General features: G+C 64.9%; 50 protein-coding genes and 2 pseudogenes (1 of these 52 running past the window's edge). 28 read left to right on the top strand and 24 right to left on the bottom strand.

What is annotated here, in order from left to right:
- Positions 1-1,176 carry the 5' portion of an FAD-dependent oxidoreductase gene (locus QJT78_RS24065; RefSeq protein ID WP_038943434.1) on the bottom strand. It extends 441 nt beyond the left edge of the window, so 1,176 of the gene's 1,617 nt are visible here — the first part of the coding sequence; the start codon lies at positions 1,174-1,176; its stop codon lies off the left edge, out of view.
- Between the two features lie 110 nt (positions 1,177-1,286).
- Between QJT78_RS24065 and QJT78_RS24060 the strand changes: the two genes are divergently transcribed.
- The 3 genes from QJT78_RS24060 to QJT78_RS24050 all read left to right on the top strand — a co-directional run bounded on the left by QJT78_RS24060 (position 1,287) and on the right by QJT78_RS24050 (position 3,819).
- Complete coding sequence (locus QJT78_RS24060; RefSeq protein WP_028149292.1) at positions 1,287-1,829, top strand: MarR family transcriptional regulator; 543 nt, start codon at positions 1,287-1,289, stop codon at positions 1,827-1,829.
- A 66-nt stretch (positions 1,830-1,895) separates the two neighbouring features.
- Positions 1,896-2,639 (top strand): methyltransferase domain-containing protein, encoded by a 744-nt coding sequence (locus tag QJT78_RS24055; protein ID WP_038952156.1) that lies wholly within the window; start codon positions 1,896-1,898, stop codon positions 2,637-2,639.
- Between the two features lie 178 nt (positions 2,640-2,817).
- Entirely contained in the window at positions 2,818-3,819 is a 1,002-nt protein-coding gene (locus QJT78_RS24050; protein WP_038943431.1) for an ABC transporter substrate-binding protein, read from the top strand.
- 140 nt (positions 3,820-3,959) lie between these two features.
- Here the strand turns inward: QJT78_RS24050 and QJT78_RS24045 are convergent, their stop codons facing one another.
- Entirely contained in the window at positions 3,960-4,766 is an 807-nt protein-coding gene (locus QJT78_RS24045; RefSeq protein ID WP_028149294.1) for an N-acyl homoserine lactonase family protein, read from the bottom strand.
- A gap of 367 nt (positions 4,767-5,133) precedes the next feature.
- Between QJT78_RS24045 and QJT78_RS24040 the strand changes: the two genes are divergently transcribed.
- The 4 genes from QJT78_RS24040 to QJT78_RS24025 all read left to right on the top strand — a co-directional run bounded on the left by QJT78_RS24040 (position 5,134) and on the right by QJT78_RS24025 (position 11,713).
- Positions 5,134-6,654, top strand: coding sequence for a caspase family protein (locus tag QJT78_RS24040; protein ID WP_028149295.1), 1,521 nt, complete (start codon positions 5,134-5,136; stop codon positions 6,652-6,654).
- A gap of 146 nt (positions 6,655-6,800) precedes the next feature.
- On the top strand, positions 6,801-7,472 hold the full coding sequence (locus tag QJT78_RS24035; RefSeq protein ID WP_028149296.1) for an OmpA family protein: 672 nt from the start codon (positions 6,801-6,803) through the stop codon (positions 7,470-7,472).
- Positions 7,473-7,649: 177 nt separating this feature from the next.
- The gene (locus QJT78_RS24030) at positions 7,650-8,579 is read left to right on the top strand and encodes an efflux RND transporter periplasmic adaptor subunit (RefSeq protein ID WP_038943430.1); all 930 of its coding nucleotides are present in this window, start codon (positions 7,650-7,652) and stop codon (positions 8,577-8,579) included.
- A complete protein-coding gene (locus tag QJT78_RS24025; protein WP_212480591.1) occupies positions 8,579-11,713 on the top strand; it encodes an efflux RND transporter permease subunit in 3,135 nt (1,044 codons plus the stop codon). Before QJT78_RS24030 ends, QJT78_RS24025 begins: the two co-directional genes overlap by 1 nt.
- Positions 11,714-11,855: 142 nt before the next feature.
- On the opposite strand, the gene QJT78_RS24020 is transcribed toward QJT78_RS24025, so the two are convergent.
- A complete protein-coding gene (locus QJT78_RS24020) occupies positions 11,856-12,530 on the bottom strand; it encodes a Crp/Fnr family transcriptional regulator (RefSeq protein ID WP_028149299.1) in 675 nt (224 codons plus the stop codon).
- Positions 12,531-12,777: 247 nt separating this feature from the next.
- Between QJT78_RS24020 and QJT78_RS24015 the strand changes: the two genes are divergently transcribed.
- From QJT78_RS24015 to QJT78_RS24005, 3 genes and pseudogenes are all read left to right on the top strand, one after another.
- Positions 12,778-14,823: an AsmA family protein gene (locus tag QJT78_RS24015; RefSeq protein ID WP_038943427.1), complete on the top strand. Its 2,046-nt coding sequence runs from the start codon at positions 12,778-12,780 to the stop codon at positions 14,821-14,823.
- A gap of 247 nt (positions 14,824-15,070) precedes the next feature.
- Positions 15,071-17,518: pseudogene (locus QJT78_RS24010) on the top strand (adenylate/guanylate cyclase domain-containing protein).
- 210 nt (positions 17,519-17,728) lie between these two features.
- On the top strand, positions 17,729-18,595 hold the full coding sequence (locus tag QJT78_RS24005) for a hypothetical protein (protein WP_049807644.1): 867 nt from the start codon (positions 17,729-17,731) through the stop codon (positions 18,593-18,595).
- Here the strand turns inward: QJT78_RS24005 and QJT78_RS24000 are convergent, their stop codons facing one another.
- Both QJT78_RS24000 and QJT78_RS23995 read right to left on the bottom strand, forming a co-directional pair.
- On the bottom strand, positions 18,596-19,864 hold the full coding sequence (locus tag QJT78_RS24000; RefSeq protein ID WP_281460337.1) for a Spy/CpxP family protein refolding chaperone: 1,269 nt from the start codon (positions 19,862-19,864) through the stop codon (positions 18,596-18,598).
- A gap of 142 nt (positions 19,865-20,006) precedes the next feature.
- Positions 20,007-21,050 (bottom strand): LysM peptidoglycan-binding domain-containing protein, encoded by a 1,044-nt coding sequence (locus QJT78_RS23995; protein ID WP_028149304.1) that lies wholly within the window; start codon positions 21,048-21,050, stop codon positions 20,007-20,009.
- 187 nt (positions 21,051-21,237) lie between these two features.
- Between QJT78_RS23995 and QJT78_RS23990 the strand changes: the two genes are divergently transcribed.
- Together QJT78_RS23990 and QJT78_RS23985 are read left to right on the top strand one after the other, a co-directional pair.
- Entirely contained in the window at positions 21,238-21,933 is a 696-nt protein-coding gene (locus tag QJT78_RS23990; protein ID WP_028149305.1) for a hypothetical protein, read from the top strand.
- Between the two features lie 157 nt (positions 21,934-22,090).
- A complete protein-coding gene (locus QJT78_RS23985; RefSeq protein WP_038943421.1) occupies positions 22,091-24,754 on the top strand; it encodes an EAL domain-containing protein in 2,664 nt (887 codons plus the stop codon).
- A 35-nt stretch (positions 24,755-24,789) separates the two neighbouring features.
- Here the strand turns inward: QJT78_RS23985 and QJT78_RS23980 are convergent, their stop codons facing one another.
- Positions 24,790-25,113, bottom strand: a complete 324-nt coding sequence (locus QJT78_RS23980) for a hypothetical protein (RefSeq protein ID WP_049807642.1) — start codon at positions 25,111-25,113, stop codon at positions 24,790-24,792.
- 370 nt (positions 25,114-25,483) lie between these two features.
- Here QJT78_RS23980 and QJT78_RS23975 point away from each other — a divergent pair, with 370 nt between their 5' ends.
- The 3 genes from QJT78_RS23975 to QJT78_RS23965 all read left to right on the top strand — a co-directional run bounded on the left by QJT78_RS23975 (position 25,484) and on the right by QJT78_RS23965 (position 26,434).
- On the top strand, positions 25,484-25,750 hold the full coding sequence (locus tag QJT78_RS23975; protein WP_028149306.1) for a hypothetical protein: 267 nt from the start codon (positions 25,484-25,486) through the stop codon (positions 25,748-25,750).
- A complete protein-coding gene (locus tag QJT78_RS23970; RefSeq protein ID WP_028149307.1) occupies positions 25,743-26,039 on the top strand; it encodes a hypothetical protein in 297 nt (98 codons plus the stop codon). Before QJT78_RS23975 ends, QJT78_RS23970 begins: the two co-directional genes overlap by 8 nt.
- 116 nt (positions 26,040-26,155) lie before the next feature.
- Entirely contained in the window at positions 26,156-26,434 is a 279-nt protein-coding gene (locus QJT78_RS23965; protein WP_028149308.1) for a DUF1488 domain-containing protein, read from the top strand.
- On the opposite strand, the gene rpsU is transcribed toward QJT78_RS23965, so the two are convergent.
- A complete protein-coding gene (gene rpsU, locus QJT78_RS23960; RefSeq protein ID WP_028149309.1) occupies positions 26,424-26,705 on the bottom strand; it encodes a 30S ribosomal protein S21 in 282 nt (93 codons plus the stop codon). The genes QJT78_RS23965 and rpsU overlap by 11 nt on opposite strands.
- A gap of 473 nt (positions 26,706-27,178) precedes the next feature.
- Between rpsU and QJT78_RS23955 the strand changes: the two genes are divergently transcribed.
- On the top strand, positions 27,179-27,421 hold the full coding sequence (locus QJT78_RS23955) for a hypothetical protein (RefSeq protein ID WP_028149310.1): 243 nt from the start codon (positions 27,179-27,181) through the stop codon (positions 27,419-27,421).
- Between the two features lie 83 nt (positions 27,422-27,504).
- Here QJT78_RS23955 and QJT78_RS23950 read toward each other — a convergent pair whose 3' ends face one another.
- Positions 27,505-27,627 carry a hypothetical protein gene (locus QJT78_RS23950; protein WP_256376446.1) on the bottom strand — a complete coding sequence of 41 codons (123 nt, stop codon included), beginning with the start codon at positions 27,625-27,627 and terminating at the stop codon, positions 27,505-27,507.
- An 86-nt stretch (positions 27,628-27,713) separates the two neighbouring features.
- Positions 27,714-27,890, bottom strand: a complete 177-nt coding sequence (locus QJT78_RS23945; protein WP_155257791.1) for a hypothetical protein — start codon at positions 27,888-27,890, stop codon at positions 27,714-27,716.
- Between the two features lie 158 nt (positions 27,891-28,048).
- Between QJT78_RS23945 and QJT78_RS23940 the strand changes: the two genes are divergently transcribed.
- From QJT78_RS23940 to QJT78_RS23930, 3 genes are all read left to right on the top strand, one after another.
- Positions 28,049-28,186, top strand: a complete 138-nt coding sequence (locus QJT78_RS23940) for a hypothetical protein (RefSeq protein ID WP_155257792.1) — start codon at positions 28,049-28,051, stop codon at positions 28,184-28,186.
- A gap of 125 nt (positions 28,187-28,311) precedes the next feature.
- Positions 28,312-29,424, top strand: a complete 1,113-nt coding sequence (locus QJT78_RS23935; RefSeq protein ID WP_281460336.1) for a beta-propeller fold lactonase family protein — start codon at positions 28,312-28,314, stop codon at positions 29,422-29,424.
- 273 nt (positions 29,425-29,697) lie between these two features.
- Positions 29,698-30,585 (top strand): HlyD family efflux transporter periplasmic adaptor subunit, encoded by an 888-nt coding sequence (locus tag QJT78_RS23930; protein ID WP_028149312.1) that lies wholly within the window; start codon positions 29,698-29,700, stop codon positions 30,583-30,585.
- 251 nt (positions 30,586-30,836) lie between these two features.
- Here QJT78_RS23930 and QJT78_RS23925 read toward each other — a convergent pair whose 3' ends face one another.
- Positions 30,837-31,688 (bottom strand): caspase family protein, encoded by an 852-nt coding sequence (locus QJT78_RS23925; RefSeq protein WP_038943420.1) that lies wholly within the window; start codon positions 31,686-31,688, stop codon positions 30,837-30,839.
- A gap of 421 nt (positions 31,689-32,109) precedes the next feature.
- Here QJT78_RS23925 and QJT78_RS23920 point away from each other — a divergent pair, with 421 nt between their 5' ends.
- The 3 genes from QJT78_RS23920 to QJT78_RS23910 all read left to right on the top strand — a co-directional run bounded on the left by QJT78_RS23920 (position 32,110) and on the right by QJT78_RS23910 (position 36,174).
- Positions 32,110-33,837, top strand: a complete 1,728-nt coding sequence (locus tag QJT78_RS23920; protein ID WP_038943419.1) for a hypothetical protein — start codon at positions 32,110-32,112, stop codon at positions 33,835-33,837.
- A gap of 259 nt (positions 33,838-34,096) precedes the next feature.
- Complete coding sequence (locus QJT78_RS23915) at positions 34,097-34,822, top strand: thermonuclease family protein (RefSeq protein ID WP_028149315.1); 726 nt, start codon at positions 34,097-34,099, stop codon at positions 34,820-34,822.
- 164 nt (positions 34,823-34,986) lie between these two features.
- Positions 34,987-36,174 carry an aminotransferase class V-fold PLP-dependent enzyme gene (locus tag QJT78_RS23910; protein WP_028149316.1) on the top strand — a complete coding sequence of 396 codons (1,188 nt, stop codon included), beginning with the start codon at positions 34,987-34,989 and terminating at the stop codon, positions 36,172-36,174.
- Between the two features lie 243 nt (positions 36,175-36,417).
- Here QJT78_RS23910 and QJT78_RS23905 read toward each other — a convergent pair whose 3' ends face one another.
- On the bottom strand, positions 36,418-37,518 hold the full coding sequence (locus QJT78_RS23905; protein ID WP_028149317.1) for a hypothetical protein: 1,101 nt from the start codon (positions 37,516-37,518) through the stop codon (positions 36,418-36,420).
- Positions 37,518-38,954 (bottom strand): MBOAT family protein, encoded by a 1,437-nt coding sequence (locus QJT78_RS23900; RefSeq protein ID WP_028149318.1) that lies wholly within the window; start codon positions 38,952-38,954, stop codon positions 37,518-37,520. The genes QJT78_RS23905 and QJT78_RS23900 overlap by 1 nt, the downstream gene beginning before the upstream one ends.
- A gap of 340 nt (positions 38,955-39,294) precedes the next feature.
- Between QJT78_RS23900 and QJT78_RS23895 the strand changes: the two genes are divergently transcribed.
- Positions 39,295-41,394, top strand: a complete 2,100-nt coding sequence (locus QJT78_RS23895; protein ID WP_028149319.1) for a S9 family peptidase — start codon at positions 39,295-39,297, stop codon at positions 41,392-41,394.
- A gap of 285 nt (positions 41,395-41,679) precedes the next feature.
- Here the strand turns inward: QJT78_RS23895 and QJT78_RS23890 are convergent, their stop codons facing one another.
- From QJT78_RS23890 to QJT78_RS23865, 6 genes are all read right to left on the bottom strand, one after another.
- Positions 41,680-42,771: an SMP-30/gluconolactonase/LRE family protein gene (locus QJT78_RS23890; RefSeq protein ID WP_028149320.1), complete on the bottom strand. Its 1,092-nt coding sequence runs from the start codon at positions 42,769-42,771 to the stop codon at positions 41,680-41,682.
- 74 nt (positions 42,772-42,845) lie between these two features.
- The gene (locus tag QJT78_RS23885) at positions 42,846-43,565 is read right to left on the bottom strand and encodes a ribonuclease activity regulator RraA (protein ID WP_028149321.1); all 720 of its coding nucleotides are present in this window, start codon (positions 43,563-43,565) and stop codon (positions 42,846-42,848) included.
- Between the two features lie 117 nt (positions 43,566-43,682).
- Positions 43,683-45,422, bottom strand: a complete 1,740-nt coding sequence (gene araD, locus QJT78_RS23880; protein ID WP_028149322.1) for an L-arabinonate dehydratase — start codon at positions 45,420-45,422, stop codon at positions 43,683-43,685.
- A complete protein-coding gene (locus QJT78_RS23875; RefSeq protein WP_281460335.1) occupies positions 45,419-46,282 on the bottom strand; it encodes an ABC transporter permease in 864 nt (287 codons plus the stop codon). The genes araD and QJT78_RS23875 overlap by 4 nt, the downstream gene beginning before the upstream one ends.
- 11 nt (positions 46,283-46,293) lie before the next feature.
- Entirely contained in the window at positions 46,294-47,055 is a 762-nt protein-coding gene (locus QJT78_RS23870; RefSeq protein ID WP_028149324.1) for an ABC transporter ATP-binding protein, read from the bottom strand.
- Positions 47,055-48,074 (bottom strand): ABC transporter substrate-binding protein, encoded by a 1,020-nt coding sequence (locus tag QJT78_RS23865; RefSeq protein ID WP_038943417.1) that lies wholly within the window; start codon positions 48,072-48,074, stop codon positions 47,055-47,057. Before QJT78_RS23865 ends, QJT78_RS23870 begins: the two co-directional genes overlap by 1 nt.
- Positions 48,075-48,169: 95 nt before the next feature.
- On the opposite strand from QJT78_RS23865, the gene QJT78_RS23860 reads away from it, so the two are divergent.
- The 4 genes from QJT78_RS23860 (at position 48,170) to QJT78_RS23850 (ending at position 53,061) form a co-directional block, all read left to right on the top strand.
- Positions 48,170-48,892: a GntR family transcriptional regulator gene (locus QJT78_RS23860; protein ID WP_028149326.1), complete on the top strand. Its 723-nt coding sequence runs from the start codon at positions 48,170-48,172 to the stop codon at positions 48,890-48,892.
- Positions 48,893-49,096: 204 nt separating this feature from the next.
- Positions 49,097-49,513 (top strand): response regulator, encoded by a 417-nt coding sequence (locus QJT78_RS23855; RefSeq protein WP_028149327.1) that lies wholly within the window; start codon positions 49,097-49,099, stop codon positions 49,511-49,513.
- A 67-nt stretch (positions 49,514-49,580) separates the two neighbouring features.
- Complete coding sequence (locus tag QJT78_RS53180; protein ID WP_312016844.1) at positions 49,581-50,408, top strand: cache domain-containing protein; 828 nt, start codon at positions 49,581-49,583, stop codon at positions 50,406-50,408.
- 91 nt (positions 50,409-50,499) lie between these two features.
- Positions 50,500-53,061: a PAS domain S-box protein gene (locus tag QJT78_RS23850; RefSeq protein ID WP_312016845.1), complete on the top strand. Its 2,562-nt coding sequence runs from the start codon at positions 50,500-50,502 to the stop codon at positions 53,059-53,061.
- A 157-nt stretch (positions 53,062-53,218) separates the two neighbouring features.
- On the opposite strand, the gene QJT78_RS23845 is transcribed toward QJT78_RS23850, so the two are convergent.
- Positions 53,219-53,854 (bottom strand): response regulator, encoded by a 636-nt coding sequence (locus tag QJT78_RS23845; protein ID WP_028149329.1) that lies wholly within the window; start codon positions 53,852-53,854, stop codon positions 53,219-53,221.
- Between the two features lie 149 nt (positions 53,855-54,003).
- Between QJT78_RS23845 and QJT78_RS23840 the strand changes: the two genes are divergently transcribed.
- Positions 54,004-54,294 carry a hypothetical protein gene (locus QJT78_RS23840; RefSeq protein WP_028149330.1) on the top strand — a complete coding sequence of 97 codons (291 nt, stop codon included), beginning with the start codon at positions 54,004-54,006 and terminating at the stop codon, positions 54,292-54,294.
- A gap of 54 nt (positions 54,295-54,348) precedes the next feature.
- Here QJT78_RS23840 and QJT78_RS23835 read toward each other — a convergent pair whose 3' ends face one another.
- The 5 genes and pseudogenes from QJT78_RS23835 to QJT78_RS23815 all read right to left on the bottom strand — a co-directional run.
- A complete protein-coding gene (locus tag QJT78_RS23835; protein WP_028149331.1) occupies positions 54,349-54,852 on the bottom strand; it encodes a response regulator in 504 nt (167 codons plus the stop codon).
- Positions 54,853-54,994: 142 nt separating this feature from the next.
- Entirely contained in the window at positions 54,995-55,312 is a 318-nt protein-coding gene (locus QJT78_RS23830) for a hypothetical protein (RefSeq protein WP_038943414.1), read from the bottom strand.
- 2 nt (positions 55,313-55,314) lie between these two features.
- Positions 55,315-56,196, bottom strand: a complete 882-nt coding sequence (locus QJT78_RS23825; protein ID WP_028149333.1) for a protein-glutamate O-methyltransferase CheR — start codon at positions 56,194-56,196, stop codon at positions 55,315-55,317.
- Positions 56,197-56,255: 59 nt separating this feature from the next.
- Positions 56,256-56,642 carry a response regulator gene (locus QJT78_RS23820; RefSeq protein ID WP_018321619.1) on the bottom strand — a complete coding sequence of 129 codons (387 nt, stop codon included), beginning with the start codon at positions 56,640-56,642 and terminating at the stop codon, positions 56,256-56,258.
- Positions 56,643-56,674: 32 nt separating this feature from the next.
- Positions 56,675-56,813, bottom strand: a pseudogene (locus tag QJT78_RS23815) (chemotaxis protein CheW); the annotation flags it as partial.

Raw genomic sequence — 56,813 nt, 5'->3', positions numbered from 1 at the left:
CAGCACCGCCTTGCGCAGCCGCGCTTCCTGATGCGAGTTCGGCGCCATGAAATCGGTCGAGCGGGTGGATTCGCGGATGTTCTCGTCGGCCGCGAGACTCCGCTCGACATGGTAGCTCTCGAGCAGGCTCGCGGGCGAGGTGCCGCGCAGCACGCGGTCGAGCTTCCAGGACAGATTCTCCGCGTCCTCTAGCCCGGAATTGGCGCCGCGCGCACCGAAGGGCGAGACCTGATGCGCGGAATCGCCCGCAAAAATCACCCGGCCGTGGAGGAAGCGATCCATCCTCCGGCACTGGAATTTGTAGAGCGAGATCCACTCGAACTCGAACTTGTCGTGACCGAGCATGCGCGCGATCCGCGGCCGCACATTCTCCGGCTTCTTCTCGACGACGGGATCGGCAAAGCGATTGAGCTGGAGATCGATGCGCCAGACATCGTCGGGCTGCCGGTGCAGCAGCGCGGAGCGCCCGGCATGAAACGGCGGATCGAACCAGAACCAGCGCTCGGTCGGGAACTCCGCCGTCATCTTGACGTCGGCGATCAAGAACTGGTCCTCGAACACCTGTCCCGCGAACTCGGCGCCGACCATCTGCCGCAGCGAGGAGCGCGCGCCGTCGCAGGCGACGACATATTGCGCGTGCAGGCGATAGGCGCCCTCCGGCGTCTCGATCGTCAGCGCGACGGAATCGTTGCGCTGTTCAAGCGCCGTCACCTTGTTGCGCCAGCGCAGATCGATCTCAGGCAGATCACTGATGCGATCGACCAGATAGGCCTCGGCGTAATATTGCTGGAGATTGATGAAGGCCGGCCGCTTGTGACCGTCTTCCGGCAGCAGGTTGAACTGGTAGAGCTGCGACTCGCCATGGAAGATGCGGCCGACGCTCCACACCACGCCCTTCTCGACCATGCGGTCGCCGACGCCGAGCCGGTCCCAATATTCGAGCGATCGCTTGGAGAAGCAGATCGCGCGCGAGCCTTCGCCGATCCGGTCGGCATCATCCAGAAGGACGACGCGCTGGCCGCGCTGGGCAAGGTCGATCGCGAGCGACAGCCCCACCGGGCCCGCGCCGACGACCGCCACGGGATGCTCGGCCGCGTTGTGGCCGGGACGATCCTGGTCGGGGTGGCGGCGATAGCCGAACTGGGTTTTGGCCTGCTGCGTATTGGCCTGCGCCATGCGCTAACCTCGGCTCTGGTCAAGAGAGGACTGATCTGCTAGATAGTCTCACGTGCAACTATTTTGGACCCGAGCCGGCCGGCCGTCAACAGGAATTCGGAGCGCAAGCCTTGGCGAGGACATCCAGCGATGCGGCGCTGAAGAGACAAGAGATGGACGAGGCATCGCCGCGGCCGAAGGCGCGGCTCGATTTGTTCAAGTTCGTGCCATTCCGCCTCAACCGGCTTGCGGCGGAGGTGAGTTCCGCGCTTGCGGTCGAATATCAGGAGCGTCACGGCCTCGACATTCCGGCCTGGCGCGTGATCGCCACGCTCGGCTTCCGCAACGAAGCCTGTAGCGCGCAGTACATCTCGCAATGCACCCGCACGCACAAATCGACCATCAGCCGCGCCGTGACCACGCTGCTGCACCAGGGGCTGATCGAGCGGGTCGAGAACGAAGCCGACCGCCGCGAATTCCGCCTGCAACTGACGAGGAAGGGTCGCGCGCTGTACGAAGAGCTGTTCCCGCAATTGCTGCGGCGGGAAGACGAGATCCTCGCCTGCCTCTCCGCGCAGGAGCGCAAGCAGCTCTCGGCCCTGCTCGGCAAGATCGAACAGAGCCTCGACCTGATCCAGACCAGCGAAGAGGCCGACGCGAAAGAGGCGTATTAGGGCGCGTACTCATAGAGGTGCAGACGTCGGCTTTTGGGAGGCCGATTGAGAAAGCTTGGCAGGTCCGTGACGGCACTAGCTTATATAACGGCGCTACTTACGCCGTTTGCTGCAACTCGCGCATACGCCGCTGACATAGGTTATCTGGCTTCCCCCGGAGTCGCTGCAAACGAGTTTCCCTCACCACAGCGCCCTGTTGCACGGATCGTCAGCCCGCGCCGCGCCGCCGAAGAGCGCCGAGACGCCCTCAATGAGGCCGGTCAAATCGCACGTGCTCTTGAACTGAAACCAGGTATGACAGTGGGCGACATTGGAGCAGGCAGCGGCTACCACACGGTCAGGCTCTCGCACCTCGTCGGCCCCGCCGGCTCTGTCGTTGCCCAGGACGTCACGCGGGATTACCTCATCGAGCTCGCCAGGCGAACAGAACGTCTGAAGTTGACGAACGTGCAATTCGCCCTCGGCGAACCACACGACCCGCGTCTGCCCGCTTCCTCGCTGGATGCTGCAATCCTCGTGCACATGTATCACGAGATAGCCCAACCCTATGCCTTCCTCTACAATCTCGCGGCCGCTCTAAAGCAGGATGCGCGGGTCGGAATTGTCGATCTTGAGCTTCCGACGTCGAAGCACGGCACACCAATTGAACTCTTGCGCTGCGAATTGACCGCCGTCGGCTATCGCGAGGTCGCCACATATAAGCTCGCAGGGGACGGAGGATACCTGGCGGTATTCTCTCCGCCGGAGGTAGCGGCTCGAAAATCTCCCCGCAATATCGTTGCTTGTGCGGATCCTGCCGGCACTCGCTGACACCACGCCCGCCGCCCGTCTCAGAGGCTGAACATGTCCGAAGAAGAGGTCAGACCGGAAGTCGCCGGCTGAGGCTCGAACCGGCGCTTTTGACCCAAAGCAGACTTTCACCGGCCTGATTACACTTCCAAGGCGCCACCTTTTGTCTGTACGATAGTTCGGCTTGGCTGAGGGCCGCATGAAACGGCGCAAGTTCATCACGGTTGTTGGGGGTATGGCTGCAACGTGGCCGTTCGCAGGTCATGCTCAGCAATCGACCAGGCTTCATCAGATCGGTGTGCTTTCACTCGGCCGCGGTGACAAGTCCGACGCAAGTCTAAAGACTCTCGATGCGTTTGTGCCGGCATTGCGTGTGCTCGGCTATACTGAAGGAAAGAATGTCGCGTTTTACCGTAAATTCGCAGACGGCGATGAGGACAAGCTCAACGCGTACGCGCAGGAATTCGTGACGCACCGCGTCGACGCAATTGTTGCTTTGGCTACCCCGGCCGTCCGCGCAGCCAAGAAAGCGACTTCCACCATTCCGATTGTCGGCATAGGTATGGCAGATCCCGTCGACGACGAACTCGCTTCCAGCCTGGCGCGGCCGGGCGGCAATGTCACCGGGACGGCATTTCTCGGCCCGGAGTTGGTGTCCAAACGGCTTCAACTGCTTAAGGAGATCGTTCCCGGTCTCTCTCACGTTGTCGTTTTGTGGCACCCTCGTGCATACGGTGAGCGCACAATGAAGGGGATGCTGAACGAGATTGAGAGCGCCGCCCGATCTCTCGGAGCAAGCCTTCAACTTGTGCCGGCGGATAGCCCCGCCGATCTCGAAAGTGCGTTTGCGGAGTTGGCCAAAGCGCGAGCGGATGGTCTCGTCGTGTTTCCTAGTCCGATGCTGTACAGCCAGTACTCTCGGATTGTACCCTTTGCCGAGAAGAACCGCCTCCCGACGATCTACGCCGCCAGAGAGGGCGTGGAGCTCGGTGGCCTTGTCTCTTACGGAGTCAACCTGCCTGACCTGTCACGCGCGACCGCTATCTATCTGGACAGAATACTTAAAGGCGCAACGCCGGCCGAGTTGCCGATACAGCAGCCAACCAAGTTCGAGCTGGTTGTAAACCTTAAAGCGGCCAAGGCGCTTGGTTTGGCGGCTGGTCGAGACTCTCTCCTGACCGCCGACGAAGTGATCGAATGAGCAGGCAGAATGTCTGCGATTGGCCCGAATCGAACCTCCGGCGATGCTCCTTTGCGCGCTGCTTTCAGGAGCGCAGCAGACATCAGGCCCGCCTGATCTGAGCCGCGCTTAGGGCTCGCAAGTACACGCCCCGGATTCCGTCATTTCGCAAACGACCGCGACGGCGGCAAATGCAGCGCCCAGGCATCGACCTTGGCGCTGGCACGCGGATAGATCTCCGTCACGATCGGATCATGGCCGGGAATGAACCTGTCAGGATGACCGGCGAGGCGTTCGATCGTCTCCCAGCCCTGCGCCATGTCACCGATATTGTAGACGATGGGGAACGGGCTCTTGCGCTGCAGATTGGCGTAGTAATGCGCGGCATCGGACGCCAGAACCAACGGCCCGCGCGCGGTCTCGACCTTGACCACCTGCAAGCCGTCGGAATGGCCGCCGACACGATGCACGGTGACGCCGGGCGCGATCTCGCCGTCGCCGGAATAGAAGGTTACGCGTTCGCCATAGACATGACGCACCATCTGCGTGACGTGCTCGACCGAGAACGGATGTCGCAGCAGTCCGTTGCACATGCAGCGTCCCGTCGCGTAAGCCATCTCGCGCTCCTGGAGATGGAAGCGCGCATTCGGGAAGCGATCGAGATTGCCGGCGTGGTCGTAATGCAGATGCGTCACGATAATGTCGCGAACGCTCGACGCCGCGACGCCGAAGCGCTCCAGCGCATCGACCGGATTGAGCGTCAGCTTGCGCGCCCGCGCGCTCGCCTCCTCGGCATTGAAGCCGGTATCCACCAGGATGTCGCGGCCGCCGCCGCGGATCAGCCAGACGAAATAGTCGAGATCCTGCGCCGCGCTGTCATGCGGGTCGGGCTGAAGGAAATTCATGTTGGGGGTGCGGGGCGACATCGTCGCATAACGCAGGGCGTAGATTTCGTAGGCGTTTCCCATGGTTTTCTTTTCTGAGTTGGACCTTCGGGGACGATCGAGCACACCAAGCCATCGTCGGCCGTAAAGGTCAAACACCGGAGGGCTGCGACAGCGTCCAGCCTGCTATGTGAGACCCCTCACATCTTCTTTGCCGCGGCTGCTCCAGCATCCTGCCGCAGAGTCGAACCAGATGGCGCCGAGCACAACCGTGACAGTCCGTTTATTCCCCTCCCGGCGCGCCCATGCATCGCGGTCAATTGTCGCGATAATGCCGAATCTCCAAGCGGTTGACGCCCCCCTTCCGCGGTTTGATAATGCACATTGCGTAAGTTAAGGTCGCCGCGGCGCAAGCTGGTAACGGCGCCTTTTTGGCTGGACCGCGCTGATTATGAAAATTCGCTTCCTTTTTCTTCTGCCCTTGCTCGTTTCGCTCGTCCCGGTTGCGCCATCCCTGGCCGCCGGCGACCGTTATGCGTTGGTCATCGGCAACGCCAAATATCCGGACGCGGACGCCCCGCTGAAGGAACCGCTCAACGACGCGCGCGACGTCGCCGACGAGCTCAAGCGCGACGGCTTTTCCGTTGAAATCGGCGAGAACCTGACCGGCGACGGCATGCGCCGCGCGTTCGACAAGCTCTATGGCAAGATCAAGCCGGGCTCGGTGGCGCTGATCTTCTTCAGCGGTTTTGGCATCCAGTCGGCGCGCCAGAGCTATATGCTGCCGATCGACGCGCAGATCTGGACCGAATCCGACGTCCGCCGCGACGGTTTCAGCCTGGAGACCGTGCTCGGCGAGCTCAATACCCGCGGCGCGGGCGTCAAGATCGCGCTGGTCGACGCGTCCAGGCGCAATCCCTTCGAGCGCCGGTTCCGCAGCTTCTCGGCCGGCCTGACGCCGGTCATCGCGCCGAACGGCACGCTGGTGATGTACTCGGCGGCACTGGCCTCGGTGGTCTCGGACGCGGGCGGCGATCACAGCCTGTTCGTCCAGGAGCTCCTGAAGGAGATCCGCGTCCCCGACCTGATGGCCGAGGAGACGCTGAACCGCACCAAGATGGGCGTCACCCGCGCCTCGCGCGGCGAACAGGTGCCGTGGATCTCCTCCTCGCTCGCCGAGGATTTTTCCTTCATTCCGGGCGCCGGCGGATCGCGTCCGTCGATGACGGCACCGCCGCCATCGCCGCCGGTGGTCGCCAACAATCCGCCGCCGGCTCCGCCCGCACCGCCTCCGCCGCCGAAGCCGGCGGACACGGCAGCGGCACCTGCTCCAGCACCTGCTCCTGCTCCGGCTCCGGCGCCCTCACCGAAACCGCAGGTCGAGGCCGCCTTGCCGCCGGCGCCACCGCCGGTGAAACCAGCCGAGACCACCCCCGCACCAAGCATGGATAGCGGGCCGAGTGCGGCCGCGCTGGCGGAGGATCCGACCATCAAGGGCCTGACCGCCAAGATCGCCGCCAATCCTGATGACGTGAATGCGCTGTACCGGCGCGGTCAGGTCTATGCCAGCAAGGGCGCCTACAATTTGGCCATCAAGGATTTCGACGAGACGCTTCGGATCAACGGGAAGGACGTCGAGGCGCTGAACAACCGCTGCTGGACCCGCACCGTGGTCGGCGATCTCCAGGGCGCGTTGAAGGATTGCAACGAGGCGCTGCGGCTGCGGCCGAATTTCGTCGATGCGCTGGACAGCCGAGGGCTCGTCAATCTGAAATCGGGAGCGGTCAAAAACGCCATCGCCGATTTCGACGCAGCCCTGAAGATCAACCCGCGCCTGACCTCCTCGCTCTTTGGCCGCGGGATTGCCAAGCAGCGCAACGGCTCGGCGCAGGAAGGCGCGCTCGACATCGCCAATGCCAAGGCGATGGACCCGAACATTGTTCAGGAATTCGCAAGCTACGGAGTACGCTAGTATTTTTTTGAGTTGAGGCGGCAGACGCCTCGAACCCTCGGCGGCCCAGGGAACACTAACGGACGGATGCCGCAGGCGGCCTTTCCCGGGGGGCGATTGCAGGAATTTTGGAACCGCGCATGTCAGCTGCGCAGGAGGGACTGGCAATGAGATTGGCTGCAAAGGGATTTACCGCGATCCTGTCCATCATCACGGTCGGCGCTGCTCTGTCGCTGACGACCCCGCTCGCGTTCGCGGGCGACGACGGCAACAGCAAGAACGTCACCGAGGACGAGATCGTCCGCGCGCTGGCGCCGCCGCCGAAGAAGCCGTTGACCCGCGGCCTCTCGATCGCCCCGCAGGCCGATCCCGCACCCAGTGCGGCGGAAACCAAGCTGATCCAGTCCGTGCGCGGCCGCCCGACGCGTTCGCTTTCGTCGACCGAGCGCGAAGAGATCGCGTCGGTCGCCAAGGACAAGCCGAACATCGATCTTGAGATCACGTTCGACTACAACTCGGCCAATATCAGCGCCAAGTCGCTCGCCTCGGTACAGGCGCTCGGTCGCGCGCTGACCAGCCCCGACCTGAAGGGCTCGACCTTCGTGGTGGCCGGCCACACCGACGCCGCCGGCGGCGAGGGCTATAATCAGGACTTGTCGGAGCGCCGCGCGGACTCGATCAAGCGCTACCTCGTCGACAAGTACGGCATCGCCGCGACCGATCTCGTCACCGTCGGCTACGGCAAGAGCAAGCTGAAGGACCCGGCCCAGCCGATGGCGGAGGTCAATCGTCGCGTGCAGGTCGTCAACATGGAAAACAAGACCACCGCATCGAAGTGAGAGCACGACGTAATCCTTTGAAGTGCTAAATCCTTTGAACTGCCAAGTCGTGATGTGGTGTAAAGTCTTGCTTCAAAAGCGCGTCCCGCAGCCTTGCGGGACGCCGCTTTATTTCAGGGAAACGCTCTCAGCAGGCCTCGTGCGGATGGCCGTGAGCCAGGCCAGGACAATCCGGCGATGAACGCCTCCGAATATCTCAAGCCTGCCGGAACCGTGGTGTTCGTCGTTGCGCTCGGCGTCGGCTATTACCTGTTCGAGCATCGGCATCGCCCCGAGGCGAAGGAAACGCCGAGCGAGGCGCTCGTCATCGTGGCGAAGTCGACCAACGCCTGCTTCTCCGACCTCGTGCGGGTGACCGGCTTCTTCGTGCCGCGCCGCGAGGCCGTGGTCGTCGCCGACCAGGAAGGCTCCAGGGTCACCGACCTCTTCGTCACCGAAGGCGCCATAGTCACCGACAATCAGGAGCTGGCGCGCCTGACGGCGCCGCCGCAGATCCCCGGCCAGCCGCAAAGACCCGGCCCGCAAGGCCCGATCTCGCTGAAGGCGCCCGCGCCAGGCCTCGTCACCGAAGTGCGCACCATCGTCGGCGCGCCCGCCTCGCCGCAGGCCGGCCCGATGTTCCGCATCGCCGTCAACAACGAGATCGAGCTCGACGCCCAGGTCCCGGCGGTGCACATGCCCAAGCTCAATCCCGGCGCCACCGTGCGCATCAGCCGCGATGACGCGCCCGATTTGATCGGCCGGGTCCGGCTGGTCGCGCCCGAAATCGACCGCACCACGCAGCTCGGCCGCGTCCGCATCAGCGTCACCAACAATCCATCGCTCAAGGTCGGCGTGTTTGCCCGCGCCTCGATCGACGCCAAGCGAAGCTGCGGCGTCTCGATCCCCAAGACCGCGATCGACCATCTCACCATTCAGGTCGTCAAAAACAATATTGTCGAGACGCGCAAGGTACGGGTCGGGCTGTCGTCCGACAGCGCGACGGAAATCCTGGAAGGCCTCGAGGTCGGCGAAATCGTCGTGGCCGACGCCGGGTCTTCGCTCCATGACGGCGACCAGATCAAGACCATGTTCGCCGATGAACTCGATCGCACGCGGGTACGCTGATGGCTCTCAATATCTCGGCTTGGTCGATCCGCAATCCGCTGCCGTCGGTCGTCTTCTCGATCATCCTCCTGGTCCTCGGCTGGGTGTCCTTCACCAAGCTCGCGGTGACGCGGCTGCCCTCGGCCGACATTCCCGTGATCTCGGTCGTGGTGTCGCAATTCGGTGCCGCGCCCGCAGAACTCGAATCCCAGGTCACCAAGACGGTTGAAGACGCCGTCTCCGGCGTCGAGGGCGTCAGGCATATCACCTCCTCGATCACCGACGGCGTGTCAGTGACCACCATCCAGTTCGCGCTGGAAACCAACACCGACCGCGCGCTCAACGACGTCAAAGACGCGGTGACGCGGGTGCGCTCCAACCTGCCGCAGAACGTCACCGAGCCGCTGATCCAGCGCGTCGACGTGATCGGCCTGCCGATCGTTACCTATGCCGCGATCTCGCCTGGCAAGACGCCGGAGCAGCTCTCCTACTTCGTCGACGACGTGGTCAAGCGCGCGCTGCAGGGCGTGCGCGGCGTCGCCCAGGTCGAGCGCATCGGCGGTGTCGAGCGCGAGATCCTGGTCTCGCTCGACCCGGACCGGATGCAGGCAATGGGGCTGACCGCGGTCAATGTCAGCCAGAGCCTGCGCGGCACCAATGTCGACGTCGCCGGCGGCCGCGCCGAGATCGGCAAGAACGACCAGGCGATCCGCACGCTCGCGGGCGCCAAGACGCTGGGCGATCTCGCCGGCACCATGATCCCGCTGTTCGGCGGCGGCGAGGTCCGGCTCGACGATCTCGGTACCGTCACCGACACCATCGCGGACCGCCGCACCTTCGCCCGCTTCAACGGCGAGCCGGTGGTCGCCCTCGGCATCAAGCGATCCAAGGGCGCCAGCGATGTGAAGGTGGCCGAGGCCGTGCAGAAGCGCATCGACGCGCTGAAGGCCGCCTATCCCGACGTCGACCTGAAGGTGATCGACACCTCGGTCGAATATACCAACGGCAATTACCACGCGGCGATCTCGACCCTGTTCGAAGGCGCCATCCTTGCCGTCATCATCGTGCTCCTGTTCCTGCGGGACCTGCGCGCCACCATCATTGCCGCGATCTCGCTCCCGCTGTCGATCTTCCCGGCGTTCTGGGCGATGGACCTTCTCGGCTTCTCGCTGAATCTCGTCAGCTTCCTCGCCATCACGCTGTCGACAGGTATCCTGGTCGACGACGCCATCGTCGAGATCGAGAACATCGTCCGGCACATGAACATGGGCAAATCGCCCTACCGTGCCGCGCTCGAGGCCGCCGACGAAATCGGCCTCGCGGTGATCGCGATCTCGCTGACCATCATCGCGATCTTCGCGCCCGCAAGCTTCATGTCGGGCATCGCCGGACAGTTCTTCAAGCAGTTCGGCATCACCGTCTCGGTGCAAGTGTTCTTCTCGCTGCTCGCGGCGCGCTTCGTCACGCCGGTGCTGGCCGCCTACTTCCTCAAGCACCATGCGCACGAAGAGCCGCCGCCCGGCCGCGTGCTGCGCGCCTATCACCGGATCGTGGCCTGGTCGGTGAAGCACCATTTCATCACCGTGCTGATCGGCTTCGGGGTGTTCGCCGCCTCAATCTGGAGCATCACGCTGCTGCCGCAGGGCTTCCTGCCGGCGCAGGACAGCGCGCGCTCGCTGCTGGCGCTCGAGCTGCCGCCGGGCACCCAGCTTGCCTACACCGAGAAGGTCACCGAGGACATCGTCGCTCGCCTGCGCAAGCGGCCGGAGGTGAAGAGCATCTTCGTCGATGGCGGGCGCGTCCCGCCGGGCACCCAGGAAGTCCGGCGCGCCTCTCTGATCATCAACTACACGCCCAAGGACAGCCGCGACATCACCCAGCGCGAGCTCGAATTCTCGATCAGCCAGGAGCTGGAGAACGTTCCCGACATCCGCTTCTGGTTCCTCGACGAGAACGGCCTGCGCGCCATCTCGCTGGTCGTGACCGGCGTCGACGCCAACATCGTCAACAACGTCGCCAGCGAGCTCGCGACGCAGATGAAGCGGATTCCGACCATCTCCAACGTGATCTCGGAAACCACGCTCGAGCGGCCCGAGCTGCGCATCGAACCGCGCGCAGATCTCGCTGCGCGCCTCGGCGTCTCCACGGAAAGCCTGTCGCAGACCATCCGCGTCGCCACCATCGGCGATGTCGGGCCCGCGCTCGCCAAGTTCGACGTCGGCGACCGCCTGGTGCCGATCCGCGTCCAGCTCGAGGACGCCGCGCGCGGTAATCTGAGGACGCTCGAACAGCTGCGCGTGCCGCTCGGCGAGCGCGGCGAGAAGGGCGGCGTGCCGCTCTCGGTCATCGCCGACGTCAAGCTCGACCAGGGTCCGACCAGCATCAACCGCTACGATCGTGAGCGGCAGGCAACCGTCGCCGCCGACCTCGTCGGCTCCGCCGCCCTCGGCGACGCGACCAAGAAGATCTACGACCTGCCTGTGATGAAGAGCCGGCCGAAGGGCGTGAAGGTCTCGCCCTCCGGCGACGCCGAAAGCCTGAACGAGCTGTCCGACGGCTTCGCCACTGCGATCACCGCGGGCCTGATGATGGTCTACGCCGTGCTGGTGCTGCTGTTCGGCACCTTCCTGCAGCCGATCACCATCCTGTTCTCGCTGCCGCTCTCGATCGGCGGCGCCATCGCCGCACTGCTGATCACCGGCAAGCAGCTCACCACGCCGGTCTGGATCGGCATCCTGATGCTGATGGGTATCGTCACCAAGAACGCGATCATGCTGGTGGAATTCGCCATCGAGGCAATCCGCGCCGGCAAGCCGCGCGAGGAAGCGATGATCGACGCCGGCATGAAGCGCGCGCGCCCGATCGTGATGACCACGATCGCGATGGCAGCGGGCATGATGCCGAGCGCGCTCGCGGTCGGCGCCGGCGGCGAGTTCCGCTCGCCGATGGCGCTCGCGGTGATCGGCGGCCTGATCTTCTCGACCATCCTGTCGCTGGTATTCGTGCCCGCGATGTTCATGGTGATGGACGATCTAGGCGCCCTGATCTGGCGATTCGCCAAGCGGCTGATCGTGCACAGCGAGGATGCCGAGACCGCCGATCATCACGGCGCGGCGCCGGATAAAAAGGGCATGGTGCACCCCGCGGCGGAGTAGCCGTGATACGGACGTCGACAACTCAAGCTGGTTCAGCGAGCGGCGTCAGCGAACCCGGCGCCGCAGAAGATCGTCTTCGCTACCAAGCATTCAAGCGCACCGGTCGCGCCTCCAGAACGACAAAGCGGTTTAGCCGATCTCCCTACTCGTTCCGCGCGATCGCCGTCAGCTTGGTCATGTTCCGCAGCAGGATGCGGCCGCGCTGGAGATCCAGGATCGCCTCCTTGCGCCAGGCCTGAAGCTGGCGGTTGACGCTCTCGCGGGCCGCGCCGACGAAGATGCCGAGCTGCTCCTGCGAGATGTGGACCTCAGAGCCGAAATCGGCGGCGAGCGCGCAGAGCCGCCGCGCCAGCCGAACCGGCAGCGGTTGAAGCATGGATTCTTCCATGCGCTCGCTCTGCCAGCGGATGCGTTGGCACAGCAGCGCGATGATCTTGATCGCGACCTTCGGCTCGCGTTCGAGGAAGCTGAGAAAATCTTCGCGCCGCAGCACGAACAGTTCACTGGCTTCGCCTGCGGTTGCATCCGCAGTGCGGCTCTGGCCGTCCAGCACCGCGACCTCGCCGAACAGGTCGCCCGGCCCCATGAAGTTCAGGGTCAGACGGCTGCCGTCGGAGACGCCGGTCTCGATACGGACCTGGCCCCGGCGCACGCCGAACAGCGCGTCCCCCGCATCGCCCTTCTGGAACAGCACCTCGCCATTCCCCAGATGCTGGGTGTGGCAGAGATTCGACAGCCGCTGGAGCTCGTCTGCGCCGAGATCGGCGAACATCGCGTTCATCTTCAGGATGACCGCAAATTCGGCCTGCTTGCTCATTTCAATGTCCTTGTGAATTTCCTTAGCCAGTTTCCCTGGCAAATCGCTTGGAACCATCAAATCAGGATCGTGTAAAACCGCGCCGGGGAAGTGTGTCATAAGTCACATAACTTTGCAGCACCCCCTGACTATTTTTACGTGCTTGGAGCCGCTTCCCGTCCGGGGATAAACTCAGGCGCAAAGGACGGATGCATAGGACGGTCATCTGCGGGATTCGCCGCCGATTGTCCGCCGTTGGAAAGTCGACATGAGAGCAGTGAAATTCGCCGGCGCGGTGATAGTCGCCGTCATCATCGTGATCGGGCTTCTCCTCGTGATCGGGATTCCCTCGGGATTCCTGACCACGACGATTGCCTCGCGGGTCGAGAGCGCGACCGGCTATCGCCTGTCCATCGACGGCACCACGAAGATCAGCCTCTGGCCGACGCTGAACGTCACGCTCAACGATCTCACGCTCCAGGACCCGAAGGACCGCAGCGGCATCACGCGCCTGACGGTCGACAGCGTGCAGGCCGACATGTCGCTCTCGAGCGTATGGTCGGGCAGCCCGAAGATCAGCGAACTCGTCGTCACCCATCCCGTGCTCCACCAGCCGCTGCTGCGTGAGCGACTGCCGAATGCCGGCACCGCGTCGAGGCCGCTGGCGCTCGACACCGGTGGCGCGACCATCGACCGCGTCAAGATCATCGACGGTGAAGTCGCATTCGCGCGCGTGCGCGACCGTGTCGAGGGCCGCATCAGCGCCATCAACGCCGACGCCGTCGTTGGCCGCGACCGCAAGGTCGACATCGCCGGCACCGCGCGGGTCGGCGATCACCCGACCAAGTTCGACATCAAGGCGTCGACGCCGGCGCTGCCGGCCGACCGGCCGACCATTCCGGTGGATTTCGCCATCGACATGCCCGATGTGCTGAAGTCCCAGCTCACCGGTCATGCCGAGATGCGGCTGAGCGGCGATGTCGTGATGATCAACGGCGTGAACGGCAGGCTCGGCGACGGCGCCTTCAACGGCTGGGCCTCGGTCGATATTGCGAGCAAGCCTCTGGTCAAGGTCGATCTCGACTTCCAGCGACTCGCGATTCCGGTGGCGAAATCGCCGGAGGGCACGTCGGGACAGCCCTGGAGCAATGCACCGATCGACGTGTCCGGGCTCAATTATGTCGACGCGCAAATCAGGATCTCCGCGAACGAGGCCGTGATCGGCGATACGCGCCTCGCGCCGTTGGCGCTCGATGCGAAGCTCGCCGGCGGCGTGCTGAAGGCCGGCACCGCCAATCTCGGCGCCTATGACGGCCAGGTCTCGGGCGAGGTGATCCTGGATGCCACAAGCGGCGCACCGAGCTTCGCCATGCATTCCGATCTCGTCGGCGTACGCGCATTGCCGCTGCTGCAGGGCCTTGCCGAGTTCGACCGGATCGACGGCAAGCTGCAGGCCAAGCTGGCGCTGCGCAGCGCCGGCACCAGCCAGCGCGCGCTGATGGCGAACATGCAGGGCACGGCCTTCGTCAATTTCCAGGACGGCGCCATCCGCGGCATCAATATCGCGCAGATGATCCGCTCGCTGACATCGGGCACGCTGTCCGGCTGGCAGGACAGTGAGGCCCAGAGCACGGATCTGTCGCAGCTCTCGGCGTCCTTCCGCATCGACAAGGGTCAGGCGGTGACGACCGATCTCAACCTGATCGGACCGCTGGTGCGCGTGACCGGCTCCGGCACCATCGCCCTCGACACCAAGATGATGGGTTTTCGCGTCGAGCCGAAGCTCGTGATGACCACCGAAGGCCAGGGCCGCGCGTCGGAGCCGGTCGGCTTCGGCATTCCCGTGATGATCCAGGGCAGTTGGTCGCAGCCGCGGATCTACCCTGACATGGCCGGCATGCTGGACAATCCGGACGCCGCCTATGCCAAGCTGCGCGAGATGGGCAAGGGCCTGTTCGGCCCTGATGGCGCCGGGCTCGGCAATATCCTGGGCAGCCTCGGCTTGGGCAGCACCGCCGCGCCGGGCGGCGGCAACGCGACCGGCAACGCCAATCCGCAAACCCAGCAGCCGGGACAGAACAACCCGCTCGGCGGCCCGCTGGGCGAGGCGATCGGCAATCTGATCCAGCAGGGGCTTTCCAGCGGCGCGGGGACCAGCACTGGCACCGGCCGCAGCCGCGGCGTGCCGGCAACACCGTCCACCCCCACTCCGCAGGCCTCTCCCGCGCCCTCGGCCCAAGACGACCCAGCGGTGGTGCAGCAGGACAGCCAGCCGATGAACGACGTGCTGCGACAACTCTTTAATAATCGATGATTGGCCGACCAACGCACTGGACTCCACGCCAATCCTTACATCGGCCTCCCCGTCCGCCGCTCCCTCCAAAGGGATGAGGCCGCGACAATTCACGACCCTTCCGGCCCAGCCCGGCGTCGACAGTGGGTAACCACGCTGGCCAGTCCAGAGGTCGCTGGACGGTCCGCTGGCCCGAATTGTGGTAGAAGGGCGCCTGGACCGGTACGGCCCGTAGCGCCGGCGTCGATGACGGCGCGAGAGGATCTGGATGGCGGGAGCGAAAGACAAGACACGGTTTCTGCGCGAGGGCCTGTTCGCCAAATACGTCGTCTCCCTCGTCGGCCTCGTCGTGTTTGTCCTCGCCGTCAACGGCGCGATGGAGACCTGGATCTCCTATCGCGCCACCAAGACACAGCTGACCGACGGGCTCGACGACAAGGCGCAAGGAGCCGCCCGGCGGATCGAGCAGTCGATCTCCTAGCTCGAGCGCCAGATCAGCTGGGTGACGCGGGCAAGCCAGGACACGCTCGAGAAGCGCCGCGCCGACTACGCATCGCTCCTGCACCAGGTCTCGGTCGTCAACCAGCTGTTCCAGCTCAACGGCGAGGGACGCGAGGTGCTGCGCGTCTCGCGCCAGTCGACCACGACCGGCGGCAATGCCGACCTCTCCCGCGACATGCGCTTCACCGACACGGTTGCCCGCGGCGTCAGCTACGCTCCGGCCTGGTTCTCCGACCGGACGCCGATGATGTCGATCTCGGTGGCGCATTCCGGCTTCAACGCCGGCGTCACCGTGGCCGAGATCGACCTCAGCTTCCTCTCCGACTTCCTGTCCGACGCGCAGGTCGGCAAGGCCGCGTTCGCCTATGTGGTCGATCCGCGCGGCCGCGTGCTGGCGACGTCGTCGAAAGGGCCCGATGTCGGCAAGGACCTGTCGAAGCTGCCGCAGGTGGCGGCGGCGATTGCGCCCGGCCGCGAGCCCGACACCTCGGGCACCGACTTCAACGGCCATGCGGTGATGAGCGCCGCCAGCACCGTGCCGAAGCTCGGCTGGAACGTGATGTTCGAGCAGCCGACCACGCAGGCGTTGATGCCGATCCGCGACCAGCTCGTGCGCATCGCGCTCTTGATCGGCATGGGCCTGATGGTCGCGATCCTCGCCGGCACGCTGCTCGCCCGCCGCATGATCATCCCGATCACGGCGCTGCGCGACGGCGCGCACAAGCTCGGCGAAGGCGATTTCAGCCACCGCATCGACGTCCATACCTCCGACGAGCTGGAAGACCTCGCCGGCCAGTTCAACCGCATGGCCGGCCAGCTCCAGGAAACCTATTCGGACCTGGAGACCAAGGTCGAGGAGCGCACCCGCGATCTCGCGCAGTCGATCAACGAGCTCAAGGCGCTGGAAGAGGTTGGCCGTGCGGTCGCCTCATCGCTCGATCTCAACGCCGTGCTGCCTACCATCGCGGCGCGTGCGATCGAGATCACCCATGCCGATGCGGTGCTGATCTACGGCTTTGATGCCGAGACGCGCCGCTTCAACCTGATCGAGTCCAACGGCATCGACAAATCGGCCGACGGTGCGCATGTCACGATCCAGCAAGGCGCGAACATCCTGAGCGATGCCGCCGAGAGCGGCGAGCCGATCGCGATCGCCGATCTCGACCGGGCCTCCGAGCAGCCGCTGCGCGACGTCGCGATCGATGCCGGCTTCCACTCGGTGCTGGTGGTGCCGCTGGTCGACCAGCAGGGCACGCTCGGCTCGCTGGTGGTGCTGCGCCGGGCCGGTGGCAAGTTTGGCGGAAGCCTCACCGGCCTGATGCGCACCTTTGCCAACCAGGCCGTGCTGGCGATGCGCAACGCGCGGCTGTTCACCGAGGTCGATCACAAGGGCCGCGAGCTCGCCGCTGCGCACAACACCGTACAGCAGCAGGCGGCAAAGCTCCAGGAGCAGACCGAGCAGCTTCGCAACTGGAACCGCTCCCTGGAAGAGCGCGTCGAGAAGCAGCTCGGCGAGATCAGCCGCATCAAGCGGCTCGAACGTTTTCTCGCGCCGCAGGTCGCCCAGCTCATCGCCTCGTCGGATGGTCATGACTCGCTGCTCGACAGCCATCGCCGCGAGGTCACCGTGGTGTTCTGCGATTTGCGCGGCTTTACCGCCTTCACCGAGGCGACCGAGCCGGAAGAGGCGATGAACGTGCTGCGCGAATATCACGCCGCGCTCGGCAAGCTGATCTTCAAATACGAGGGCACGCTCGACAAATATGCCGGCGACGGCGTGATGATCCTGTTCAACGCGCCGATCCAGTTCGAGGACCACACGCGGCGCGCGGTGCAGATGGCGGTGGAGATGCGCGACACGATCGGCCCGCTGACCGAGAAGTGGCGCAACCGCGGGCACACGCTCGGCTTCGGCATCGGCATCGCGCTCGGCTATGCCACGCTCGGCCAGGTCGGCTTCGAGCAGCGGCTGGAATATGCCGCGATCGGCAGCGTCACCAACCTCGCCTCGCGTCTCTGCGACGAAGCCAAAGCCAACCAGATCGTGGTCAGCCGCCGCGTCTACGGCATCGTCGAGCCCTGGGTCGAAGTCCGCGCGCTCGACGACCTCGTGCTCAAGGGGTTCAACCATCCCGTGCTGGCGATGGAGATCTTGTCCTGGCGCGCGGAAGTGGAGAACGTGGTGGATGCCGCGGCGGCGCGGCGGAGAGGGTAGCCAACAACAAAAAATGCGAAAACAACCCCGTGCACAGTAGACGGGGGCTGGCGGATCAATGACTTACGCGGGTGCCGCGTGGTTTGACACGTCGGGCAAAACACCGGCAGAACGTCATCATCCCCCACATCCCGCCCACGAACCACATCCCTCCTCCCCGCGACTAACCATCGCCTCAACGTCGAGGCTCGATTTCGGATGGAGACGATCGTGGCGCTTGCCTTGCCTTCGCGCGCGTATGATTTGCAGATGCTGGACCGTCCCGCCGATCGTGCGCGCGATCAGGGTTGGGTCTTTGGCCTGCCGCCGGGCATCAGCAGCGAGCAATGGCCGCTCGATCCCATCACCGGCTTTCCGCTAATGCACGGTTTTACGCTTCTGCTGCCGGACGATTATCGCGTGCATGGCGAGGACATCGTTGCGGTCTCATTCTTCGCCACCGCGCCCGACCACAATGACGGCGGGGCGCCCGATGATCCCGAGATTCGCGAGGCCGTGGCGGCGCGACCAGCGCATCCGCGGCTGTCGCGCATGACCGATATTCTCGACTACGAATATGCCGCGTTGCTGCTGACCAAGGCCGAATATGAGGGCGCATTCGCGGCGCCGCCGGCACCGCTTCCGCTTGCGACGGCAGATCGGCCGCGCTGGCTCGACGTCGGCGGCGCCAGCGCCTTCTTCGAGGCCGCCGCGCCTTACGCAAAAAAGATGTTTGCCGCGCAGCCGCGCGCCGATCTCAGCGAGACCCGCGCGATCGCGCTTGTGCCGCGCGCGACCGATCCCAATGCCGGCAAGGGCCCGCAGAACGAGCACACAAGGCAAAACCCGCCGACCGGTTATCAGCCATACTATTATTATGTCGGCGGCGTGCCGAGCCGTGACAATTTCCGCCTGCACGACTGGGGCAAGGATCACGCGCACAACCATCTCGGCGGCACCATGCGGCCGTGCCAGGCGGTACCGGAGATGAGCCCGTTCTACATCGAGTTCGAGGAATATTTCGGCGGCTACAATTTCGGCGGCGGCAATGCGCAGCTCGACTTCAAGGACATGAAGTTCGATTGGGCGTGCGGCTGATCACGCCCCGCGCTTCGGCCCGATCGCCTCGAAGCCGGCCTTCTGCTCGTCGCTCAAGTCTGCCTCGAAATCGTCGAGCGCGTCGCCGACGCCCTTCACCGCTTGCAGCATCGTCTCCAGCCGCGCCTTCACGGCGGTGAGGCGGGCCTGCGGCGTGGGCTCGGCCTTGGACGGGCACGCACTCAGTGTCTCCATGGTGCGCAGCGTGGTGTCCTGGAGCACCTCAAGCCGGGCGCGAGCGGTGTCGTCGAGCCTCAGCGTGGACGCGATCTCGCCGGCGGGCCATTGCTGCTGCACGAGCTGCTCGTATTGCCGCTGCGCCTGCACATCATAGCGGGGATCGTAGCCGGCCTCGCAGGCGGCTGGCGCCTGCGCGTCCTTGCGCTGGCCGGCCGCAAGCGCGGCACGGCGCTCATTGGCCAGCGCGTCGAGCTTTGCCTTCTGGCCGGCATCGAGGAGATCGACGAACTTTGCGAGCGGCGGCGCGATTGCGTCCGTCGCCTTGATCATGGCCGCGAGGCGCGTCTGCATCAGGCCGAGGCGCTCCGCGGCGGTCGCGGGGACCTGCGTCGGGCAGGCCGTACGAATGGTGTCGCGCGCAGCGACCCAGGCGGTCGCGAGCTCATCGAGCGCTGCGCGCTGCAATTCGTTCGGCTGCACCAGGGCGGCGATGCGGTCGAGCGGCAGGCCGCCGGTGTCGCTGGCATCGCAAACGACCTCGACCGAAGGGACCTTTCGCGCGCGCCTGCCTTGCGGCGCTGTGTAGGCGGCGAACTCCGTGGCCGCATAGGGCGCGAAGATCGCGGCGTAGATGTCGCCATAACCATAGAGCGAGAGGCCGGTCGTATCGCCCAGAATGATTGCGGTGGTGAGGTCGTCATGCGCGAACGGCCAGAACACCGGGCCCGCCCAGCCATAGCTGCCATCGGGGTGGCGCCACCAGCCCTGCGGGCGGCGGCCACCGTGCCAGCCCGACAGCGCAGCTTGCGCCGTAAGCGCCGCACGCAAAATGTAGGGGTTGGCCGGCTGGCCGCGCTCGGCGCCGCGAGGATCCTGCGACCTCAACGCGGCGGAGCGATATCGGTCGCCCCGTACCGCCATGCGTGCATGGCGCAGGCGCGACATTCCGATCATGTGGCCGACGGCAAAGCGCGCGACACCGAGCGGGCCGCCACGCAATCCGAACTGCGCTTCGGCCTTATTCGGCAGCAGCACTGCCGCAATCACAAGAGTAGCGCCCGCCAGCGCCAGTCCCATGCGTCTGGACATGAAAGCGGACCTGACCACTTCGGCCTCCTCCCAGCGGCAAGCGCGCACTGCGGCGTATCACAATGACGCGCTGGGGAACCGAATGTTCCGGAGAGACGGAGGGCAAAGCGTCGCAACGCGCACCGGCGTTGCCGATGCGGTCTCACTCCGCCTTCCGCGGCACCACAAAAGTCTGGCCGGGGTAGATCAGGTTGGGGTTGTGGATCTTGCCCCGGTTGGCGTTGAAGATCACCGCGTAGCGGGAGCCGTCGCCGTAGGCGAGCTTGCTGAGCGCCCACAGGCTGTCGCCGCGGGAGATCACCCGGTTGCCGCCTGCTTCGGCCGGTGCGCCGCTGATGGCGTCCGCCGGCGACGCCGATGCAACGGTCGTGGCCTCGGGTGCCCGCGCCATCACCCTAGGCTTCGGTGCCCCGATGAATCTCGGCCGGGCCGCGGACCGGTCAGGCGCTGACGCGAGGCGCGCCGATTCCTGGCGCGACGATGCCGACGGCAGGGATGCCACGACATCAGACTTGTCGTCGTGCCTCTCGGCCTGCTTCGGCGCTTGTGCCGGCTCCTGCCTCGCGACCCGCGCGGGCGGCGGCGCGGCTTCGGCGATGGTCACCGGCATGCTGCGGCCCGATTGCGTGACGGTGCCATCGGGCGCCTTCGCCCGCAGGGTCAGTTCATAGGAACCGGCGGGAAGCTGCGGCGGGGTCATCACGAACTGGCCCGAGGCATCGGCGACCACCGTGTGGAGCGGCTTGCCGTCGCGCAGCAGCTCGACCTGTGCACCCGGCGCGGCCCGACCCGCGATCACCGCCGCCTCGCCGTGATCGTCGACGCGCGCGACGTCGAACCGCGGACCAGCATCGGTCGTGACCGCCGGCGGCTTGGCCGGCACGAGATCGGCCAGCGCCGTGGCCTGCTTCTGCGTCTCGGCCAGCGCATCGACATTCGGCGCGGAAGCTGGGGGCGCCGATGGTGCGGGCGGCGCGCTGGCGGCGAGCTTTGGCTCGTCCAGCTTCGGCTCTGGCTTGGTCTCCGCCTTGGCTTCGGGCTTTGCCTCCGGCTTGGCGGCGACGGCGATCTCGGTCTGCGCGCCGCCCGGCAGCAGGCGGCGCAGCTCGGTGGGACCGATCACCAGCAGGGTGCCGCCCACCGCGAGCAGGCAGAATGCAATGAAGGCCTTGGAAGCGGTGATCATCAGACAATGAACCCTTGGGTCGCAAATTAACCGAGGCCGGCAAATTGCGCCGATTTGGCTGCGTCAGCAAGTCGATCATTGGGATGATGCACCTTTCGTTCCGGCACGCCCGGCGTGAACCGGCGGGGCACCGACGGCGTCAAATCACCGAGGCCGGATCGCGGTCATTTCTTGAGGATTTTTTTCCGTGACCGCATTTTGCCGTCCCGCGCCATGGCTGGCGCTTGTCCTGACACTGGCCGCCTCTCCGGCGCTCGCCGCATCCGGCCCGCCGCCGGACTACATCCTCACCAACAATGCCGGCCTCGCCTTCACCTCGCCCGATGGCGCCACCAGGATCGAGCAGTACATGAAGGACGGCGGGGATTGGGACGTCAAATGGCAGGCCTGGGCTCGCCGCGGCGAGCAGATGACGGAGCTGAAGCCCGAGCAGGGCTACGGGGCCGGCTTCCGCTTCACCAGCGACTCGCAATGGCTGGTGCGGATGCAGAAGACCGGCTCGGGCGAGCAGGACCTCTATCTCTACCATGTCGAGAAGGGCGCCTTCGCGAGCGCGACGAAGAAGCCGCTCAGCGATCTCGCCTGGGCGTATTTCTACGGCCGGCCGGAGACGAAGAGGTTCGCCAAGCTCGACTTCCACATCTCGGCCAATCTCATGGAGGGTACGGAAGAGGCCTATCGCTCGCTCGGCATGGACTGGCCCAACAACCGCTACCTCGTGATCTCGCTGTCGGGCGAATATGACAACCATCCCAAGAACGTCGCCATGAAGGGACTGGGCGGCTGGCGTTGCCGCTATGATCTCGAGACCGGAAAGTTCGACGTGCCCGAGACGTTCGCCAAGAAGAATGCGGAAGCCTTGAGGTGGGAAATCCGCCGGTGATCCCCCGGAATCGCGTCAGCGTAAATCCAGCCTGCGGAGCTCCCGCCGACGAGGGAAACCAACCCTCTGATTCCGTTCCGATTCATGTTTTCCTAACCCTTACTGGTAACGGGCTCTTGTCGGTTTTGCTGCATCTTGCATCCCACGGGAGGGCTGGATGGGCACATCAATTCGATGGACCACGCGCATGCGCGCGTTGCTCCGCCGTTGGCAGGGCGCGCCGCTGACGTGGCTGATCGCCGGCGGCTTCGTGCTGATGGTCGCGATGGCCATCGGCACCGCGCTCACCGTCGATCGCTTCCGGCAAAATGCAATCGAGAGCGGCCGCGACAGCCTGGAAAACTCCGTGCGCATGCTCGCCCGGCATTTCGACCGCGAGTTCGAGGACTTTGCGGTGCTCCAGAAGAGCGTCATCGCCGAGCTCGAAAGTCACGGCATCGCATCCGCCGATGTCTTCCGCAGCGAGATGGCCACGCTGGCCACGCACGAGGTGCTGCGCGCCAAAGCCAGCGGCTGGTCCGACGTCGCCGGCGCCAACGTGTTCGATTCCAACGGTGTGCTGATCAACTCGTCGCGGCGCTGGCCGGTCGCCGATATTTCGGTCGCCGACCGCGGCTACTTCAATCGCCTCAGGAACGATCCGGCCTCGCAGGAAGAGATCGAGGTCGTGCCCGGCCGGTTCGGCAACGGAGCTGCGATCGTGTTCGCGCGGCGTGTCTCCGGTCCCCACGGCGAATTCCTCGGCATGGTGTCGCGGGCCATTTCGCCGGAGCAGCTCGAATCCTTCTTCGCCTCGGCCGGGCTCGGCGAGGAATCCTCGATCGCGATGCACCACCAGAATGGCCAGCTGCTCGCACGCGTTCCGCATGTCGACGCGATGATCGGACAGAATTTTCGCAACGGCACGCGCGAGCAGATGGCGGTGTTCGAGCGCACCTTCGTCACGACGCAGCTCGCCAGCCCGATCGACGGCAAGGACCGCATCGTCGCCGCGCGCCTCCTGACCGGCGAGCCGCTGGTCGTGGTCGCGACCAAATCGCTGGACGCGACGCTGGCGACCTGGCGGACGCAGACAAAATTCTTCGTCGCCGTCGCCGTGCTGTCGATCGGCCTGCTCGTGCTCACGCTGTTCCTGATCTTCCGCCAGATGACGCGCCGGCTCGCCGCGGAGAAGCAGCAGCTCGACACCGCGATGAACACCATGACGCAAGGCCTGTTGATGTTCGACCAGGACGAGCGGCTGATCGTCTGCAACCGGCGCTACATCGAGATGTACGGGCTGTCGGCCGACGTGGTGAAGCCCGGCGCCTATTTCCGCGACGTGATCCAGCATCGCCATGACACCGGATCGTTCCACGGTGACGTCGCGTCCTATTGCGACGACATTCTGAGCAATACCGGGCGAACCCAGAGCGCCGTCGTCGAGACCGCGGACGGCCGCCTGATCGAGATCAAGAACCAGCCCGGCGCCGCCGGCGGCTGGCTCGCGACCCACGACGACGTCACCGAACGCATCCGCGCCGACGAGCGCATCGCGCATATGGCGCATTACGACGCGCTGACCGACCTGCCCAACCGCGTGCTGATGCGCGGCCATCTGGAGCGCCGCATCGCGGAGCTTGCCCAAGGCCAGCCGTTCGCGATCCTCTACATCGACGTCGACGAGTTCAAGGGCGTCAACGATTCGCTCGGCCACGAGGTCGGCGACGAGCTGCTCCGCCAGGTCGCCAACCGCCTGCGCGCCTGCGTCAGCGGCAACGATCTCGTTGCGCGCCTGGGCGGCGACGAATTCGCCATCGTCAAGGCCGGCACCAGCGACCAGGCCGAGCTGACGGCGCTGGCCGAAAACATCCTGAAAGCGCTGCGTACGCCCGTGGACTGCAAGGGCCAGGAGATCCCGACCGATGCCAGCATCGGCATCGCGATCGCGCCCGATCACGGCGACAATCTCGACGACCTGCTCAAGCGCGCCGATCTCGCGATGTATGCCGCGAAGTCCGAGGGCCGCCGCACCTTCCGCCTCTTCGTGCCCGAATACGACGCCAAGGCGCGGCTGCGCCGCCAGTTCGAGCTCGACCTGCGCCAGGCCCTCGCCCGCGGCGAGTTCGAGGTGCATTACCAGCCGCTGGTCGACCTTGCGGCCAATGTCGTCAACGGCTGCGAGGCGCTGCTGCGCTGGCGCCATCCCGAGCGCGGCATGATCTCGCCCGCCGATTTCATTCCGGTCGCGGAAGAGACCGGGCTGATCGGCGAGATCGGCGAATGGGTGCTGAAGCAGGCCTGCACCGAGGCGGCGAGCTGGCCCGGCGATATCCACGTCGCCGTCAACGTCTCGCCGGTGCAGTTCCGCGCCAGGACGCTGGCGCTCAAGGTTGCAGCCGCGCTCGCGGAGTCAGGACTTGCGCCCGGACGGCTCGAGCTCGAGGTCACCGAGACCGTGCTCATCCGCGACGACGAGGAGGCGCTGACGATCCTCCAGCAGCTGCGCGAGCTCGGCGTGCGCATCGCGCTCGACGATTTCGGCACCGGCTATTCGTCGCTGAGCTATCTGCACCGCTTCCCGTTCGACAAGATCAAGATCGACCGCAGCTTCATCAGCGACATCGGCCAGTCCGAGGATTCCTCTCCGATCGTGCAGGCGGTGGTGCACATGGCGGCCGCACGCCACATGGCGACGACGGCCGAAGGCGTCGAGACCGAAGCACAGCGCGAGGTGCTGCGGCAGCTCGGATGCAGCCAGATGCAGGGCTGGCTGTTCAGCCCGGCCGTGCCGGCAGCGAAGCTGAGGCAGCTGTTGTCGGCGCAGGCGGTGGCGGCTTAGCGCGGCCAGTCACCCCATCCCTCGCCGGCGCCTCGCTACTTCTTCTTCGCCGGTCCGAAATCCGGTTGCCAGGCGGCTTCCTTGCGGCTCGGGGCCGCGGCGATCACCTTGGATTTTTCCTTCTTCGGCTTCTTGGTTTCGCGATTACCGCGTTGCTGGCCCTTTGCCATGTCGCTCTCCGTTGGTTCGAGCTCGTCGAGCTCATCCGATTGCAGCAGCCGTCCACGAGGGGTGCAGACCCTGACGTCCATGTAGCCTTCGCGCAGCAGTTTTCGCGCGAGGCGCAGCGCGAACGTCGCCTTGCCGCGACCGAGATTGGAGCTGCCGTATTCGTTGGTCCCGCTGACCAGATACGGCACAATTGTTGCCCTAGTCATCGAGGATGGCGGCTGCGCCGACGAGAAGCAGAAGAAACCGCGGAACCATCACCGGCGGCACGATCCGATCCGCGATGCGAACACACGCCATCGAACGCTCCTGCGAAGCCTTCGGCGGGAGCACACGTGACCCTCAGTCACCGGTCGAAGCCGTTGAGACGTGCGGTGATGGCAGCGACCCTACGCCCGCACCGAGCCAATAGCGAGGGTTAAAATGCTGCGGAAACAATGGCTGCTGTGACATCGTCGCTTGCCGGCGCGGCGACGATAGTGCTGGCTATTGCCGCGGCAAGCGCGCATGGTCGCGACAGCCGGCACCGGTTGGGGCTTCACTTGCGAAAGGCAGGCGTGCATGACCATCCGCTCGCGGCGTGAAACCGTCACCTTCAGACATCCGTTCCGCATCCGCGGCGTCGAGCGCGTGTTGCCGGCCGGCGCCTATGAGGTCGTCACTGACGAGGAGGCGATCGAGGGCCTGACGTTCGCGGCCTATCGCCGCGTTGCCACGATGATCACCGTGCCCGCAGAAGGCCCCCGCGGCACCATGGAGATGCTGTCGATCGGCTCGGTTGATCTTGCGAACGCGCAGGCCGCAGACGCGAGCGTGGCGAATGACTGACCGCACCGTCGATCTCGACAAGCACCGCGGCATGGCTGCGCAGAAGGCGACCGACCTGCGCCGGGCGCTGGCGGAGGTCGAGGCCAATGTCAGAGAGCTGCGCGAGCGCGAGGCCGATCTCGAGAACCGCATGATGACGGTGCCCGCCACGTCCTGGCCGGAGGCGGCGGTGAAGGCGCGCCATCTGCTCAACCTCTATGCCGCAAGCCTGCCCGCCGAGGACACGCGCCACCGCGCGCTGGTGGCGGCGCTGCTGGACGATTTCGTCCGGCTGTCCGGGGATGACTGAGACAAACGACGGCCGCCTGCATTCTCGACGTGCGCCACGTTCCGGCCAGCCGGGAATCGGCGGCGATGATTTGAGGGGCGATCGTGCCAAGCAGCAATCAGCTGACGGAGTAAGCCATGACATTGACCAGCGGCCGCTTTATCGGCCACGAATACGATCGGATGATCGTCCGGTTCTCGATGCATGACGGGGCCAGGGAGATTCCTTGCGCAATCTCGACCTCGGCGATGGACTACCTCGAGCCCAGCCCGCAGGTCAGGCCCGAGCAACGTGAAGCCCAGTTCACGCGCCTGCGGGATCGCATCGAAGCCCGCGCGGCAAGCAAATATCGCGCGACGGAGTTCGAGGGTACGCCGCCCGGCATCGTGCTGCGAGGCATCGACTTCAGGCTATAGGGACCCGGGCTTTGACCTCCGGCAGGGGCGGCTTGCGCTCGAAAGGCTTCTTCTTCGGCGGTGCGGGCAGCAATCCTTCGCGGATTGCCTGCTTTCGCGCGAGCTTGCGGGCGCGTCGAACGGCCTCGGATTTCTCGCGAGTCTTTCTCTCCGAGGGCTTTTCGTAGGAACGCCGCTGTTTCATTTCGCGGAAGACGCCCTCGCGCTGCATCTTCTTCTTGAGAACACGGAGTGCCTGCTCGATATTGTTGTCTCTGACGAGTACCTGCAATCGATCCTCCTCCTCGCTTGGGGCTGCAAATGCGACACGCCCTGCATGGCAGCCAATTGCGCAGGAGCTTCATTGCGAATTTTGAGGATAGCGCTGCGACATTCGTCGCCAGCTTCGGACAAGTCGATGCGCTTGTCACAGCGATGCAACTTCGCGCTGTCACGTGACCACTCTCGCGCAGCCCTGTCAATCGATAAAGCCTTGGCTGCACCTCGACCGGATCGTGTGAAGCCTCTCGATCGAGGCGGCCCGAGCTGCCTGGCTGAGCCAAATCGGCCTGGCCGTCCTTGCAGAAAATTGAACGGAACATATATCGAGGGCGTTCGATCAGCCGCTGTGCCTTGTTGAATGCGCCTGCGGGCACCTTTTCCAAAGACATCGACGGAGTTGAAAGCGTTCGCGCGATTGTCGCGCACGAGCCCGTTCGATCCCCGGATTGAGCGGGTTTTGCCGGTTGCACAAAGGAGTGAAGCATGAGCGCCAGGAAATCCGCCGAGCTGTCACCCGAAAGCATCGCGCGCTCCAATCGCAGGCGCCTCGCCGCCGAAGAAGGAGCACTTGCACTGGCAGACGTCGAAAGGCAGTCCATCGAAATTCGCAAGAACATGGCGCGGCTTCGAGAGGCGCGCGAGGCCAAGCAAGCGGCCGACGCAGCCCTTCAGGCGGCGCTGCCGGCACCCGCGGTCAGGAAGCGCGCGAGCAGAGCGGCGCGATAGCCGTCTTCGACGCCGCGGCGGACCAGCCACCGCTGACCGCGAGCGGTTCACCGCTCTGGAGATCGGGCCTCAGGCGCGCGGGCTCACTTCGCCTGCTTTGCCGCCCGGATCTCGGCGAACTCGGCGTCGGGATGGGTAACGATGGTGGTGAACATGATGCCGCTGATGATGAGCGACCAAGCGGTGTTCCAATAGATCCAAAACACGTGCCAGCCTCCGGTTCGACCTCGTCCGCTTGCGGGATCAGCATAACGGCAAGGCGAGGCTGATGTTCCCGGCGCGAAATACAGCGCTATTTTTGTTTGGTCGGCGGCAGCGTGCGATCGGTTTGGCCGGTGTGGCGCTTTGCCACGACGTCCTCATCGCGCGGACCCTCGCGCGGGCGCGGCGGCGGCTTGGGCTGGCCTTTCTGGCCGCCATGCTTGCCGCCCATGTCGGGCTTGCCTTCGAGGTCGTTTTCACGCGGCATAAGGGTCAATGCACTCCCGCGGCATTGGTTCGCAATACCGATGCGATGTTGTGCCTGTGAACGAGTTCATAGGATCGTCGCCGTTTGCAGTGCACGATCATGCGCGGGCCCCGGGGCTTCAAACGACGGATGGGCTTGCGACGGATGGATTTGGCCTGATGCGGAAACGATTGGTCGCCTGGACCATTTTGACCTGCGCGCTGCTCGCGGTGGCGGTGTGGGGCCTGCTCGGGGCACCCAACACTGGGGCCGGCCCGCACCTGCCCTCCCGCAGCCAGACGGCCGCAGTGCGGTAGCCACCCGCGCGAACGATACAATTTCGGCATCGATCGATCTTCAACTGGAACTTGGTACGGCGGCACGGCTCCCGCTATCCTGCACGACAAAACGACAAGGCCGTACGCCTGTAAGGAGGAGCCCCATGCCGAGACCGACACGCCGCATCGCGCCACGCGCTGCGATCGCCACCACCCTCGCCTTCCTCACCCTCGTTTCTGGAGTCCGCCCCGGCATGGCCGAGACCTTCGCCTATGTCGGCAACGCCGACAGCAACGACATCAGCGTGTTCAAGCTGGCCGAGAGCGGCGAGATGACACCGGTGCAGACCGCCGCCTTCACCGGCGTCGACAAGCCCGGCTCGTCGACACCGCTCGCGATCACGCCCGACCACCGCGTGCTGATTGCCGGCGTGCGCTCGCAGCCATTCCTCGCGGTGAGCTTTGCGATCGATCCCAAGACGGGCCAGCTCAGCCCTATCGGCAACGGACCGCTCGCCGACAGCATGGCGATTGCCGTCGATAGCACTGGCAAATTCCTGTTCAGCGCCTCCTATGGCGGCAACAAGGTCGCGCTCAATCCGCTGCTCGCCAACGGCGTCGCCGGCGAGCCGAAGCAGGTGATTCCGACCGGGCTGAACGCGCACGCCTTCCTGCCCTCGCCCGACAACCGCTTCGTGTTCGCGACCAATCTCGGTTCGGATCAGGTGCTGACCTTCGCGTTCGATGCAGTCGCGGGCACACTGACGCCGAGCGATCCGCCGGTGACCAAGGTGCCGGAGAAATCGGGACCACGGCACTTCGTGTTTCATCCCAACGGCAAGTTCGTCTATCTCGTCCATGAACTGAACGGCGACGTCGCGGCGTTCAGCTATGAGGCCAAGAGCGGCGCATGGGACGAGATCCAGCGCACCACGTCACTGCCGGAAGGCTTTACCGGCAAGCCCTGGGCCGCCGACATCCACATCACCCCGGACGGCCGCTTCCTCTACGCCTCCGAGCGCACCACCAACACGCTCGCCGCCTACAAGGTCGACGCAACAAGCGGCAAGCTGACCACGATCGGCAGCGTGCCGACGGAGAAGCAGCCGCGCGGTTTCCACATCGATCCGTCGGGGCGTTATCTCGCCGCGGTCGGCGAGCTCTCCGACAGCATGACGGTCTATGCGATCGACCAGAGCAGCGGCGCGCTCGCCAAGCTGAAATCCTATCCCACCGGCAAGAAGCCTAACTGGGTGGAGTTCTTGACGCTGCAGTGAGGGATCCAGTGCCTCCACAGCGTCATGGCCGGGCTTGACCCGGCCATCCACGCCTTGCTCGCGGTGCGAAGAACGTGGATGCCCGGGACAAACCCGGGCATGACGAGTTTGTCGGGCGGCAACCACCGGCGAACCTCTTCGCTTATGCAGCGACTAAATCAACGGGCGGCATCGCGCCGCCTGCGCTGCGGCATTCTCATCCGGCCGGCCCATGGTCCGCCGCGGTTGCTTCTGCTAACGATGAGGCCGTCAAGGCCCCAACCGGAATGACCGATGCGTCCATTGCCTGCGCGTTCCTTTCCCAAAAAACTCGTCGCTCTCGCCGGACTGGTCCTGCTGTCCGCCCAGCCCGCGCGCGCCGCCGATGACGACGCGCCCAAGGGGCCCGCGGTCACGGTGCTGAAGGTCGCAAAATCCTGCTTCTCCGACATCGTCGAGGCCACCGGCACGATCATCGCGCGCGAGGAGACCTCCGTGCGGCCGGAACGTCCCGGCCTGAAGGTCACGGACGTGCTGGCGGAAGCCGGCGACACCACCACGGCCGGCCAGGTGCTGGCGCGGCTGGCGCTGCCCGAAGGCGGCACGCTTCAGGTCACTGCCCCCGTGGCGGGCGTGATCGCGACGTCGACCGCGCAGATCGGCAACCTCGCCTCGGCCAAGGGCGAGGCACTGTTCACGATCGTGGCGCGCAGCGAATATGATCTGGTCGGCCTGGTCGCGACCACCGATATCCGGAAGCTCGCGGTCGGGCAGCAGGCGACCGTACGCATTGCCGGCGCGGGTGACCTCGACGGCAAGGTGCGCCGCATCGGACCGACCGTCGAGCCGAACATCCAGCAGGGCATGGTCTATATCGGCATCTCCTCGCAGAAGCGGCTGCTGCTGAACGCGAGCGGGCGCGCGCTGATCAAGACCGGGCAGAGCTGCAACGTCGCGGTGCCGCTGACCTCGGTGCAGTACTCCACCGCCGGCACCGTGGTGCAGGTGATCCGCCGCAACCGCGTCGAGACCAAGCGGGTCGAGATCGGGCTGATGTCGGGCGGCAATATCGAGGTTCGCGACGGCCTCAACGAAGGCGACATCGTCGTCGCCCGCGCCGGCGCGATCCTTCGCGAAGGCGATCCGGTACGCCCGGTGATGGCCACGGAAGCCGCGAAGTAAGTCTCGCCTCAACCGTCATTGCGAGCGAAGCGAAGCAATCCAGAATCTTTCCGCGGAGAGACCCTGGATTGCTTCGTCGCAAGAGCTCCTCGCAATGACGGTGGAGGCGCAGATGCGCGCTACGGCACGCATATCGTAGGGTGGGCAAAGCGAAGCGTGCCCACCAATTCTGTCAGCGATTTTGGAAAGATGGTGGGCACGGCGCTTCGCGCCTTTGCCCACCCTACAAGGCCTGCGATAGCCGCGAAAAACTAGCCGCCGGCTGCTTCGCCGAAATGGACGTCCTCGAGCAGCGAGGATGAGATGGTCGGGACCTGGTCGCCTTCGGAGGCGCGGGAGATGGCGACGCGGGTCTTGTTGAAGACGCTTTCGGCGCTGCCCTGCGCGCTGAGGTTGGTGAGGAACTCGCCGACCAGCACGCTGTGCTCGCCCTTGCCGTCGTCGACGACCTTGCCGGGCGAAGCCGAGGACAGGATCAATGCGTTGTCCGTCGCGCTGATCGGCGCGAGGCCGTGGCTATAGGAGCGGAAGCGGCGCTCGTAGGGGTTACGGCGCGAGGCGTCGACGACGATGAGCTTGGCCTTGGCGCCCTGCTCCTTCATCATGTCGAGCACGCCGTCGATGGAGACGCCCTGGCGGCGGACGTCGCTTTCCTTCCAGATCACCGCATCGACCGGCAGCATGTAGCTCTCGCGGCCGGCCTGCGCGCCGTAGCCGCCGAAGAACAGCATGACGACGGTGTCGCGCTTGATCCGGGACTTCAGGCGATTGACGGCGCGGACCATGTCGTCCTTGGTGGCGTCTTCCACCATGTCGACATCAAAGCCGTTCTTGCGCAGCGACGAGGACAGCGCGCGGGCGTCGTTGATCGACTGCGTCAGCGGCGCGCTGGCGTCGGGATAATGTCCATTGCCGATGACGAGGGCGAGGCGGGACGACTGGCCGATCGAGCCGGTGACCTGGTCGGTCGACACGGCCTTGGCGGCATCGATCGCGCGCATGTTGAGGGCAGCATGCGCGCCGATCACGAGCGACACCGTGCCGATGAGGGCTGCGGCCACCGCGATCGTGCGTCTGGAAAGCTCGAGCTGCCTTACATTCATCTCGGTTCGTTCCTGTGCCAAAGACCAGCCAAGCGCGCGCACAATGTTTGAGTAGCGCGATGGTGGCTTCAGGTTTGAGGGATTGGCCGGGGATCTGCCCCCGAACTGCGCGCAATTTGCGGCGCCGCACCAAACAAAGCCTTAACCGGATATCTCCTCCCCGGCAATAGATCGCCCAAAATTTGAGCTAAGTGACTGAAGATATTGGTTAATCCTCCGAGCAGAATTTGCACGTTTTTTCGTCGCGAGCCCCTTGTAACGGCCTTAATCAAGCAGCTCCCGTGCCGGGTTTTTCCGTGACCACCATCACATTTGTATTTCCTGCGAATCCGGGTAGCTTTTTCAAAGACTTGGAGGGGGTGGCGCGCAGATGGGAGCGGGCCGGCCGGCCCCTGGCCAAGGCCCCGCGACCAGGTATTTCATGAGCTTTCATTATTTTGCCGGCGCCGCCTGCCGGGCGCTGACGGCGCGAAAGGACGGCCCCTCGCTTTACGACGTCTGCGATCCCGTATTGTCGGGCCCGGCCAGCGGCGATCCGCATCTGGCCAAGTTCTACAAGACCGCGCTCGGCAATCCCGCATTGCGGATCCTGCTCGGTCGCGCCGGGCTGCCCGAGTTGCGCGACGAGGCGAAGCTCACCCGGCTTCGCACGGCGCTGGTGCGGGCGCGCGACGATGCCGAGCCCGACTGGGCGGCGGTCGGCCAGCCAATCGCCGATCTCGTCGACAGCATCGCGCTCGATCATCCAAAACCGCCGCCGGCGATATTCACAGGCCAAGCGCCGCAACAGGCGCAGATCGACGGCGTGATCCGCGACTGCGCGCAGCATCTGCTCGGCTCGTACCGCAAGAACGGTTTCCTGCCGACCTATGCCGCCTTCAACCTGATCGGCGACCCCGATGTCCGTGGGCGCGAGCTGACCATGGCGCTGACGGGGCTGAACGCGCGCGGCTACAAGAACTCCTCGCTGCTGTTCAATCTCGCCCGCGTCTTCATCGCGCGCTCGCAGGCAGCAGCCGTCGTCAATCCGCCCTGGAGCGGCATTGCCGAGCCGATGTGGGAGCCGGTGCAGATCCGACACCGCTCGGCCTATTACGACGCGTTCTTCATCGAGGCGCTGCTGAGCTATGTCGAGACCGGGCTCGCCTCGCCGGCCGACAAGATTGCATCCGAGCGTGCGATCGCCGACATGGTCGATTTCTGCGTCAACATCAGCCGCGAAGAGGTCGAGGGCATCGACGGCACACGCTTCAAGGTCATCACCGCGCTCGCGCCGGCGCCGCATCCGCGCTTCTCCCGCTTCTTCGCCCAGATCAAGCAGGACCTCGGCTTCGGCGTCTATGTGCCGGATTGCGACACCACGGCGTGCTCGATCTCAGCAGCGACGCAAGCCGGCTGCACCGATCCGATCATCGATCAGCCGCTGCTGGACTTCTATTCGGGCTATCAGGTGCTGGCCGGCGTCAACGAGCCGCGCGTGACCGTGCCGCTCAACGACAACATCGACTACGAGGGCGGCGTCGCGACCTGGATCGACAACCTCAAAGGCGAGCGGCCCTACGGCAACGATCTCGATCCGACGCTCAATCTCGACATTCTCGAGGTCAGCTTCCGCAACCTCGCGCGCTGGAAGATTTTGGAGACGCCGGCGCGGCTGGCCACGGTACATCGCATCATCGGCTTCCAGAAGCGGCTCGCCGCGAGCGGCACCTTCGCCAATCCGCGCTCGCACATCTATTATCTGCCCGAGCTCTACAGCGCCTATTTCGGCCGCTGCTATGCGGCCTTCCTGGCGCTGCCGCTGGCAGCACAGGCCGCGATCGACCCCGACGGCGATTTCGATTTCATCCGCCATCGCGTGCTCTCCTACGTCAAGGGCGAGCTGATGGCCGCGGAGATGAACGTGTTCGACGCGGCGCTGGCGCTGATCGCGCTCGGCCATCTCGGCGCCGACCCGCGCGCCTTCGCGCCGGCGCTGAACGTGATCGTCGCGAGCCTCGGCGAAGGCGGCCGCCGCGGCCCGTTCCGCGCCTATGAATGGAACAAGATGAAGACGCCGACGAGGATTCTGGTGGGTGGTCCCGAGGTGACGTCGGCCTTCGTGCTGATGGGGCTGGCAGTGGCGAAGCGGGCGATGGCGCGGGGGTGAGGATGGTCTCGTGCCCCGGACACAGCGCAGCGCGAAGCGGTGCGCTGCTGAGCCCGGGCCCATGTCGCAGAGCGCTCGCAATTTCTGGGTCCCGGCTCTGCGCAGCAGCGTTTCACGCTGCAGCGCGTCCGGGACACGAGAGCCCCCGCCACAATGACGGGAAGTTGAAAGCTCAATCGTTGGGCAGGCGCTGGCCGGGCGGCCAAAAGCCGACCACAATTGCGACGTCTATCGAGATTTTCCTCACACGCGGACCGGCATGTTGCGAAAATTCCTGATTGCGCTGTCTTTGCTCGCCATCCCCTCGCTGGCCGAGGCCGCCGACATCACCGGTACCGCAAAGGTCCGCGCCGGCGATTCCGTCCTGATCGGGAATACGCGGGTCCGGCTCGGCGGCATCGACGCGCCCGCGGTCGACCAGCTCTGCCTCAATACGAAAACCGAGCGCTGGACCTGCGGCATCGCGGCGCGCGATGAGCTCGCCAAATACACCGAGGGCAAGAACTGGGTCTGCCACGCCCGCGCGATAGACCGGCGCGGCCGCACCGTGGCGCGCTGCGAGGTCGGCGGCGAGGACATCCAGAAATGGCTGGTGCGCAGCGGCTGGGCACTCGCCTACACCCGCGTCTCTCACGACTACGAACCCGACGAGGCGGCCGCGCGCGAGGCAAAGGCCGGCATGTGGCAGGGCGCCTTCATCGCGCCATGGGACTGGCGCGTCCGCAACAAGAAAACCACCATCCTGGGCGCGACCAAGCCGCCCGAGGGCGCGCATGCGGTGCTGCTCGCCTCGGCCTCCGGGCCGGTCGCGCCCTCGCCGGACTGCACCATCAAGGGCAACGTCAACACCGCCGGCGAGTGCATCTATCACCAGCCGACCAGCCGCTGGTACACCCAGATCAAGATGAAGATCAGCAAGGGCACCCGCTGGTTCTGCTCGGTGGAAGAGGCCGAAGCCGCCGGCTGCCGCGAGACCAAGAGATAAGTGCATGGTCCGGAAAAGAGTGAGGCGGTTTTCCGACAAGACCATGCTCGAAACAAAAACCACCCCAGACCTGCGTTTTGCGTGCTTTTCTTGGGCTTCCACGGCGCGTAGAACGTGAGTCAGCGACCCACCAGCCTGTTCTGAAGCAACAAGGACCAACAGCAATGACCGTTCGCGCGGGCCGGGAATTTCTGGCCATCCCCGGGCCCACCACGATGCCCGACGAGGTGCTGCAGGCGATGCATCGTCCGGCGATCGACATCTACTCCAAAGAGATGCACGAGCTGACCGATACCCTTCTCGCAGACATCTCGAAGCTGTTCGCGACCAAGGGCAAGTCCTACATCTACATCGCCAACGGCCATGGCGCCTGGGAAGCCGCGCTGAGCAACGTGCTGTCGCGCGGCGACAAGGTGCTGGTGCTGGAGAGTGGGCGCTTCGCGATCGGCTGGGGCAACGCGGCCGCCCTGATGGGCGCCGAGGTCGAGGTGCTCAAGGGCGACTGGCGCCGCGCGGTGCGGCCGCACGAGGTCGAAGAGCGCCTGCGCCGCGACAAGGAGCACACCATCAAGGCCGTCGTCGTCGTCCAGGTCGACACGGCATCGGGCGTGCAGAACGACATCGAGGCGATCGGCAAGGCGATCAAGGCGAGCGGCCATCCCGCGCTGTACATGGTGGACACTGTCGCCTCGCTCGGCTGCATGCCGTTCGAGATGGACAAATGGGGCATCGACGTCGCTATGTCCGGCTCGCAGAAGGGCCTGATGACGCCGCCCGGCCTCGGCTTCGTCGCGGCGAACGCGCGCGCACTCGAGGTGCAGAAGAAGGCCAACATGTCGACGCCCTATTGGAGCTGGAGCGAGCGCGAAGGCAGCGAGAATTATCGCAAATATGCCGGCACCGCGCCGGTGCATCTGTTGTTCGCGCTGCGCAAGGCGATCGACCTGCTGCACGAGGAAGGGCTCGAAAACGCGTTCCGCCGCCACAGCCTGCTCGGCGAAGCCACGCGCCGCGCCGTCTCCGCCTGGTCGGAAGGCCAGGTGCTCGGCTTCAACGTCGCGGAGGCGAGCGAGCGCTCCAACACCGTGACCACGGTAACCATGAGCAATGGCCACGATCCGGCGCTGCTGCAGCGCTATTGCAAGGACAAGTGCGGCGTCGTGCTGGGCACCGGCATCGGCGATCTCTCCGGACAAGCCTTCCGCATCGCCCATATGGGCCACGTCAATGCGCCGATGCTGCTCGGCACGTTGGGGGTGGTCGAGATCGGGCTGAATGCGCTGAAGATCCCACACGGCAAGGGCGGGCTGGAAGCCGCGGTCGCGTATCTCGGCGAGCAGGTGGCGGTGTAGTTCTCGGTCGCCCCGGCGAAAGCTTCGCTTCTTTCTTCCTTCTCCCCTTGTGGGAGAAGGTGGCATAGGCGGCCTTCGGCCGCCGTTCTCAGGAACGCCGAAGCGAAGCTTCGGCTATGGCGCCGGATGAGGGGTCTTTCTCCGCAAACTTCACTGCGAGAGTTGTACACGCGGATAGATACCCCTCACCCGTCTCGCCGCTGCGCGGCGAGCCACCCTCTCCCACAGGGGGAGAGGGGAACTTCAGCGCGCGACTCGATACGCCTCGATCTGCGCCTTCAGCGCATCCAGCGACGCGAGCGGCGCCTCGGGATCGACGCGATACTCTCCACGCGCCAGCCAATTCAGCACCATCGCGTCCACCACCGGCGAATGGTGGATGACGTCGCTGTAATTGCCGAGATCGTGCGTCACCGCCCTGATCGCGCGGAAATCGTACAGACGCACATTCGGAAGCTGCGTCAGCCGCTCGGCGATGCGCGCGGTGAGGTCGGTGACGATCTTCAGCGTCGCAGGCGAGGCATCGCGCATCGCGACGAACTGCAGGATCGAATAGGGCGGGAGGTAGATGTCGAAGGTCACGTCCGGATGACGCGCGATCAAGCCGACGGCGTCGCGTTCGAAATGCCGGAGCATGGCGTCGTAGCCATAGCCTTCGCCGAGGAATCGGCTGCGCACGGGGCTCGTGATGTAGGCGAACGAGGCGAGCGTCTTCTTCGCATTGTAGTCACGCGCGACGTCGAAATCACGCGGCAGCGCGTAGATGTCGTCGACATCGGACAGCGCGAACTTGACGGGGAGAAACGGCGCCGCCAGGGTCAGCTTCTGCTGCAGCGGCGGGATCGACCGCAGCAGCGCGAACAACGATTCCTTCGCCATCGCGGCGCTGAACAGATAGGACGCGATGCCCTTCGTTGTCTGGCGATAGAGATCGACGGGCAGAAAGGGATCGGCCTCGATATCGGCCGCATCGACAAAGATGAAATCGTCCATCGCCCAGATCACGCGCCGGGCACCGCGCTCGATCGCCCGCTCCAGCACAAAGCCCTGCTGGCGCGAATTGGACCCGGTCATTGCCAGCTTGAGCGAGTGGACGCCGAGCGCGCGATCGATGTCGCTCTGGCGGAAATGGATCGCGAGCGAGGTGCCCATGAAGGCGGTGTCGAACGACTGGCTGCGGATCAGCCCGGCATTCTGCACGCGCGTGTCGTCGGAATAGAAGGCCAGTCGCGACGGGCGGAACAGTTGCAGGGGATCGACGAGATAGGTGAGCACCGCCGCGCCCAGCACGCAGGCGATGCTGACGAGCAGAAGACGTCTCAGATGTGTGAAATTGCCCCGCATCAGAACCGGAAATAGATGAATTCGCTGTGGCTCTGGATGCCGAGAATCCCGAGAGCGAGCACCAGCGACGCGCCGTAAAGAAACAGCGGCCGCATCCGCCCCACCGGCAGGGTCTCGCCGACCCTGCGATTGTCGTGATCGTATCCCATGATCGCTTGCGTGTTCGGCGCCAGCCACACCAGCGCGGCATGGATCGACACCAGAACCAATGCGGCGATCTCCTCGCGGCCGAGGACGATATTCGACGGATCGGCCATCGCGTGGAGGACGCGCAGCGCCCAAGTAACGCTCTCGGCGCGGAAGAAAACCCAGGCCACGACGACGGCGAGGAACGTCAGCACGGCTCCGACGATGCGGACCGGACGCACGAGCAACGTCGGGACGTTGGGCACCAGCGCGTTGAAGGCATGATTGACGCAGAGGTAAGCGCCATGCAGCGCGCCCCAGGCGACAAAAGTCCAGGCCGCGCCGTGCCAGAGCCCGCCGAGCAGCATCGTGATCATCAGATTGACGTAGCGCAGCACGCGGCCGCGGCGATTGCCGCCGAGCGAGATGTAGAGATAGTCGCGCAGGAATTGCGACAAGGTCATGTGCCAGCGGCGCCAGAACTCGACGATGCTGGCGGCCTTGTAGGGCGAGTTGAAATTCACGGGCAGGAAGATGCCGAACATCAGCGATATCCCGATCGCCATGTCGGAATAACCGGAGAAGTCGAAATAGAGCTGGAACGTGTAGGCGAGCGCACCACACCAGGCCTGATCAAAGCTCGGCGAGCGCGCCTCGAAGGCGAGCGCCACGAGTGGCTGGATGCCGTCGGCAAGGCAGGTCTTCTTGAACAGGCCGATCGCGAAGATGACGATGCCGCACAGGATCAGGTGCGCGTCAGGAAGCTTGGTCTCCTTCCGCTCGAATTGCGGGATCATGTCCTTGTGGTGGAGGATCGGCCCCGCGATCAGATGCGGAAAGTAGGTCACGAACAGCGCATAGTGCGGCAAGGCGTAACGCGCGACCTGGCCACGATACGCATCCACCAGGAACGCGATCTGGGTGAAGGTGTAGAAGGAGATGCCGACCGGCAGCAGGATATGGACCGCGACATGCGTGCCGGCCAGCGCATTGATGTTCTCGGCGACGAAGCCGGCATATTTGAAGATGCCGAGCACGAGGAGGTCGCCGACGACGCCGAGCGCCAGCGCCGCCTTTCGTTGCATTGGAGCGAGCTTCGCCGCGATCAGGAGATGGCCGACGCCGTAGTTGAAGGCGATCGAGATCAGCAGCAGGCCCACGAACTGCCAGCTGCCGATGGCGTAGAAGGCGAGCGAGGCCAGCGCCAGCCAGATCACCGGCGCCAGATTGCTGCGCCGCCCGAGCCAGAAATAGCCGGCCAGCACGGCCGGCAGGAACAGCAGGATGAACGGGTAGGAATTGAACAGCATCAGGCTGGACCGGCAGCGGGAATATCGCCCCTAAAGCATACAAGGGGGCGATCAACAACCCGGCGACTTGGCGCAGTCCTTGGCGCAGCGGCGCTGGCAATTCGCGGAATCGGGACGATATAAGGTGGAACACGGCGAGCGATGCGGCGCGCCTTTCTTCTCCCTCTCCCCGTTCTTACGGGGAGAGGGTTGGGGTGAGGGGCCTCTCCCCGCGGATGAGATTGCCGAGGGACCTGTACCCCCTCACCCGAATTCGATCTGCGATCGAATTCGACCTCTCCCCGCAGGCGGGGAGAGGTAAAGAGGGAGCGTAGCGCGAATACGAGATGATGAGGACCGAGTGACACAAGCCAAGACACCTTCCCAGCCCCCCGTCGCCCCGCGCCGGCCGCATTCCTTCACGCGGCACGGGATCACCGTGACCGACGACTATGCCTGGCTGAAGGACGAGAAATGGCAGGAGGTGCTGCGCGATCCCGCCGTGCTCGATCCCGACATCCGCAAATATCTCAATGAAGAGAACGGCTACACCGAGAGCCTGCTCGGCCACACCTCGTCACTTCAGAAGACGCTGGTGCGCGAGATGCGCGGAAGGATCAAGGAGGACGATTCCAGCGTGCCCTCGCCCGACGGCCCGTTCGCCTATTTCCGCAGGTTTCGCGAGGGCGGCCAGCACGAGCTGTTCGGCCGCATGCCGCGCGACGGCGGCGAGGGCCATATCGTGCTCGACGGCGATGCGCTCGCCAAAGACCACAAATACTTCAAGTTCGGCGGCAGCCGCCACTCGAACGATCACAAACTGCAAGCCTGGAGCGCCGACACCAAGGGCTCGGAGTATTTTTCCATCCGCGTCCGCGACTGGGCCACGGGCAAGGATCTTGACGATTTGGTCGAGGAGACCGACGGCGGCGTGGTCTGGAGCAAGGACTGCAAGAGCTTCTTCTACGTGAAGCTCGACGACAACCATCGCCCGATGCAGGTGTGGCTGCACAAGCTCGGCACCAGGCAGGCCGACGACACGCTCGTCTACGAGGAGCAGGATGCCGGCTGGTTCACCCATCTGCATGAGAGCACCAGCGGCCGCTTCTGCGTGATCGCAGGCGGCGATCACGAGACCTCCGAGCAGCGGCTGATCGATCTAGCTCACCCCGAGGCGCCGCCGCGCCTGGTCGCGGCACGCGAGGACGGCGTGCAATATTCGCTCGCCGACCGCGGCGACGAGCTCTTCATCCTCACCAATGCCGACGACGCCATCGATTTCAAGATCGTCACCGCGCCGCTCGGCGCGCCCGAGCGCAAGAACTGGCGCGATCTGATCCCGTATCGTCCCGGCATCTATATCATCGACCTCGATCTCTATGCCGGCCATCTGGTGCGGCTGGAGCGCGCCAACGCGCTGCCGTCGATCGTGATCCGTGACCTCACGACAAAGGACGAGCACGCCATCGCCTTCGACGAGGCGGCCTATTCGCTGGATACGATGGGCTCCTACGAATTCGACACCACGAATTTGCGCTTCGCCTATTCATCGATGACGACGCCGTCCGAAGTCTATGATTACGACATGGTCAAGCGCACGCGGACCTTACGCAAGCGCCAGGAAATCCCTTCCGGCCACGATGCGGCCGACTATGTCACCACGCGCATCATGGCCAAGGCGCATGACGGCGCCGAGGTGCCGGTCTCGATCCTCCATCGCCGCGGGCTGAAGCTCGACGGCTCGGCGCCGCTGTTGCTCTACGGCTACGGCTCCTACGGCATGGCGATGCCGGCCTCGTTCAACGCCAATCGCCTCTCGCTGGTCGATCGCGGCTTCGTTTACGCCATCGCCCATATTCGCGGCGGCGCCGACAAGGGCTGGGGCTGGTATCTCGACGGCAAGCGCGAGAAGAAGACCAACTCGTTCGATGATTTCTCAGCCAGCGCGCGGGCGCTGATCGATGCGAAATACACCAGCGCAAAACGCATCGTCGGCCATGGCGGCTCGGCGGGCGGCATGCTGATGGGCGCGGTAGCGAACCGCGCCGGCGAATTGTTCGCGGGCATCGTCGCCGAAGTCCCGTTCGTCGACGTGCTCAACACCATGCTCGACGACACGCTGCCGCTGACGCCGCCGGAATGGCCGGAATGGGGCAACCCGATCGAGAGCGAGAAGGATTTTCGCACCATCCTGTCGTACTCGCCATATGACAACGTCGCGGCCAAGGACTATCCGGCGATCCTCGCGATGGGCGGTCTCACCGATCCGCGCGTGACCTATTGGGAGCCCGCGAAATGGATCGCGCGCCTGCGCGCGACCATGAGCGGCGGCGGCCCGGTGTTACTCCGCACCAACATGGGCGCCGGCCACGGCGGCGCATCGGGGCGGTTCGACCGGCTGGACGAAGTCGCAATCGTCTATGCGTTCGCGCTGTGGGCGGCCGGGATGGCGGGGGCGTAACCTTGTAGCCCGGATGGAGCGCAGCGAAATCCGGGATTCGTGCAGACGGCAAGACCGCCCCGGATTGCGCTGCGCTCCATCCGGGCTACGGGCCTCTCCCCGCACGCTGGGAGAGGCGAAGGAATTCGGCAGCTTTGTAGGGTGGGCAAAGGCGCATCGCGCCGTGCCCACCATCTTTCAGCAATTGCGACGAGAGCGGTGGGCACGCTTCCGCCTTCGCTCTTCGAGCTACGGCGGACAAGTCGCTTTGCCCACCCTACGGCAGCTTAGCTGGTCAGCTCTGCCTCACACCGCCCCATGCGCCTCGACATACAGCGCATACACCGAGTGGCTGCTCGCCATATACAGCCGGTTGTTCTTCGGGCCGCCGAAGCAGAGGTTGGCGCAGCGCTCGGGCAGCTTGATGAAGGCGAGCGGCTTGCCGTCCGCGTTGAACACCATCACGCCGTCGAGATCTTCCGACTTGCCCTTGAGCTGATAGACCTTGCGGCCGCCGACCTCGGTGGGCCCGGATTGCAGCGCGCCGTTGGAGCCCCAGCCGCACCAGAGATTGCCGTCGCGGTCCACGCGAAAACCGTCGAGCGAGGCCTGGTCGGCCGCGTCGATCAGCTTGGTCTTGCCGCTCAAGGCACCGTCGTCGCCGACATTGTAGCTCCAGATGCTGCGGTTGGGCGTGCCCTTCCATTCGACGATGTAGAGCTTCTTCTCGTCCGGCGAGAAGGCGAGGCCGTTCGGATTGACGAGGTCGGTGAGGACGGCGCTGATCTTGCCGTCCTTGGCGATGCGATAGACGTTGGTGGTGGCCTGCTCGGCCTTCTCTTTCTTGCCTTCCCACTCGCCATTGATGCCGAACAAGGGATCGGTGAACCAGATGCTGTCGTCGGACTTCACCACGATGTCGTTCGGCGCGTTCAGCCGCTTGCCTTCGAACTTGTCGGCGAGCACGGTGATCTTGCCGTCCTTCTCGGTGCGGGTGATGCGGCGGGTAACGGAGTGCTCGCAGGTGACGAGGCGGCCCTGGCGGTCGCGCGCATTGCCATTGGCATAGTTGGCGTTGGCGCGGAAGACGCTGGTCTGACCGGTCTTCTCGTCGAACTTCATGATCCGGTTGTTGGGAATGTCCGAGAACAGCAGATAGCCGCCTTCGGGGAAATAGGCGGGGCCTTCGGCCCAGCGCATGCCTGATGCGACCTGCTCGACCGTCGAGGAATAGAGCCGGTATTTTCCAAAGCTGGGATCGAGGATCTGGACGGCGGGATCGGGGTAGCGCTGGTTGGGCGTGAACGGAAACGACTGGGCACCGGCGGCGCGGGCTAGAAGTGCGGAAGCCGCCGCCGCACCGGCGCCGGCCATGAGACTACGTCGCGTGAAATTCATCAGAATCCTCCCTGCTCGATAAAAGGCCGGCGCTTGATGCGCCGGCTCGTTTCTTGACGTGACTTAGCTTCGGCCTAGCGGCCGTTCTTCTTCCGCCATTCCGCGAAATCGGTGAGCGTCTGCGGATCGGTGGCGGGATAGAGCCCAAAGATGCCGCGGCCTCGGCCTACTTCCTCGGTGACGAAATCCTCGAACGCGGTCATCTCAAAGGTTTCGTTGGCGATCTCGTCGGCGAGATGCGCGGGGATCACGATGACGCCGTCGGCATCGCCGAGGATGACGTCGCCCGGAAATACCGGCGCATCGCCGCAGCCGATCGGAACGTTGATCTCGATCGCCTGGTGCAGCGTGAGGTTCGTCGGCGCCGAGGGGCGATGGTGATAGGCGGGGATGCCGAGCTTTGCGATCTCGGCGGAATCGCGAAAGCCGCCGTCGGTGACGACGCCGGCGACGCCGCGCTTCATCAATCGCGTCACCAGGATCGCGCCGGCCGAGGCCGCGCGCGCGTCCTTGCGGCTGTCCATCACCAGCACGCTGCCGGGCGGACAATCTTCGACCGCCTTGCGCTGCGGATGCGAGCGATCCCTAAAGACGTCGATGGTGTTGAGGTCCTCGCGCGCCGGCATGTAGCGCAGCGTGAAGGCCTCGCCGACCATGGTCGGCTGGTCGGCGCCGAGCGGGTGCACATCCTGGATCATCTGGATGCGCAGGCCGCGCTTGAACAGCGCGGTGGCGACGGTGGCGGTGGAGACGGATTTGAGTTTTGTGCGGGTGGCTTCGGTGAGTTTTGTCATGTGTATCCTCTTGTCATTCCGGGGCGCCGCGCGGCGGCGAGCCCGGAATCCATCGGGCCGCACGCAACGCGGTGAAATGGGTTCCGGGTTCGCGCTACGCGCGCCCCGGAACGACGGTCAGTAAATCGACGGCTCGCCGATCGGCGCGCCGAAATCAGTCTCCAGGAAATCGAAGTCGCAGCCGTCATTGGCCTGCTTGATATGTTTGGTAAACATCCAGCCATAGCCGCGTTCGAAGCGGCGCTCGGGCTGCTTCCAAGCGGCGCGGCGCTTGGCGAGCTCGGCTTCGGGGACATCGAGGTTGATGGTACGCGCGGCGACGTCGAGCGTGATGCGGTCGCCGTTCCGCACCAGCGCCAGCGGGCCACCGATGTAGGATTCCGGCGAGACGTGCAGGATGCAGGCGCCGTAGCTGGTGCCGCTCATGCGCGCGTCCGAGATCCGCACCATGTCGCGCACGCCCTGCTTCACGAGTTTTGTCGGGATCGGCAGCATGCCCCACTCCGGCATGCCCGGCCCGCCCTGCGGCCCTGCGTTGCGCAGGATGAGGATATGGTCCTCGGTGACGTCGAGATTGGGATCGTCGACCGCCTTCTTCATCGCGGGATAGTCGTCGAACACCAGCGCGGGTCCGGTGTGCTTGAGGAAGCGCGGCGCGCAGGCGGAGGGTTTGATGACGCAGCCATCGGGCGCGAGATTGCCCTTGAGCACGGCGAGCGCGCCCTCCTTGTAGATGGGATTGTCGACCGAGCGGATCACGTCGTCATTGTGCACCTCGACACCCTCGATGTTTTCGCCGACAGTCTTGCCGGTGACAGTGACGCAATCGAGGTGCAGGTGCTGCTTGATCTCACCCATCAGCGCCGGCAGGCCGCCGGCATAGAAGAAATCTTCCATGAGATAGGCATCGCCGCTCGGACGGACGTTGGCGATCACGGGCACCTTGCGGCTCGCCTTCTCGAAATCGTCTAGCCCAATATCGAGTCCAGCGCGGCGGGCCTGCGCGATCAGATGGATGATCGCGTTGGTGGAGCAGCCCATCGCCATGGCCACAGCAATCGCGTTCTCGAAGGCTTTTCGGGTCTGGATCGTCTTCGGCGTCAGATCCTCCCACACCATCTCGACGATGCGGCGGCCGCATTCGCTGGCCATGCGGATGTGGTTGGCGTCGGCGGCCGGAATCGAGGAGGCGCCCGGCAGCGTCATGCCGATCGCCTCGGCAATCGCGGTCATGGTCGAGGCCGTGCCCATGGTCATGCAGGTGCCGTAGCTCCGCGCAATGCCGGCTTCGATATCGAGCCAGTCTTTGTCGGAAATCTTGCCGGCGCGCCGCTCGTCCCAGTATTTCCAGCCGTCGGAGCCGGAGCCGAGCGTCTTGCCCTTCCAATTGCCGCGCAGCATCGGTCCCGCCGGCAGATAGATCGCCGGGATGTTCATCGAGGTCGCACCCAGCAGCAGCGCCGGAGTGGTCTTGTCGCAGCCGCCCATCAGCACCACGCCGTCGACGGGATGGCTGCGCAACAGCTCCTCGGCGTCCATCGCCAGAAGATTGCGATAGAGCATCGTGGTCGGCTTCAAGAGCGATTCCGACAGCGACAATGCCGGCAACTCGATCGGCAAGCCACCCGCCATCAGGATGCCGCGCTTGACGTCGTCGACGCGCGACTTGAAGTGCATGTGACAGGGCTGCGCGTCCGACCAGGTGTTGAGGATCGCGATGATGGGGCGGTCCTTCCACTCCTCCGGGGCGTAGCCCATCTGCATGGTGCGGGAACGGTGGCCGAACGAGCGGAGGTCGTCGGGCGCGAACCAGCGCGCGCTGCGGAGCTGGTTGGGCGTGATTTTCTTCTTGGTCATGATTGGGTGCCCCATTTCTGGACGGTATTCCGCTCGATGGCGCGGAAGATCAGGTTCTCGACAAAAAGCCCGATGATAATCACCGTCAAGAGGCCCGCGAACACTGCGGGTATGTCGAGGAGGTTGCGGTTCTCGAAGATGAACCAGCCAAGCCCGCCCTGGCCCGACGACACGCCGAACACCAGCTCGGCCGCGATCAGGGTACGCCATGCAAAGGCCCAGCCGATCTTGAGGCCGGTGAGAATCGAGCCGAACGCGGCGGGGATGAGAATCTTTGCGACGTAAGGCAACCCGCGCAGGCCATAATTGCGCCCGACCATGCGCAGCGTGTTGGACACGCTCTTGAAGCCGGAATGGGTGTTGAGCGCGACCGGCCACAGCACCGAATGGATGAGCACGAAGACGAGGCTGCCATTGCCGAGGCCGAACCAGATCAAGGCGAGCGGCAACAGCGCGATCGCCGGCAACGGATTGAACATCGCCGTGACCGTTTCCAGAAAATCGGTGCCGATCCGCGTCGAGATGGCGAGCACGGTAAAGATCGCGGCCAGCACGATGCCGGCCGAATAGCCCATGAACAGCACCTTCAGCGAGGCCCGGGCGCGCATCGGAATGGTGCCGTCCTTGACGCGCTCCCATAGCGTCACGATGGAGTCGTGCAGCGTCGGAAACAGCAGGGGATTGTCGAGGATGACGCCATAGGATTCCCAGACCGCCGCCAGGAACAGGATGATGACGGTCTTGCGGACAAAACCGTCGTTCCACAACAGCTCCGGCACGCTCAGCTTGCGCTCGACCTCGCCCGCACCGCCAGTCGCGGCGACCGACGCGTCACGCAGCAATATTCTCGCTTCGCCCATGACAGGCCCCCTCAATGCGCTGTGGCTTCGGCCGCGAACAGGAGATCGTGGATCTCCTTCTCCAGCCGGCCGGCGCTGCCGTCTCCATTCGAGACCTTGTCGACATCGACCACCTCGGCCTTGACCCGGCCGGGATGCGGCGACAGCAGCAGGATGCGGTTGCCGATGCGGATCGCTTCCGCGATGGAATGGGTCACGAACAGCACCGTGAATTTGGTCTCGCTCCAGAGCTGAAGCAGCTCGTCCTGGCAGGTGCGCCGCGTCAGCGCGTCGAGCGCGGCGAACGGCTCGTCCATCAGCAGGATATCAGGCTCCATCGCCATGCCGCGCGCGATCGCGACGCGCTGCTTCATGCCACCGGACAGCGTGTGCGGATAGGCATCGACGACGCGGGTGAGGCCGACCTTCTCGATATAGGCCCGCGCGCGCGCCTCGGCGTCCTTGCGCGACAATTTTCGCGCTGTCAGCAACGGGAACATCACGTTGGCGAGCACGCTCTTCCAGGGCAGGAGCTGGTCGAACTCCTGGAAGATCATCATGCGGTCGGCGCCGGGACCGTGGATCTCGCGATCGTTGATGGTCATGCGGCCTTCGCTCGGGCTCATGTAGCCGCCGACGGCCTTGAGCAGGGTCGACTTGCCGCAGCCTGACGGCCCGAGCAGCACGAAGCGGTCGGACCTGTCGACGGTGAAGCTGACCCTTTCGGTGGCGGTGACGACGGCGCTGGAGGTCTTGTAGCGCAGCGTCACCCCGTTGACGTCGAGCAGCGCCATCAGTTGCCTTTCAGGTCGTGCGCGACGGGGAGATAATAGTCGGTCCAGGCCTTGGGCTGGTTCTTCAGCGTGCCGGTCTTGAACAGGTGGGCTGCGAATTTCATCGTGCCCTGCGGCTCGAGATTCCATTCCATCATGCCGGGCTCCTTCAGGAGATCGAGCAGCTCTTCCACCGAGGTCTTGTCGCCGGTGATCTCCTTGTAGATCTCGACCGCCTGCCTGGTGTCGCTGCGGATCAGATCCTGCGCTTCTTTCGTGGCATCGCGCACGGCCTGGATGATCTTCGGATTGGCATCGGCGAATTTGGTCGTGGTGAAGAATTGCGCCTGGCTCAATGGACCGCCCATCACGTCAGGCGAGTTCAGCACGACATGCGCGCCCGGTACGTTCTTCAGTTCGAGGAAGGTGAAAGGCGGGATCGAGAAGTGGGTGTGCATCTCATGCTTGGGATTGGACAGCGCCGTATAGGCGTCGGGATGGCCAAGCTGCACGGTGTTGGCGTCCAGCTTCGACCATTGGTCGGCGCCGAAGGCCTCCGCGGCGGCGATCTGAAGCACGATCGCCTGCGTGGAAACCTTCACCGTCGGCACCGCGATCTTGTCGCTCGGACCAAAATCCTTGATCGACTTGATGTTGGCGTCGCGGCTGATCAGCGTCATCGGCTGCGCCGAGGTCGCGACGATGCCCTTCACGCCGCCGCGGGTGCGGTCCCACAGCAACAGAAGATTGCCGGTGCCGGTGTTGAGGATGTCGACGCCCCCGGCGAGCAGCGCATCGGTCTGTGCGCCGCCGCCGGAAAAGGTCACCCATTTGGTGGTGACGCCGGGCACGCCGAGCGAAGCTGCGTGCTTCTCGATCAGCTTCTGCTTTTCCATGATGTGGCTCGGCATGTAGAAAATGCCGGGCTGGCGCGACAGCGAGATCTCGGATTTCTGCTGCGCATGCGCCGCGGATACCGGCAGGACGGTTGCGGCGATCAGGGCGGCAGCCGCAAGCTTGCTACGAAGATGCTTGATCATTGTTGTGTGTTTCCTCCGGGTGCGCGTCGCGCTGCGTTGACCCTGCTGATGCACTAATATATTAGTACATCAAAGGCAAGCCCGCGGGACCCGACATGGAAGCAACCCATACCGCGCCGCGCGCGGCACGACCCGCAAAAGCCGTTTCAAGGCTTGATCGCGCCCGCCAGGCCGCGCCGCAGGTGTTCGAGCGGCTGCGCAATGCGATCATCGCCCTGGAGCTGCCGCCGGGGGCGCCGCTGTCACGCGCCGAGCTTGCCGGCCAGTTCGGAATCAGCTCGACGCCGGTGCGCGATGCCTTGATGCGGCTCGAGGAAGAGGGCCTAGTCGACGTGTTTCCGCAGCACGCAACTGTCGTCAGCCGGATCGACATCAGCCGCGCCGAGCAGGCGCATTTCCTGCGTCAGGCACTCGAACTGGAGATCGTCCGCCTGCTCGCCGCCGGCAGGGACGCGGCGCTCATGGTCCGCCTGGATCAGGCCATTACGCTCCAGCAGCAATTTGCCAAGGCCGGCGAGTTCGAGGCCTTCATGGCCGCCGACAACGACTTCCACGCCCAGCTCTACGCCGCCGCCGGAAAGCAAGACCTGTGGACGCTGGTGCGCAGCCGCAGCGGGCATATCGACCGGCTGCGCCGGCTGCATTTGCCTTCGCCCGGCAAGGCCCAGAACATCGTCCGCCACCACAAGCTGATCACGCGCGCGATCGAGGCCGGAGACGCTGACGCCGCGCAACAGCATCTGCGCAAGCACCTGTCGGGCACGCTCAGCGAGCTCGACAAGATCCGGAGCCATCATCCCGAATACCTGACCGATTAGGCGCGCGACACGATCCGAGCGTGCGTCAGGGACTTCATGTGCACGTAAGCATGCATATGGCCGACCCCGCCGGTATCGCGCGAGGCGGACAAGGCGTCGGCCGCGAAGTGCTTGCAGGCTGGACGGAAACCGCGCAACAATTTCGCATTTGATGCTTTGATTTGGGGTCGCTGGACGTCCCATCCGGCCCGGAGGGTTTCAGACGTGGCCAACATCCTGATTGTGGATGACGACCCGGCCGTGCAGATCACGATTCGGCTGATCCTGGAGAGGGCCGGTCATCACGTCACCGCCGCCGGCGATGGCTACGAGGGAATTGCGTTGTTCGAGGCGAGCCAGTTCGACCTCCTGTTCCTCGACATATTCATGCCCGGCATGGACGGACTGGAGACGATGCGCCACATCCGCGTGCTGCAGCCGGCCCTTCCGATCGTCGTCATTTCCGGCCGCCGCGCCGTCACCCCGGACGCCTATGCCGAACCGGACTTTCTGAAGATGGCGACCAAGCTCGGCGCGGTCGCAAGTCTGCAGAAGCCGTTCCGGCCGAACGCCCTGCTCGCCGCTGTCGACGGCTGCCTCACATCAGCGCCGCAAGCTAATGTCGGCTCCGGCAGCCGATGACGGGGTGATCCATGTTGCAGCGTAGCAGGACATTCGGGACCGCTCGCGACGCGGTGCGAAGGCCGATATGACCCTCGCGACCCGGCTGGCCATCGCAATGATCCTGCTGGTCGCGGCTGCGGTCGCCGCGGTCGGATGGCTGAGCCATTACAGCCTGGAGCAAGCCTTCCTGCCGCGCGTGCTCGACCGCATCGAGGGCCACTCGCGGCTCCTGGCCTCGCAGCTCGAAGCGCATGTGAACGGCGCCCGCGCCGACGTCGCGACATTCCGCTCCCGTGCTGCCGCGCGCGGTATGATCGATGCCCATTTCAACGACGGGGTCGATCCGGTCGATCACCTCTCGGAGAAGACCTGGCGCGACCGATTGCTGACGCGCCTCGTGGCCGACGTCGGCGCCAACCCGGCCTACGCAAAAGTCCGCATCATCGGCGCCGATGGCGTCGAGTATCTGCGCGTCGACCGCTCCGGCCCGAACGGAGCGGTGCGAGCAGTTCCCGACGATGCCTTGCAGAACAAGGGCGAGCGCTCATTCTTCCAGGTGGCGATCAAGCTGGCAGAAGACCAAGTCAGCGTCTCCCCGGTCGAACTGGACGTCGACGACGGCGTGGTTCAGATGCCCTATGTTCCGACCTTGCGCGTCGCGGCGCCCCTGTTTGGGTCCGATCACCGGCTGTTCGGCATCGTCGTCGTCAATGTCGACATGCGCCAGGTGTTCGACCGTATCAGGATATCGATCCGGAACGGTGAAGCGGTCTATGTGGTCGGCCGTAACGGCGATTATCTCGTGCATCCGGATCGCACCCGCGAGTTCGGTTCGCTGGCAGAACGACTTCCCCTATTTCGCTGCCATCACCGGATCGACGCAGGGTGCGACCCAGGTCGTGCCGGGCAGTGACGGCAAGCCGAGCGGCACCGCGATCGCGCCCGCAATCCTGGCCGAGGACCAGTGGGTCGGTGTCATCCGCGTCGTGCCCAATGCCGTCTTCATGGCGCCGGCCGTCACCATCGAGAAATCGACCATCACGATCGGCCTCATCGCGGTGCTGGTCGCCGCCATACTGGCCGTGCTGCTGGCGCGGTCGTTGACCCGGCCGATCGGGCAGCTCACTGCGGCGGTCGAGTGGCTGGGTCGGGACAATTCCATCAGAATTCCAACCGACGCCCCCGGCGAGACCGGCGTGCTGGCGCGGGCATTTGCCCGTCTGATCGATGAAATGCGGGCGAAGACGGCGGCGCTGGAGCATGAGGTCGAGGAGCGGCGGCGCACCGAGGCCGCGCGCGACCAGCTCGCCGTCCGCGAGCGCCTGTTCAGCGCGGCGGTCGAATCCTCCGACGATTCGATCGTGATGCAGACGCTCGACGGCATCATCATCGGCTGGAATGCGGCGGCCGAGCGCCTCTACGGCTATACGGCCGAGGAAGCGGTCGGACAGCCGACCTTGATCCTCCTGCCACCCGATCGCCGCGACGAAGGCAAGGACTATCTGCGGCGGATTGCGACGGGCGAGCGGATCGAGCATTTCGAAACGGTGCGCCTTCGCAAGGACGGCAGTCCGGTCGAAATCTCGGTGAGCCTGTCACCGATCAGGGACGATTCGGGCGAGATCATCGGCGCGTCCGGCACGGCGCGCAGCCTGACCGATGCGCGACGGACCGAGCGCGCGCTGCAACAGCAGATCGAGGAACGGCGGCAGCTGTTCGACGCCTCGGAAGATCTGATCATGATCATGGATTCGCGGGGCCATATCGTGCAGGTCAGCCCGAGCAGCCAGGCCGTGCTCGGCTACCCGCCGGACGAGATGATCGGCCGCAGCGGCGTCGATTTCATCCATCCCGCGCATCTCGAGCAATCCCGCGAGGAGATGCGCGCGCTCCGGCGCGGCGGACACCCGAAGCTCGCCGATACCCGCTGCATCCACAAGGACGGACGCGAGGTCTGGCTGTCATGGCTCGGCAACTGGTCAGATCAGGCCAAGCGTTTCTTCTTCGTTGGACGCGACATGACCGAGGCGCGACGCTCGGAAGAGTCCTTGCGCGAAAGCGAGCTGCTCGCGCGCAACATCGTCGAGACCGCGCTCGACGCCTTCGTCCAGACCGATGACCGCAGCATCATCCTGAACTGGAGCTCGCGGGCCGAGGAGCTGTTCGGATGGCGGCGCGACGAAGCGCTGGGCAGGAATGGGGTCGACCTCATCGTCGCCGAGAGCGAGCGGGAGCGGGTCAAGGCCGGCCTCGCGCGCTTTCTCGAGTCCCAGGACGGCCAGACGCTCAACCGCCGCCGCGAGCTCACGGTTCGTCGTCGCGACGGCAAGGAATTCACGGCCGAGGTGAGCGTCACGGCGCTGAAACGCCGCGAAGGCATTCTGTTCAATGTGTTCTACCGCGACCTCACCGACAAGATCGCGTCCGAGGAGCGCATCCGCCACGCCGACAAGATGGAGGCTGTCGGCCAGCTCACCGGCGGCGTGGCGCACGACTTCAACAACATCCTCACCGTCATCACCGGGACGATCGAGATCCTGGCCGACGCGGTGGCGAAGGAGCCGGAGCTTGCGGCGATCACGAAGATGATCGACGAGGCCGCCGGGCGCGGCGCCGAGCTGACCCAGCACCTGCTCGCCTTCGCGCGCAAGCAGCCGCTGCAGCCGCGCGAAGTCGACATCAACGCGCTGATCATCAACACCGCAAAGCTGTTGCGCCCGACGCTGGGCGAGCAGATCCAGATCGAATCGGTGTTCGAGGACGAGAGCTGCGTTGCGATCGTCGACCCCAACCAGCTCACCACCGCGATCCTCAACCTCGCGCTCAATGCCCGCGACGCCATGCCCGGCGGCGGCAAGCTGATCGTGGAAACGGGCGCCGCCTATCTCGACGAGTTCTATGCCAGCGCCAACGACGTCCCGCCCGGACACTATGTGCTGATCGCCGTGAGCGACACCGGCTCGGGCATTCCCGCGCACATGCTGGCCCGGGTGTTCGATCCGTTCTTCACCTCGAAGGGACCGGGCAAGGGCACCGGGCTCGGGCTTTCGATGGTCTACGGCTTCATCAAGCAGTCCACGGGCCACATCAAGATCTACAGCGAGGAAGGCCACGGCACCACGATCAAGATGTATCTGCCGCCCGGCAAGACGGCCGCGGCCGTGGGCGAAGGCGTGACGCCATCGACGATCGAGGGCGGGCACGAGACGATCCTCGTGGTCGAGGACGACCGGCTGGTGCGCGACTACGTTCTGGCGCAGCTGCATTCGCTCGGCTACGTCACCTTGCAGGCCGCGAACGCCGCGGAGGCGCTCGCGATCGTCGCCACCGGCAAGGCGTTCGACCTGCTGTTCACCGACGTCATCATGCCCGGCAAGTTGAACGGACGGCAGCTTGCCGACGAGGTGTCGAAGACGCGTCCCGACCTCAGGGTGGTCTACACCTCCGGCTATACCGAGAACGCGATCATCCATCACGGCCGGCTGGATTCAGGTGTGCTGCTGCTGGCGAAGCCGTATCGCAAATCCGATCTGGCGCGGATCATCCGCAAGGCGCTGAACAGTTGAGGAACCGTGTCCCGGCCAAGGCGCAGCGTGCAACGCTGCGGCGCAGAGCCGGACCCAGGACTGTCAGCCGTGACATTGGAGAGATGGGCCCCGGCTCAGCAGCGCATCATTGCATGATGCGCTGCGTCCGGGGCACGAGAGAGAATGGCCAGTCGCCTTACGACGCGCGCTGGGCCGCGGTCATCACGATGCGGATCAGATCGGCGGCGTTGCGCGCGCCGAGCTTCTTCATGATGTTGGCGCGATGGTCCTCGATGGTGCGAGGGCTGATGCCGAGCGTGCGGCCGGCTTCCTTGTTGGACGCACCGGAAGCGAACTGCTCCAGCACCTCGCGCTCACGCCGCGTCAACGGCTCGCGTCCGGGGAAGTGCAGCGAAGAGAATTTCGGCGATACGCTCTCTGCCTGCCTGCGTGCATAGGCTCCGATCGCCTCGTCCAGCCGACCGACGATCTCGCTACCGCGGAACGGCTTCTCGATGAAATCGAGCGCGCCGCTCTTGATGGCGCCCACCGCCATCGAGATGTCGCCCTGCCCGGAGATCATGAAGATCGGCGCCGGATAATCTTCGCCGTGCAGTTCCTTCAGAATGTCGAGGCCCGACTTTCCGGGAATGTGCACGTCGAGCAGGATCGCAGCCGGCGTACGGCTCCGCGCGACGGAGAGCAGCGCTGCGCCGTCCGCAAAACAGATCACCTCATAACCCGCCGCCTTCAACACCATCGACAAGGTGTCGCGAACCGCAGGGTCGTCGTCGACCACGAAGATTTCACCACGAGAGGTTTGCTCGGCCATGTGCCACATCCAGTTGGCATTACGGACTCGCGTCCGCGCCAACCGTTATGGCGTTCGGCGCGGATTCGGCCCACCCGTATTTGTACGGGACATAGACTTAACGCACAAGTAGCGGCATTGCGCCTAATTGCAGGAGACGGAGAATATCCATGCTAAATTTGGCCGATACGCCGCCGCTGGTCGCGACATCCGAGGCCGACAGCCAACGATTGATCGCCGCCGACCTTCGCTTGCTGATCGCACAGATCGAGACCAGTATGCGCCGGATCGCCGCAGCCATGGATCAAGAACACAGCAACGATCCGGAAGGTTCCGCCGACGTCTTCATACTCGACGACGTCACGCCGCGCTATGCCACCGCGAACGCCGCTCTCAACGCCTGCCGGGCAGGCCTCGGCCACGCCCTGCAATTCCTGTCTGACTCCAGCAACCCGGCTTGAATTGTGACCGGCGCGGCGGAGTGCCCGCGTCCGATCGCATGGCAGCTCCGCGCCTCAGGCGCGGTGCCGTTCCACGATCGCGTCGGTAGCGACGCCACCCCAGGTGTGGATCGCCGGCAGCCCCATTGCGGTCTTGCCGAGATTGGCGAGGCTGATGCGCAGCGCCGCGAGATCGAGCGGCTTCGGCAAGCCCTGGAGCTGGATCCCGACGGAACGGGCGAAGCTGCGGGCGGCGCTGCGGCGCTTGCCGTCCATACCGCTGATGACGATCACGTGGCCTGCGAATTTCGCCGCCGCCATCTCACGCAGCACGTCGATGCCGTCGCCATCCTCCAGCACGAGATCGAGCGTCACGCAGTCGAAGCGGGCGGCGCGGAGCTTCTCGATCGCCTCGGCGACGGACGGCGCCACCGCGACTTCATGGCCGGCCTGCCTGGCAGCGACCGTGATCAGGCTGCGCTGCGTGGCGTCGTCGTCGACCACCAGAAGCTGAAGCGCACGCCGCTCGGCGACGTCGGGCAGGTTTGACGGGATGGGGGAGAGGGAGCTTCTGGGCATTACCGTATCCTGAGAATTGAGACGAGCGATCGATACACGGATCGCGCTTCAACCCCGTAAAGCCGGTGCGGCGAATTCGTCTGGATGTTTTAGCAAATGTGAACCAACGTCGCAGAGAACGACGACGAGGCGCGCGCGAAAATCACGCAGCCTCGTCCCGGCCGCTGGAGACGCCGCGCTTCTTCCGGTTCTTGCCGCGCAGGAACTGGATGTCCATTTCGGCGCCGTTGACGCGCACCAGCTCGCAACGGCGATAGGCGAGCCCGGTCGACGACAGCAGCAGGAAGAATTCCTTCAGGTTCAATCCCTGGATCGAGCCATCCACCGTAAGGATGGCGTCGGTGTCGGAAATCGCATTGAGCTTGCAGTCGCGCCGCCACGTGCCGTCGATCGCCATGATGCAGACATCATAGCCACGACTGAACGTGACGCGCTCTGCGCCCTTGCCATCCTCTGCCATGCCTATCGTCCTGCCACCACCGCCATGCGCGGCGGCGCGGCGCCGGCGAAAGCCGGTTTGGCTGCCGCTGCACGCGGGTCGTTCGGCTTGTAGAGGCCGCGGCGATCCGGGATCGGCCTGAACGTGTCGGTCAGTCCGACCACGGTTTCGGCTGCACCCAGCACCAAAAAGCCGTCGCCCTCGATCTGGCGGGCGAGGCGGTTGAAGATGTTGATCTTGGTGTCCTGGTCGAAATAGATCAGCACGTTGCGGCAGAAGATGACGTCGAAGGTGCCGAGCTGGGCAAAATCATGCAGCAGGTTGAGCTGCCGGTGCTGGATCATCGCGCGCAGCTCGGGATTGATCTGCCATGTCTCGCCGGTCTGCTTGAAATATTTCATCAGCATCTGGATCGGCAGGCCGCGCTGCACCTCGAACTGGCTGTAGATGCCGGCCTTGGCCTTCTCGAGCACCTCCTGCGACAGGTCGGTGGCGATGATCTCGACGCGCCAGCCGGTCAGGGCCGCGCCCATCTCCTTCAGGCACATCGCCAGCGAATAGGGCTCCTGCCCGGTCGAGCCGGCGGCGCACCAGATGCGCATGCTCCGGCGGCCGGCGCGCGCCTTGATGACCTCAGGCATGATGGTGTCGCGGAAATGATCGAACGGGACCTTGTCGCGGAAGAAGAAGGTCTCGTTGGTGGTCATGGCTTCGACCACGCTGGTGACGAGCGCGCTCGAGCCGCCCTGCAGCTTCTGCACGAGCTCGCCGATCCCGGAGAGCCCGGCCTTGCGGGCGAGCGGCAACAACCGGCTTTCGATCAGATATTGCTTGTCTGCGGACAGGTCGAGCCCGGAATGATCCCTCAGGAACTTACGCAGATACTCATACTCGGTCGGGGTCACGGATAGCCTCTCGGAAGCTGTACTGGGGACACTCTGGCTGAAACGCTCGGGCCAGATACTCAGACCATGGCTTGTCCGACCGGGATCAAGCCGACTTCAGCGAACTTGTCGGCGATGATGTCCTTATCGAAGGGCTTCATAATGTACTCGTTGGCGCCGCCGCTGAGCGCCTGGGCGATATGAGCCACGTTGTTCTCGGTGGTGCAGAACACCACCTTCGGCTGATCGCCGCCGGGCAGGCGGCGCATGTGGCCCATGAACTCGAAGCCGTCCATCACGGGCATGTTCCAGTCGAGCAGCACCGCATCGGGCAACTGCCGCTGGCAGATCTCCAGCGCCTTCGAGCCGTCCTCGGCCTCGGTGACTTCGAATTCCAGGCCTTCCAGGATCCGGCGCGCGATCTTTCGCACGACGCTGGAATCATCGACCACCAAACATGTCTTCATTTTGGTTCTCCGGCTTCGATGTTTCGGTTAGCTCAGGCAGCCATTTGCACTTCGGTTTTAAGCTCGAGGACGCGATCGACGTCGAGGACGACCATGAGCTGCCCGTCGAGACGGTGGACGCCGCCGGCGAGCTTGGCCATGCGGGGATCGAGGTTGACGGGGTTCTCTTCC

It is taken from the genome of Bradyrhizobium sp. Mp27, from assembly GCF_029953005.1.
GTDB lineage: Bacteria > Pseudomonadota > Alphaproteobacteria > Rhizobiales > Xanthobacteraceae > Bradyrhizobium > Bradyrhizobium barranii.
Note: the sequence above shows the minus strand (reverse complement) of the source record. Positions and strands in the feature narration are given on the sequence as shown.

What these genes read in the sequence shown, in the direction of transcription:
- QJT78_RS24050 (WP_038943431.1), top strand. Translation starts at nt 2,818, where the DNA reads ATGAAACGGCGCAAGTTCATCACGGTTGTTGGGGGTATGGCTGCAACG.
- QJT78_RS24045 (WP_028149294.1), bottom strand. Translation starts at nt 4,766, where the DNA reads ATGGGAAACGCCTACGAAATCTACGCCCTGCGTTATGCGACGATGTCG.
- QJT78_RS24040 (WP_028149295.1), top strand. Translation starts at nt 5,134, where the DNA reads ATGAAAATTCGCTTCCTTTTTCTTCTGCCCTTGCTCGTTTCGCTCGTC.
- QJT78_RS24035 (WP_028149296.1), top strand. Translation starts at nt 6,801, where the DNA reads ATGAGATTGGCTGCAAAGGGATTTACCGCGATCCTGTCCATCATCACG.
- QJT78_RS24030 (WP_038943430.1), top strand. Translation starts at nt 7,650, where the DNA reads ATGAACGCCTCCGAATATCTCAAGCCTGCCGGAACCGTGGTGTTCGTC.
- QJT78_RS24025 (WP_212480591.1), top strand. Translation starts at nt 8,579, where the DNA reads ATGGCTCTCAATATCTCGGCTTGGTCGATCCGCAATCCGCTGCCGTCG.
- QJT78_RS24020 (WP_028149299.1), bottom strand. Translation starts at nt 12,530, where the DNA reads ATGAGCAAGCAGGCCGAATTTGCGGTCATCCTGAAGATGAACGCGATG.
- QJT78_RS24015 (WP_038943427.1), top strand. Translation starts at nt 12,778, where the DNA reads ATGAGAGCAGTGAAATTCGCCGGCGCGGTGATAGTCGCCGTCATCATC.
- QJT78_RS24000 (WP_281460337.1), bottom strand. Translation starts at nt 19,864, where the DNA reads ATGTCCAGACGCATGGGACTGGCGCTGGCGGGCGCTACTCTTGTGATT.
- QJT78_RS23995 (WP_028149304.1), bottom strand. Translation starts at nt 21,050, where the DNA reads ATGATCACCGCTTCCAAGGCCTTCATTGCATTCTGCCTGCTCGCGGTG.
- QJT78_RS23985 (WP_038943421.1), top strand. Translation starts at nt 22,091, where the DNA reads ATGGGCACATCAATTCGATGGACCACGCGCATGCGCGCGTTGCTCCGC.
- QJT78_RS23975 (WP_028149306.1), top strand. Translation starts at nt 25,484, where the DNA reads ATGACCATCCGCTCGCGGCGTGAAACCGTCACCTTCAGACATCCGTTC.
- QJT78_RS23970 (WP_028149307.1), top strand. Translation starts at nt 25,743, where the DNA reads ATGACTGACCGCACCGTCGATCTCGACAAGCACCGCGGCATGGCTGCG.
- QJT78_RS23965 (WP_028149308.1), top strand. Translation starts at nt 26,156, where the DNA reads ATGACATTGACCAGCGGCCGCTTTATCGGCCACGAATACGATCGGATG.
- QJT78_RS23955 (WP_028149310.1), top strand. Translation starts at nt 27,179, where the DNA reads ATGAGCGCCAGGAAATCCGCCGAGCTGTCACCCGAAAGCATCGCGCGC.
- QJT78_RS23945 (WP_155257791.1), bottom strand. Translation starts at nt 27,890, where the DNA reads ATGCCGCGTGAAAACGACCTCGAAGGCAAGCCCGACATGGGCGGCAAG.
- QJT78_RS23940 (WP_155257792.1), top strand. Translation starts at nt 28,049, where the DNA reads ATGCGGAAACGATTGGTCGCCTGGACCATTTTGACCTGCGCGCTGCTC.
- QJT78_RS23935 (WP_281460336.1), top strand. Translation starts at nt 28,312, where the DNA reads ATGCCGAGACCGACACGCCGCATCGCGCCACGCGCTGCGATCGCCACC.
- QJT78_RS23930 (WP_028149312.1), top strand. Translation starts at nt 29,698, where the DNA reads ATGCGTCCATTGCCTGCGCGTTCCTTTCCCAAAAAACTCGTCGCTCTC.
- QJT78_RS23925 (WP_038943420.1), bottom strand. Translation starts at nt 31,688, where the DNA reads ATGAATGTAAGGCAGCTCGAGCTTTCCAGACGCACGATCGCGGTGGCC.
- QJT78_RS23920 (WP_038943419.1), top strand. Translation starts at nt 32,110, where the DNA reads ATGAGCTTTCATTATTTTGCCGGCGCCGCCTGCCGGGCGCTGACGGCG.
- QJT78_RS23915 (WP_028149315.1), top strand. Translation starts at nt 34,097, where the DNA reads ATGTTGCGAAAATTCCTGATTGCGCTGTCTTTGCTCGCCATCCCCTCG.
- QJT78_RS23910 (WP_028149316.1), top strand. Translation starts at nt 34,987, where the DNA reads ATGACCGTTCGCGCGGGCCGGGAATTTCTGGCCATCCCCGGGCCCACC.
- QJT78_RS23905 (WP_028149317.1), bottom strand. Translation starts at nt 37,518, where the DNA reads ATGCGGGGCAATTTCACACATCTGAGACGTCTTCTGCTCGTCAGCATC.
- QJT78_RS23900 (WP_028149318.1), bottom strand. Translation starts at nt 38,954, where the DNA reads ATGCTGTTCAATTCCTACCCGTTCATCCTGCTGTTCCTGCCGGCCGTG.
- QJT78_RS23890 (WP_028149320.1), bottom strand. Translation starts at nt 42,771, where the DNA reads ATGAATTTCACGCGACGTAGTCTCATGGCCGGCGCCGGTGCGGCGGCG.
- QJT78_RS23885 (WP_028149321.1), bottom strand. Translation starts at nt 43,565, where the DNA reads ATGACAAAACTCACCGAAGCCACCCGCACAAAACTCAAATCCGTCTCC.
- araD (WP_028149322.1), bottom strand. Translation starts at nt 45,422, where the DNA reads ATGACCAAGAAGAAAATCACGCCCAACCAGCTCCGCAGCGCGCGCTGG.
- QJT78_RS23875 (WP_281460335.1), bottom strand. Translation starts at nt 46,282, where the DNA reads ATGGGCGAAGCGAGAATATTGCTGCGTGACGCGTCGGTCGCCGCGACT.
- QJT78_RS23870 (WP_028149324.1), bottom strand. Translation starts at nt 47,055, where the DNA reads ATGGCGCTGCTCGACGTCAACGGGGTGACGCTGCGCTACAAGACCTCC.
- QJT78_RS23865 (WP_038943417.1), bottom strand. Translation starts at nt 48,074, where the DNA reads ATGATCAAGCATCTTCGTAGCAAGCTTGCGGCTGCCGCCCTGATCGCC.
- QJT78_RS23860 (WP_028149326.1), top strand. Translation starts at nt 48,170, where the DNA reads ATGGAAGCAACCCATACCGCGCCGCGCGCGGCACGACCCGCAAAAGCC.
- QJT78_RS53180 (WP_312016844.1), top strand. Translation starts at nt 49,581, where the DNA reads ATGACCCTCGCGACCCGGCTGGCCATCGCAATGATCCTGCTGGTCGCG.
- QJT78_RS23850 (WP_312016845.1), top strand. Translation starts at nt 50,500, where the DNA reads ATGGCGCCGGCCGTCACCATCGAGAAATCGACCATCACGATCGGCCTC.
- QJT78_RS23845 (WP_028149329.1), bottom strand. Translation starts at nt 53,854, where the DNA reads ATGGCCGAGCAAACCTCTCGTGGTGAAATCTTCGTGGTCGACGACGAC.
- QJT78_RS23840 (WP_028149330.1), top strand. Translation starts at nt 54,004, where the DNA reads ATGCTAAATTTGGCCGATACGCCGCCGCTGGTCGCGACATCCGAGGCC.
- QJT78_RS23835 (WP_028149331.1), bottom strand. Translation starts at nt 54,852, where the DNA reads ATGCCCAGAAGCTCCCTCTCCCCCATCCCGTCAAACCTGCCCGACGTC.
- QJT78_RS23830 (WP_038943414.1), bottom strand. Translation starts at nt 55,312, where the DNA reads ATGGCAGAGGATGGCAAGGGCGCAGAGCGCGTCACGTTCAGTCGTGGC.
- QJT78_RS23820 (WP_018321619.1), bottom strand. Translation starts at nt 56,642, where the DNA reads ATGAAGACATGTTTGGTGGTCGATGATTCCAGCGTCGTGCGAAAGATC.